This window comes from Antrihabitans cavernicola (assembly GCF_008297975.1).
GTDB lineage: Bacteria > Actinomycetota > Actinomycetes > Mycobacteriales > Mycobacteriaceae > Antrihabitans > Antrihabitans cavernicola.
The window spans coordinates 454715-511557 of record NZ_VLNY01000002.1; the positions used below are offsets into that span (position 1 = coordinate 454715).

Below are 56843 nucleotides of genomic sequence, written 5' to 3' on the forward strand. Positions count from 1 at the left end.
TGGACTCAAGGTCAGCACGAAGAACGCGTGGTTCGCCGCACGGCCGTCCGGTACCGAGGACAAGTACAAGATCTACGCCGAATCCTTCAACGGTCCAGAGCATTTGGCCGAAGTTCAGGCCGCCGCCAAGGAATTGGTAGGGGAGGCGCTGCGCGCCCGTGCGTGATATTCGGTGGTGGGGCACCGAAAATCACGCACGATCGGGCTTGCCCGCCGAGATCTGGATACTCGTCACCGCAAGCTTCGTCATTGCGTTGGGCTTCGGCATCGTCGCGCCTGCGCTACCGCAGTACGCGCGTAGCTTCGGCGTAGGAGTCACCGCAGCGTCTGCCGTCATCAGTGCATTTGCGTTGATGCGCTTGATCTTTGCGCCGGTGAGCGGACGGCTGGTGCAGCGTAGTGGTGAGCGACCGGTCTATCTCGCCGGCCTGTTGATCGTTGCGTTGTCGACCGGTGCGTGCGCGTTCGCTCAGGGGTATTGGCAGCTGTTGGTGTTTCGCGCGCTGGGTGGAATCGGCTCGACCATGTTCACGGTATCCGCGGTGGGGCTGATCATCCGAATGTCGCCGGTACACAGCAGGGGTCGGGTATCGGGCCTGTATGCGACCAGCTTTCTGCTGGGCTCTGTGAGTGGTCCGCTGCTCGGGAGCGCACTGATCGGGTTCGGGCTGCGGGTGCCGTTCGCCATCTACTCGGTTGCCTTGTTGATTGCCGCCGCGGTGGTGTTCGTCAAGTTGCGCGATTCCGCGTTGGCCAAACCGGATACCGATACCAGCGTGCGCACGATGACGCTGCGCGAGGGTTTGGCGCGTTCGGCATATCGATCCGCTCTGGTCTCCAACTTCGCCAACGGTTGGGCGGTAATGGGTGTGCGCACGGCGATAGTGCCGCTGTTCGTAGTCGAGGCTTTGCATCGCAGTGACGCATTGGCAGGCATTGCGCTCACGGTGTTCGCCGTTGGCAATGCACTCGTGTTGTTGCCTGCCGGCCGGCTCTCGGATCGACTGGGACGCAAGCCGTTTCTGGTCATCGGGTCGAGCGTGTGCGGCGTGGCAACGATCGCAATGGGCTTCACGGAGAACGTGCTGTTGTTCTTCACGACCTCGCTGATTGCGGGCATGGGCTCCGGTCTGATCAACCCTGCGCAACAGGCAGCGGTGGCAGACGTCGTCGGATCCAAGGCCCGTGGCGGCCCGGTGCTCGCGGCGTTTCAGATGGTGGCCGACGTCGGATCGGTGGTGGGCCCGCTGGTTGCCGGCATTGCAGCACAGCATGTTTCGTACGCGGCGGCGTTCACAATCACAGGCGCGACGTTGTTGGTCGCTGCCATCGCGTGGATGGTGGTACCGGACACGCTGGTGCGCAGTGACCCGATGAAGGCATGATTCGCCTCCGTCTCGCAGTGCCGTCCGACGCGGCGGCGGTAGCGCGCGTCCACGTCCGATCGTGGCAGGCCGGATATCGAGGTTTGTTGCAGGACAGCTTTCTCGACGGTCTCGATGCAGCGAGTTGGGCGCGGACCTACACCTTCGACGTCACGGAGCCGATGACAGTTCTTGCCGTCCAAGGCGAGTCGATCGTCGGGTTCGTCACCACATCGACGGCCGCCGAGCCCTGCCTTCTCATGGCCCTCTACGTCGACCCCGATCACTGGCGTGCGGGCATCGGCAGGCAGTTGATGTCCGACGCGCTTGCGCGCTTCCAGGAATTGGATCGTCGAGCCGCGGAGCTGTGGGTGCTCGACGGTAACCGTCGCGCCGACCGGTTCTATCGCGCGCACGGCTGGCAGCCCGACGGTCGCCGCCGGAGCGAAACCGTTCGGGGAGTTGGCGTGACAGAGATCGGCTACACGATTGCGGTGAACTGAGGCGTCAGCCGGGTATACCGATGCCGATCAGCGATCCGATCAGATACGTTGCGGCGACAGCGATTGCACCGAACAGCAACTGGCGCAACGCACCTCGGATCGGCGACTGCGCCGTGAATCGCGCGGCCAACGCGCCGGCAAACAACAAGCCTAGCCCGCCGACAGCCAATCCCGCTATGAGCGAGGCGAATCCCAGTAGGTAGGGGATCAGCGGAATGACGGCGCCGATGGAGAACATCGCGAACGACGATCCGGCCGCCACCCACGGCGAGGGCTTCTCCGACGGATCGAGTCCCAACTCCTGCGTGACGTGAATGTTCAACGCCCGTTCCGAGTCAAGATGGACCTCGGCGGCCGCCTTCGACGCCGTCTCGTCGGTCATGCCCATCTCGGTGAACATGTCGGCCAGCTCTTCGCGTTCTGCGGCCGGGAACCGTTTCAGCGCAGTCCGTTCCACGGATACCTCGGCGTCGAGCTGCTCGTTCTGCGTCGAGACCGACGTGTACTCACCCAGCGCCATCGAGAATGCGCCTGCGACCAATCCGGCGACGCCGCTGAGGACCACAGTGTGCGTGTTCACCCCCGCGCCACCGACACCGGCGATCAGGGAGGTGTTGGTGACAAGGCCGTCCATTGCGCCGAACGTCGCCGCGCGCAGCCATCCACCGGACACATCGGAGTGGTGGTGGTCGAATTCGTGGGGGAGCGGGCTGGAATCCGCCGCGTCGGAGGCGTCTGTCACGGCTATCGAATCTACTCCGCAGAAACCGCCGGTACCCTCGGACGTTGTGCGAACGAGTGCAGCGTGGATTCGGTGGGTCAGTCTGCTGGCCCGACTGGGGTTGGCGGCCGTCTGGTTGTTCTCCGGATGGCTCAAGGCGGCCGATCCGACGCAGACCAAGGTCGCGGTCGGCGCGTACCAGCTGCTGTCCGACGATCTCGTCGGACCGGTAGCGGTCACCTTGCCGTTCATCGAGATCGGACTGGGTCTGCTGCTGCTGATCGGGTTGGGTGTGCGGGTGACGGCCGTCGTATCGGCGTTGGTGTTGCTGGTTCTCATCGGCGCGATCGTCTCCGCGTGGTCGCGTGGGTTGTCCATCGACTGCGGATGCTTCGGTGGTGGTGGCGCGGCCGATGTCGACGGCTGGGATTACGCCCGTGAAATCGCTCGTGACGTCGGATTCCTGATTCTGGCGGGGTGGATGACGCGCTTCCCGTGGAGCCCGTTCGCCCTCGGATTGCGCTCTCGCCCGGGACTCTCAGAAACGGCTCAGGCGAGCCTGGCAGAGTAGTGCCACCCTGACACGAAGACCTGGACGAAGGAACTGCTGGTGAGCGCCAAGAACGGCAAACCCACTTACGTGCCGCGAAAGACCTCGAACACGACCACCTATGTGTTGGGCGCGGTAGCGCTCGTGGTGATCGCCGTTGTGGTGATCGGCGGTGTCATCTGGCAGACCCATCGCAGCAAGCCGCGCAACGACGGGTACGGATCCGTCCAGAACTCGCAGGTTCAGGTGCAATTGCAGGACAAGGGCGTCATTCGCCTCGGTCAGCAGTTCGCGAGCAAGACGATCGACCTCTACGAAGACGCGATGTGCCCGTATTGTGCACAGCTCGAGCAGACGAACGGCCAGGAGATCGCGCAGGCGATCGACGACGGCAAGCTCGCTGTGAACTATCACATGGTCGACTTCCTGAACCAGCTCTCCAACAGCGGCGACTACTCGACCCGTGCGGTCGCGGCGTCGGAGTGTGTGGCCGAGGGCGGTGACGCGATCGCGTTCGGCAAGTTCCATGCCCAGCTGTTCTCGAAGGACGGCCAGCCGAAGGAGCATGGCTCGTCCGACCACACCAACGACGAGTTGGCCACCTTCGCCAAGGATGCCGGCGCGAAGGACACCGTGACACAGTGCATTTCGTCGGGTAGCAAGGTCGCCGACGCCAAGACCAACGCAACGGGCGCCGCGCAGCAGTTGACCGCCATGGGCGGGCAGGGAACACCATCTGTGTTCCAGGGCACAACGGCGGTCGACACCCAGAAATCGAGCTGGGTCGCCGACCTCCAGTAGGAGCCGCGCAATTTGTTCGCCGGAGCGCGCATGGTGTAACTTCGTTCGAGCGGTCAGGTGTTGCTTGATCGCAAGAACGGGGCTATGGCGCAGCTGGTAGCGCACCACACTGGCAGTGTGGGGGTCAGGGGTTCGAGTCCCCTTAGCTCCACCCGAAACAAGCCCTCCATCCGGGATCTATCCAGATGGAGGGCTTTTTCATGCCTTGCGTTGCTCCGTGCTGAACGCAAACAGCGCGGCGAGCACGGTCTCCGCGAAAGCGAGGATTCGTGACGGCGGAAAGGTCTCCGGTTCCGAGAGGACCAGGCGACCCGAATCCCAGTACAGCGAATACAGAGCGCGGGCAGTGAGTTCGACGTCCACCTCGGACCGCGCCACCGACTGTACGAAATCGGCCAGCGACTCGATCAGCGCCTGGCGGCCGCGGTCGATGCGACGCCGGAACGCCGGGGTATTGCTGTCGACCAGGGTGAATACAGCTCGCCATCGGTCCGGCGCGGACTGCACGGCATCGAGGAAATTTCCGAGAGCGTCGCGAACGGCAACCACCGCGTCGTCGCCGTCCGTTCGCGGAATTGCGCCGGCCACGTCGTGCAACGCGGCGGCTTCCTCGCGGTCCAGGGAAGCTCGCAGCAATTGATCGGAATCGTCGAACAGGGAGTAGACGACGGGCCTGCTCACACCTGCGGTACGCGCGACGGTGTCGATGGACACCTTGTGCGCTCCGTGTTCGACGATCACCTGCAGCACGGCGTCGAGAAGCTGCTCGCGGCGCTGCTCAGGCGCCATTCGGGGCGCGTACGCCCCCCGTGTCCGTTGCGTCATGTCGGTCACCCTCTCGCTCGCCGATACGCGCCTTGCCTTGACAACTACCGTTCCGGCAAAAATACTACAGACACTGTAGCTACACAGACTGTAGTTTTGATCGGAGAGGTAATGACGCATCGGTATTGCATCATCGGGGCCGGTTACACCGGCCTCGCGGTGGCGAAGGCGTACGCAGATCTGGGTCTGGACTACGACCATGTCGAGGCCACCGACGCCATCGGTGGCAATTGGTCCCACGGGGTCTACGACTCGACCCACCTGATCAGCTCGAAGCGCATCACCGAGTACGCGGATTACCCGATGCCCGACGACTACCCGGACTTTCCGAGTGCGGCGCAGATGCGCGAGTACCTTCGCTCGTTCGCCCGAACCTTCGGCCTCGACCGCCGCATCTCGTTCGACACGCTGGTGACCGACGTGTCACCGCTCGACGAGTCCGGTATGGCGGGCTGGCAGGTCACGTTCGACCATGGTGAGCGCCGCGAATACACGGGCGTCGTGATCGCGAACGGGCACTACTGGGATACGAAGATCCCCACCTACCCGGGCAAGTTCGCAGGCAGACAGCTTCATTCGAAGGACTACAAGCGTCCGGCAGATCTCGATGGACCCTCCGTGCTGGTGGTCGGCGCTGGCAACTCCGGCTGCGACCTGGCCGTCGAGGCGGCGTTGACATTCGGCACGGCCGAGTTGTCACTGCGTCGTGCGTACTGGTTCATTCCGAAATATGTCTTCGGGATCCCGTCCGGCAATTTCGACGTGGGGTCGGTACCGCTGCCGAAGTCCTTTCAGGAAGCCGTATTTCGATCGATCGTCGCACTCGGTATGGGAAGTTTCGGCAACTTCGGTCTGGAGAAGCCCACGCATCGAATCTTCGATCAAGATCTCGTCGTCAACCAACAGCTCCCGTACTTTCTCAAGCACGGACGCATCAAGACCCGGCCCGAAATTGCCCGATTCGACGGCAACACAGTGCATTTCACCGATGGCACCAGCGGCGAATACGAAACCATCGTGTGGGCGACGGGCTTCAACACCACGTTTCCGTTTCTTCGTGCCGGCCTGCTCGAGTGGGATCGCGGTCAGCCGAGGCTGGTGTCGCACACCTTCGCGCCCGGACTCGCCAATCTGTACTTCGCCGGTCTGGTCGCGCCGCGCTCGGGCGCGGGGGAGTTGCTCACCAACAGCTCCCGACTCTTGGCCGAGGCCGCGGTGCTGCAACAGAACGTCGAGCGCCCACTGGTCGATTTGTTGTCCGTCGTGTTCAAGCCATCGGCGCAGATCATCGCAGGCGGCCCGGACCTGCGCTGGGAGGTACTGCGTGGCCGGCTGCTGGTGCGAGCGGCCGCTCGGCTGGCGGCAGTCCCGCAGCCAGGTGTGCTGCGCCCGCTCCTGAACGCGCTGAGCACTGTTGCCTGAGTGCACCGAACATCAACCCCGACAACAACTCTGAGGAGAGCCCATGCCAACCAAGACCCGCACCGTCACTCTCGGTACGCCATTGACGCTGCCGTGCGGAATCACTGTGCCGAATCGGATCGCGAAGTCCGCGATGAGTGAACAACTCGGCAACGTCGATGGAAGTCCGTCGCAGACTTTGACCCGCCTCTATAGCGCGTGGGGTCGCGGGGGCACCGGGCTTCTCATCACAGGCAACGTGATGGTGGATCGGCGCGCCTACGTGGAGCCGCGCAACGTCACGCTCGAGGACGACCGCCACCTCGAGGCATTCACCAACTGGGCGCGCGCCGGCGCGCGCCAGGGTTCGGTGATGGTGATGCAGATCAACCATCCGGGTCGGGTCGCGGTAGGGCCGCTGTACCGTCGGCCGGTCGGACCATCGGCGTTACGACCGCAGGTGCCGGGCTACAACCTCCGAAAGCCACGTGAACTTTCGCTCGACGACATCGCCGATCTGCGTCGTCGCTACACCTGCGCCGCCGAACTTGCTGTCGCCGCGGGGTTCTCGGGCGTCCAGGTTCATGCCGCGCACGGCTATCTGCTGTCACAGTTCTTGAATCCGCTTGCCAACACCCGCACCGACTCCTACGGCGGTGATCCGCAGAACCGGCGTCGCCTGTTGCTCGAGATCGTCGCTGCCGTGCGTGCTGCGATCGGGCCGAACGCTCTGCTCTCGGTAAAGCTGAACTCGTCGGACTTCCAGCGCGGCGGGCTGTCCGTCGACGAGTCGATCGATGTCGCGCTCGCGCTCGAGGAGGCGGGTATCGACTTGCTCGAGGTCTCCGGCGGCAATTACGAGGCGCCCGCGATGACGGGTGTGGTTACCGACCGCACGCGTGCCCGGGAAGCCTACTTCCACGATTACGTGGACCGGTTGCGGTTGCGGTCCACGATGCCGATCATGCTGACCGGCGGTATCCGCACCGCCGACTTCATGAGCGAGGCACTCGCGGATGGCTCTGTCGACGTCATCGGCTTGGCCCGCCCCTTCGCTGTACGACCTGACATCGCTGCCCAGCTGTTGGCAGGCGACCTCGAACCGGTCACTCTGCCGTCGGCGCCCACGCTGCCCAACCTGCCGGGGATTGCGCCCGTCAACTCATACCTGCAATTGGCTTGGCATGCGCAGAATTTCCGAGCGATTGCCGACGGCGCGAACTCGGTACGCGGCCCGGGAGCCGCCCGCACCTTGCTCGCCGCAGCAGCAAATGTCACCGTCCACGCCCTGACCCAGCCCTGACAGTTCGAGGAGAATCATGAGCCTGCCCGACCCGACACCCGGTGCTCACGCCGTCGTTACCGGTGCATCGTCCGGTATCGGCGTGGAACTCGCCGAAGGCCTTGCCAGACGGGGCCATTCGCTGGTTTTGGTGGCGCGCCGCAAGGATCGCCTCGACCAGCTCGCCGCGACGCTGCGAGCGACACACCACGTCGAGGTCGAGGTCCGGGCGGTCGATCTGGCCGACCGCGATGCCCGCGCCACCCTGTGCGACGAGCTAGCCTCTCGGGTTGTCACGGTGTTGTGCAACAACGCCGGGTTCGCAACCTACGGCGATCTCGCCGAGTCGGATCCCGACCGCGAGCGTCGCCAAGTGGAACTGAATTGCGTTGCCGTGCATGATCTCACCTTGGCCGTGTTACCCGGCATGGTGTCACGGAGGAGCGGCGCGATCCTGATCACCGGCTCCACGGCAGGCAACCAACCCGGACCGCGCAACAGCACCTATTCCGCGACAAAGGCTTTCGCGAATACGCTCGCCGAATCGTTGCACGCCGAACTGGCAGGCACCGGCGTGGTGTGCACGTTGCTCGCGCCTGGTCCGGTCCGCACCGAATACGCCGAGGCAGCGGGAGTGAGCAACCTCGACCAACTTGTTCCCGGGCCTTTCTGGGTCTCCGCGCGCACCGCCGCCGAAGAGTCGCTCGACGGTTTGAGCGCGGGGCGCCGCCGGGTGGTGCCTGGCTTGTTCGCCAAGGTGCAGACCCTCGGCGGGCAGTACTCGCCGCGCGGGCTTGTCGGGCCGATCCTGCGCACCGTCTACGGAAGGGTGAACTGACATGGGTTGGGAACCCAACACGCGGACCGACGGCCGATCGCTCGCGGCGGACTTGCGTCGCACCTGGAAGATCGGGGATGTCCGGCGCAGCCTCTATCGAGACGCCCACTACTTCAGCGCCACTGTGGAAATCGATCCGGCCAAGATGAAGCAGTGGCTACCCGCTGGAGTCACTCTGACCGGGTCGCCGCGCGCCGATTTGTTCACCGCATTCTTTCCCGACTGCAACTACGGCTCGGTGTATCACGAAGCCGGGCTGTTCGTGCACATCGACACCGTGCAGGGCACCGGCATCCACTGTCCGTGGATGATCCTCGACGACGATGTTGCGCTGATACTGGGTCGCGAGTTGCTCGGCTACCCCAAGAAGCTCGGTGAAATCGACTGGCAGTTGGGCGATTCCGATATCCAAGCCGTCGCAGGCAGGCGCGGGACGAAGCTCGTCGACATGCGTGGTCGGCTCGGCGACGTCATCACAGAGCCGCCACCGATCCTGGCCCGTCCGCATCGCAACGTTGTCGGGCTCAGTGGATTGTTCCCCTCGTTCCTGGTTGCGTTCACGCCCAAGGAAAAGGTGATCGAGGTTCGTCAGATCGAGGATTTCGAACTGCAGATCGGTGGCTCCGAACGCGATCCACTCGATCAGATGGGTATCGGACGCGTACTCGACGCGCGCCTGCACCGTGTCGATCTGCACAGCGGCCCGATACCTCCGCTACCGGTCCGCCCCTACACCCCGCTCTTCGCCGCGACCAGACTGCGTCCACGCATCCTCTGAAAGCTCGGCACTCTCGCATCTGGCGACCGCGGCACATCGGTGCAAAGCTCATTCGTGTCGAGCCGACGTGAAGGAGTTTCGAACGTGACTGTGTATCCCGGCCGATTCACCGCCGACATCGACGGCGATTTTGTCGTCTTCCTCATCGGAATGCGACTCAACAATCCAATGAAAGTCCGTCAGTGGTGGCCTGTGGCAGTCGCGATGCCCAAGATGCTGCGCGTTCTCGACCAGCATCCGGAGATCGGCTGCCTGGGCTACCAGCAGTGGTTCGGGCGCACCACGCTACTGGTGCAGTACTGGCGCGATTTCGACTCGCTCAACCGCTTCGCCCGTGACAAGGATCTACCGCATCTCGAACCGTGGCGAAAGTTCAATCGGGCCGTCCGCGACTCCGGTGAGGTCGGGATCTGGCACGAGACGTACAAGGTCCGCGCCAACGAATACGAGGCGATCTACGGCAACATGCCCGTCTTCGGTCTCGCCGCGGCGGGCGGCCACGGGCCGGTGCGGAACAGAGGGCAAAGCGCTGCCACCCGGATAGATGCGACGGTCGCAGACGAACCGGTTGTCGAACCCTATTGACCAACGCGATGTGACCGCGAACTACCGAGCAGCGCGAGCGTCGCCGTCGTCGTCGCGGAAGTCGTTGTCTCGGAAATCGTTGTCGAACCGACGGCGGCGATGCAGATCGTCGCGAAGTTCGACGCTGAACATCGCGTGCTGTGCGCGGCCAGCTGATTTGGCGCTGTAGAGCGCCGTATCCGCATCGCGCAGCAGATCGAGGCTGGATCGCTCGTCTTCGGTTGTGGCGGTGGTGATTCCGACACTGGCGTCGACGTGTAGGTCCTCGCCGTCGATCGTGATGGATTGGCCGAGGATCGTTCGGAGGCGGTCGGCTTGGGCTCTGATCGACGGGTCGCCGGGGTCCGATCGGCTGATCACGACGAACTCGTCGCCGCCGAGTCGACCGACCAGGTCGTTGTTGCGCACAGCGCTTCTCAGCCGTTGCCCGACTATGCAGAGGACCTCGTCTCCGACGAGGTGCCCGCGGGAATCGTTGATGGCTTTGAAGTTGTCGAGGTCGATGAAGTTGACGACGATGCGGGCGTCGTCCGCGCAGCGCGTCGGGTCGTCGAGATAGGCGATGATGCCTGCCCGGTTGGCAAGTCCGGTCAACGGATCGTGGGTGGCGTCGTATCGGTGCCGTTCGGCGATGGTGTGTTGCGTGGTGACGTCGGCGAAGGACACGACGACGGAGGAATGGGGCTCGCCGGGATCGAGCGCGCGACAACTCACCGAAAGCCACAGATCGGAGTCGGAACGCCGTAACCGGACAACGGTGCCGTCGCACGAGCGACCTGTACGCAGTGCCAACAAGACCGGGTCGACTACACCGTCGCGGCGTTCGCTCGACGTTGTGTGGAACGCCACATCGTGTATCGACGCGCCGGGAACGGCACCGTCCGCGAGGCCGAGCAACCTGATGGCGGCGGGGTTCGCCAGCTCGATCGTCTCGTCGGGTCCGACGACGATGACTCCTTCGTGCAGCGTCGACACCACGCTATGGAAACGCTGGTCCGCCCGCCTTCCGGCGGTTTCGTCGGCGCACATCACGACAAAACCGGAGCCGGTCGACGCTACCGACACGCGGACGTCCACGGTGTCACCGTTGCGGCGGTGATGGACCGCGTCGACGGTACCGCCGAGCGCAACTATCGCTTTCGGGTCCACCGCGGCGCCGACACAGTTCTCGATCCTGGATCCGACGGCCGCTTCCGACGTGCGACCGTAGATTCGTTCGGCGGAGCTGTTCCAGGTTTCGACGATGCCGTCGGTGGTGACTGCGATGACGGCATCGCTGACGTGATCGACGAGCGCGGCCTGGAATCGCAGTGCGGCGTCCGCCGCTTTCTGCGCCGTGATGTCGCGCATGATGACCTGAAACGCCGGTCGTCCGTCCCAGACTGTGCGTACCGACACGACCTCGGATTCGATCGGCTCGCCGTCGCCGCGCAGCATCACGGCCTCCGAGGGCTCCGAGGCGTCTCCCTCGGCTGTGAGTGCCAAGATTCGCTCGACCATTCCGGGGATCGAGTCGGGGTGGACGAAGTCGGTGATCGGTCGGCCGATGAGGTCGGTCGCCGAGGCCACCCGGGAGTAGCGAACACCGGCGGGGTTCACGTACACGACCCGCCCGTTTTCGTGGACGACGATGGCGTCGGGACTCAGTTCCACGAGCAACCGATACCGCTCGGCGAGCGCGACCAGCGCGTTCGCATCGGCCGAACTCGTGGCGGCGACGCCGTCTATCTCCGGCGCTACCCCGGACGTGTCGTTCTCCACTCAGGCATCCCCCTATGGAATGTGTCTCGCCAATTACACCACCGTCGGCCGACTTCGAGGTCGTCGATCCGCATTCATTTGAGCTGTCGACGTAAGCGGTGGTTAATCAAAGGTGTCATGCCCGATTCGGGCGCAGGGCGCTCAGACGCCAACGCAAAAGGAAGACGATCATGAGTCCAAGCAAAGTAGGCATCACCGGTATCGGCGCGGTCACCGGCTACGGGTGGGGTCGCGAGCACCTGTGGGACGGGCTGTCGTCCGGTAAGCCCGCAGCCGTTCTGACCGGTGGCTACGGTGTCGGCGACACCGACTCCGGTTGGGTGGTCCGGGTGCCCGAGGGGGGTGATGCCGCAGACGGGTCGACCCGATTCGCTCGCGCGATGCGTTGGGCGACGCGCGAAGCCATCGACGACGCCCGGCAGCGGGGCTGGCGACCGGGACGTCGAGTCGGGTTGCTGCACGCGGTGGTGTTGGGTGACCCCGAGTTGTGGCAGTCGTTCAGCTCCGAAGCAGGCGCGAAGCTGTCCGTCCGCGACTATCTGGGACTGGTGCCGTCTACCCCCGTCTCGATGCTCATGCGCGAGTTCGGGTTTCACGGTCCCGCGATGAACGTGTCGGCCATGTGCACGTCCGGGAGTGCCGGCATGCTGACCGCAAAAGCGTGGCTCGATGCGGACGTTGTCGACGACGTCGTCTTCGTCACGACCGACCTGTCCGCAACACCACAGATCGTGTCGCAGTTCGTGCGGCTCGGGGTGGCTGTCACCGACGCGGAACCGCTGAATGCGTGCAGGCCGTTCCAAGAGGGCAGCCGCGGTTTCACGTTCGGGGAGGCAGCCGTCGCGTACGTACTGTCGCGCAGGCCCGGCGGCGGCTACACGAACGTTCTGGGCGGGGCGATGTCACACGACGGTTTCCACGTCACGTCGGTCGATCCCGCGTTGACGCAGGTGCGAGCCTGCTTCGAGGATGCGGTTGCCAACGCCGGCATCGACTTCGGTCAGGTGGCGTATCTCAATGCCCACGGGCCGGGGACTCAGCAGTGCGACGGCGCCGAAGCCGAGATCCTCGACACTCTGCTGCCGGAGTCCGCGCACATCTATTCGGTGAAACCCCTTGCGGGACATTGCCAGGCCGCTGCCGCTGCCGTCGAGATCGCGGCGACGGCGTTGAGTCACGATCGCGGGGTGATCCCGGCACCGCCCATCGTTGCCAACGCCCACCCGCGGCTGCTCGACGGTTCGACGCCGGCCACCCACGGGATCACGCTCAAGTCCTCGCTCGGGATGGGTGGCCACAACGCCGTCCTCGTGCTGGAACCTGCAGGCTGACAGCAAGCCACCCCGGATGCGGCGACATCGTCGCTTCCGGGGTGGAGCGGCGGCATGGACGACCTGCTACACGCGCGCTGCGGCGACCCCCGTCGAGAAATGCAGCGCGTCGTCGTCGATCTTGCCGTGCCGCAACTGCGGTGCATCGCGGTAATAGTCGTTGAGAACCATGAACGGCTTCCGAGTGCCCTGCCTGGGCAACACCGCATCGCCGCGCTTGATGTAACCCGATTTCAGCGCGTCACCCATCACCGATTCCTTGGACCTGTCATGAGAGTCGGCGGTAGCGACCACCTGCGTGTAACCGGCTTTGTCCATATGTGAGAGGAGGCGACAGAAGTATTCGGCCGCGATGTCGGCCTTGAGTGTCCACGATGCGTTCGTGTAGCCGAGGACGAACATCGCGTTCGGCACACCGTCCAGCAGCACGCCCTTGTAGATGACATGCTCACGCGTGTCGACGGGATTGCCGTCGACAGTCATCTGCATGCCACCGGCTATCTGAAGCTGCAAACCCGTTGCGGCCACGATGATGTCGGCGTCCAGGTGCTCACCAGATTTCAGGTCGATGCCCGTCTCGGTGAACTTCTCGATGTGGTCGGTGACGATCGATGCCGTGCCTTTTCGGAGCGCCTTGAACAGATCGGCTCTGGGCACGACGCAGAGTCGCTCGTCCCACGGGTTGTACGACGGCGTGAAGTGCTTCATGTCGATATCGGGTCCCACTTGCGCGCGCACCATGCTCAAGATGAACTTGCGCGCAACCGCGGGTGCGTTGCGGGACAGTTCGAAAAGGCCGCGCTGCAGGGCGATGTTGCGTGCCCGGCCTGCTTTGTAGATCGCCGACTGCGGAAGTCGGAGGCGCTTGAGATTTCCCGCAACCGGGTCTTCCGCAGGCAACGGGAGAATGTAGGTGGGCGATCGCTGCAGCATGGTCACCGATGCGGCATCGCCCGCCATGGCGGGGACCAAGGTGATCGCGGTCGCCCCGCTGCCGATCACGACGACGCGTTTGCCTGTGTAATCGAGATCTTCGGGCCAGTGCTGCGGGTGAACGATGTCGCCGGCGAAATCGTCTTCGCCCGGGAAAGTCGGGCGAAAGCCCTCGTCGTAGTTGTAGTAGCCGGTGGCTCCGACGAGGAATTTGCTGGTGTACGTCTCGGAATTCCCGGTCGTTTCGTCGAACGCCTCGACGGTCCAGATGCCGTCCGCGGACGACCAATCCGCCCGGACGACCTTGCGGCCGAATCGGATGTTCTCGGTGACGCCGTACTCGTCGGCCGTCGCCTTGATGTACTCGCGGATGCTCGTTCCGTCGGCGAGGATCTTGGTCCCGTGCCACGGTCGGAAGTGGTAGCCGAAGGTGTACATGTCGGAATCGGAGCGAATCCCCGGGTACCGGAATAGATCCCAGGTCCCGCCGATTGCGTTGCGCCGCTCCAGAATTGCGTAAGTCTTGCCGGTCTTCTCACGCTTCAAGTGACACGCGGTACCGATCCCCGAGATGCCGGCGCCGATGATCAAGATGTCGAAATCCGTTGTGGTCATCAGGCCGACTCCGTCCGTTCGATCAGCGATGACGCCACGCCGCCGCTGCCTTCGAGTATCACATCGGCGATCAGTTCCGGGTTGTCCGACATCGGCACGTGCCCGCAACGGTCGAGGCGGACGTGCGTCGCCGCCGGCATCGCTTTGCGTGCGCGCGTCGCCTGGTACGGCCGCAGAACTTGATCGCGCGTTCCCCACGCGATGGTGATCGGGATGTCGTCGGCGATCGGCCGATCGAACGGAACTGCTTCGCCCATGATCGTCCGCAAGGCCGGTCGCGCCCGGAGCAATCCACGGAAGTCGCCGAGCGCGGCGTCCGGATCGATCGATGCAGGTCGGGCAGTCAACCAGGAGAACATAGCGACACGTCCGGCGCGAGTCCGCGCGAGGCGAGGTGCGACGGACTGGCTGTACTCGCTTGCGCTGGTCATCGTCGCGAACAGGGTTCGGATGTAGGTGAAATCGAGATCGTTGCGCCAAAAACCTGCTGGGGCAAGGGTTGTCACGCTGCGAACCATGTTTTCGCTCGCGAGTTCGAGTGCGACTCGACCGCCGAGCGAGTTACCCGCGATGTGGGGTCGGTGAACGTTCAAGTCGGCGAAGAGATCCTGGAACTGCTCCCGCACGATGTCGAGGACCGGACGACCGTCGGTGATCAGGTCGGGTGAGTCGCCGTGACCGGGGAGGTCCACCAGGATCACATCGCGTTCTTCGGCCAGCCGGTCCAGCACCGGATACCAGCCCTGACGTCGGTGGCCGATTCCGTGAACCAGAACGAGCGGCTCGCCCGAACCTGTGCGCTCGTAGGCAAGCCGATCGGTGCGCTTGCGCTCCGGCCTGATCGTCGCGTCGTCGAGCCTCGTGACGGTGGCGGTAGTTCGCGTACTCACAACTCGCTCCAGTTCCTCAGCGGAACACCGTTGTTCCTCAAAGGAGAATGGCACCGCCAAGTACCTGTGTCCAGTCATCACACGTATCGAGATGAGCGTCATGGCGCCGATCACATGTGAAGCGCATCACATCGTCAGGGGATGTAGATCTCCGTACCGACGCGGTTCCGGTTCATAGCCGAGGTAGCGATCCACCGAAGCGGCCCGAACTCGGGGTCCCAGGTTGCCAGCAGACCGGTGACTTTGGTGGTCATCACGTCGCGCAGCCGGTCGAACGAGTCGTCGGGCCGGTCACCGACGTAGCCGAGCAGCAACCACCACGCCCATGCGACAGCGCCTGCATTCGCGACGAAGTCGGGGATCACGGCGATGCCCCGCGAGGTCAGGTCGAGTTCGGCGTCGGGTGTGGTCGCGGCGTTGGCGGCCTCGACCACCACCTTGGCGTTCACCGTCGCGCAGTTCGCGCCGGTCAGCGCGTAGGACACCGCTGCCGGTACCAATATGTCCACTGGCGTCGTGATGACGGAGTCACGCGCGAGCTGCTGGACGTGAGCGGGAAGGAGCTCACGATCGATCTCGCCGTACGCGTTGCGCGTGTCCAGCAATGCCGGGATGTCGAGGCCGTCCGGGTCGTAGAGAGTTCCCATGGCGTCCGCAACGGCGACGATCTTCATACCCGCGTCGTGCAGATACCAGGCCGCGCCGCCGCCCATCGTTCCGATGCCCTGGACGGCGACGGTGGTGCCGGTGACCGCCCAACCCCAGTGCTCGGCGGCCGCGAGGCACGCGCACGCGACGCCGTAGCCGCCGATCACATCGCCGAGCAGACCGCCGCGTGCCTGGGCGTTGAGACCCGCCATCACCCGTTCGGTGGTGGCCTCGGGGTCGACCGAACGCTCGATCGCGGCGTGATACGACTGACGCATGCCCAGGTGATCGAAGACGTCATCGATGAGATGTTGCGGGACCCCAAGATCTTCCGCGGTCACCCAGTGCCGATCCAGGAATGGCCGCATCGCCTCGCAGAAGCGGGTGAGCACACCGACGGCACCGGGATCCTTCGGATCGAAATCGATTCCACCCTTGGCGCCGCCGATCGGCAGATCGAAGGTCGCGGTCTTGTTCGACATCCCGCGCGCCAGGTCTTCGACCTCGGTCATGGTGCAGCCCTTGCGCATTCGGGTGCCACCGGTGGCCATGTCGGCCACCAAGGTATCGACGACGAGGTAGCCGCGGGCACCGGTTACTGCGTCGGTCCACTCGATGCGCATGACGGGTTCGTGATGCGACGCGGGGGCCGTGACGTGTTGGGTGTCGGTGTTGGTCATCCTACTGGTGGGGTGATCCGCAATCGTCACTTCGATGCCTCCTGAAGTTCGTCGAAGCCGGAACCACGCCCGGGTAGGGCATCCGGCACGAGCGCCGTGTGTCAGTAGCCGGCGACTTGCGATCGTTGGAAGCAACCGGTGATCCCCACAATGAGGGCGAGCGATGGTTCGCGTCCAGTAACAGTTCCTGGATTTGTTCGTTCAGCAACACTGGAGTGTTCGCGGCGGACACCGTGCGAAAGTCCTATCGTGGCGGCATGGAGTTGTCGCTGCATCGGCTGAAGCTGCTCCGTGAGCTGCGACGTCGGGGCACTGTTACCGCTGCGGCGCAGTCGCTCAGCTACACGGTTTCGGCGGTCTCGCAGCAGCTCACGCTACTCGAGCGCGACGCGGGCACCCCGCTCTTCGAAAAGCTGGGACGACGCATGGTCCTCACCGAAGCAGGGGTGGTCCTCGCCGAGCATGCAGAGGAGATCTTGGCATCGGTCGAGCGTGCGGGCGTTGCGATGGAGGCGGCGCAGGGAGGGGTCTCGGCACGGCTGACCGCGGGCGTGTGGGCATCCGTCGCAGCCGGGCTGTTGCCGACGGCGCTGACGGCGCTGTCCGAGGCGCATCCCGGGATCGAGCTGCGAACGAAAGAGCTTGCGCCAGAAGACACCGCCGATGCCGTTCGCGACGGCGCACTCGATCTCTCGTTCGTCATCGAGTACTCGAACACTCCGCTGGAATGGGATCCTGCGCTCAATCGCCAGATCGTTGCTGTCGAGCGCATGCACGTTGCCCTCCCGCCCGGATCGGAGCTCGGCGACGTGGTCGCACTCGCCGACTTGGCGGATCGGCAATGGATACTTGCGGGCCCGCGGTCCCAGTTCGGACGAGCGGTTCGTCGGGCCTGTCATCACGCGGGATTCGACCCCAAGATCGGTCACGAGGTCGAGGAGCAGGCAACAGCGTTGGCGATGGTGGTGTCCGGACTCGGTGTCACGCTGGTGTCGGATCTGGGCTTACGGCTGCTTCCTCCAGGCAGCTACATCGTCGAACTCGCCGACGATTTCCACCGCACCGTCTGGGTGGCGTATCGGGCCTCCAGCGAACCCCGAGCCTCGCTGCAATTGGTTATAGGGGCGGTCGCCGGTGCGGCGCGACAACTGGGTCTGGCAGCGGACCCGTCGATGTAAGCGCTCGATAAGGTCGCTGTAAGCGCCGGTCCGCATTCTTTGTTCATGAAATACACACTGATCGCAGCAGCAGCCACCACCGCCCTCGCCGCCGCAGTCTTTGCAGGCCCTGCCCAAGCGCACCCGGGTGGCCCGCAGTTCGACTACGACCACTTCCAGTCCCCGTCGGGCAACATCTCCTGCCAGATCTTCGATGGCTCGCAAGTTCGTTGCGACATCGTCGACTACACCTTCACGCCGCCCCAGGAGCCCGACGGCGGCTGCGGTGCATCAGGCTTCGGCCATTCCGTCGTTCTCGACGCCGACGGTGCTCGGTTCATCTGCGCGGGTGACACCGTCGCGGACCCGACCGCTCCGGTCCTCGACTACGACGAGACCACAGGGGTCGGTGGTGTCGAGTGCTACAGCACCTCCGACTACCTGTTCTGCTCAGCAGGCGATCACAGTTTCCAATTGGCCCGCGACTGGTACAGCTTCCTGTAGAACGGGGCTCAATTGCCGCCGGCGCACATACCGCGCTTCGCAATGGAGACAGCGGTTTTGGCCTGCTCTTCGGTCCACTGCTGCTCATCGACGCCGAACTTTGCGGCATCGTCGTCGGACTTGCCCGCGTTGACGGCCTTGCAGATGCGTTGACCTGTTCCGTAGACCGATTCCACGTCGCGGACGGGAACACCCGCCTGCGGAAGTGCCTTCAGGAAGTCGGCTTCCGGAGTCATGGCCTGGGTGGTGTCTTCTGTCGGAGCCGCGGCTTCGTCTGTTTCCTCGGACGGTGCGGGCGCCGATGTCTTCTCGACCGTTGTCGGCGCAGCGGCGGCGCGCGAGGAGATCGGTGCGCTGGACGGGGCGGCTGCCGGCGAATCGTTGTTCGAGGAGCACCCCGCTACCGCTGCAGCAAGGACGGCGACAGCAAAAATCTTTCGTCTGACCACACGCAAAGTGTGCCAGCCGAGAAAACTTCCTCGACGGCCGACTCGCAGCGGTCACAGCGACGAAACGTTCTCGCCACGGCAGGTTCGTATGGTTCGCCCATTCGGTTGCGCGACGATTGCGTAACCAACGGCCTGGTCAAGGGGTAGTGCAGATGAGTGGAAACGCGGTTCGCCTGCAGGCGATCAAGGATGTCGAAGCCTACGTCCCGCCGGCCGTCAGCTACACCGACGACGAGGCGCCCGGCGATGTGTTCGGCGAGAACGTCTTCAACAAGGTCGTGATGCAGAAGCGGCTGCCCAAGTCCGTGTACAAGTCGGTGATCGCGACGATCGAGCACGGGAAGAAGCTCGACCCGATGGTCGCCGATGCCGTCGCGTCAGCCATGAAGGACTGGGCGCTGGCGAAGGGTGCGACGCACTACGCGCACGTCTTCTACCCGCTCACCGGTCTGACCGCGGAGAAGCACGACAGCTTCCTCGAACCCGTCGCGGACGGTTCCACCCTCGCCGAGTTCGCGGGCAAGACGCTGATCCAGGGCGAGCCCGACGCATCGAGCTTCCCGAACGGCGGCCTGCGCAACACGTTCGAAGCTCGTGGCTACACCGGATGGGACGTCACCAGTCCGGCCTACGTTCTGGAGAACCCGAACGGCAACACGCTCTGTATCCCGACGGTGTTCGTGTCGATGACCGGTGAGGCCCTCGATCACAAGACGCCACTGCTGCGTTCGCAGCAGGCGATGGGGGAGCACGCCGAGCGCATCCTGAAGCTGTTCGGCCACGAGAGTCCGGAGCACGTCGTCTCGTTCTGCGGCCCCGAGCAGGAGTACTTTCTGGTCGACCGGCACTTCTTCCTGGCCCGTCCCGATCTGCTGAACTCCGGTCGCACCCTGTTCGGCGCGAAGCCGCCCAAGGGGCAGGAGTTCGACGACCATTACTTCGGTGCCATCCCGGAGCGCGTTCTCGGCTTCATGATGGACACCGAGCGCGAGCTGTTCAAACTCGGAATTCCCGCCAAGACCAGGCACAACGAGGTCGCGCCCGGCCAGTTCGAGATCGCGCCGATGTTCGAGCGCGGCAACATCGCCGCCGATCACCAGCAGTTGCTGATGACCACCTTCAAGACCATCGCGAAGAAGCATGGCATGGCCTGCCTGTTCCACGAGAAGCCGTTCGACGGCGTCAACGGATCCGGCAAGCACGTCAACTTCTCGCTCGGCAACTCCGAGTTGGGTAGTCTGCTGGTTCCCGGCGACAACCCGCACGACAACGCCCAGTTCCTGGTCTTCTGTGCCGCCGTCATTCGTGCCGTGCACAAATACGCTGGGCTGCTTCGGGTTTCGGTGGCATCGGCCACCAACGATCACCGGCTCGGCGCCAACGAGGCACCGCCCGCGATCATCTCGATCTTCCTCGGCGACCAGCTGGCCGACGTCTTCGATCAGATCGCCAAGGGCGCGGCGACGTCGTCGAAGGACAAAGGCACCATGATGATCGGCGTCGACACGCTGCCGATCCTGCCCACCGACCCCGGCGATCGAAACCGCACCAGCCCGTTCGCCTTCACCGGCAACCGCTTCGAATTCCGCGCGCCCGGTTCCATGCAGACCGTCAACGAGCCGATCGTCACCATCAACACGATCATGGCCGAAGCGCTCGATCACATTGCGACACAACTGGAGACGGCAGTCGAGGCGGGGGAGGACTTCGACACCGCGGTGCAGAACTTGCTCACCGAGATCATCACCGATCACGGCGCAGTCGTCTTCAACGGCGACGGCTACTCGGACAACTGGCAGATCGAGGCAGAGTCGCGCGGCCTGCCGAACCTGCGCACCACGCTCGACGCGTTGCCCGAGCTGATCACCGACGAGTCGATGGAGCTGTTCGAGAGGTACAAGGTGTTCAATCACCGTGAGATGCACAGCCGCTACGAGATCGGGCTGGAGCAGTACGCGCTCACCATCGGTGTCGAGGCCAGGTTGACGCTGGAGATCGGTAGCACGCAGGTGCTGCCCGCAGCTGTTCGCCATCAGACCGAGGTCGCCACCAACATCGGCGCGCTGAAAGCCGTTGGCGTCGAAGCCGATACCGCACCGCTCGACGAGGTGAGCGCACCGATCGCCGCACTGCGTGCTGCGCTTGCGACGTTGAAGGCGGCGCTCGCCGATCACGCGGGAGACAGCGCACTCGCCGAAGCCACGCATGCCGGAACGGTGCTGCTGCCTGCGATGGCCGACGTGCGAACCGCGGCGGACGCGCTGGAGAGCATCGTCGCCGACGATCTATGGCCGTTGCCGACCTATCAGGAAATGCTGTTCATTCTGTAGATAGTGTCCTGAGTCGGAAGTCATGGCGCAGTTTCCGGCGCCCAGGCGGCGCCTCGCCGCGTTGTCGGAAAGCCAGGTAGAACACCGCTACTTGCCTCTCCTCCGCCTTCCGATGCATCCGCCTGGATCACCGCAAACCCGCGCCGAACTTCCGACTCAGGACACTACCGACGCTCGTACACACCGCGGATGTAGGCGGCCTGGCCGATGTGCTGGAGATCGTCGGAGACCACGCTGACCAGTCGAACACCGAGCGTGACCGGCGGATCCCAGTTGTCGTCGACGACGCGGTCAAGGTCGTCGGCGCCCAGTGTGCGAACGTACTCGACGGTGCGGTCGTGGACGGCGTCGTGATAGCCGAGCAGCAGGTCGGCGCCGACCTGCACCGCGGCCACGTCGTCCGACGTCTGCCCGTATCCGATTGTGCCAGTGGGGAAAGGCAGGTCGAATCTGTCGTTCCACCCGTCGGCGGTCCACACCTGCTCGGTCCCCGCGACGCCTGCGACGTGATCGTCCTGCACGCGCGTCAGGTGCCACACGAGCCATGCAATGGTGTTCGCGTCGCCGTCGATTCTGTAGGTCAATGCGTCGTCGGGTACATCGGCAAGCGCCGCGTGGACGGTTTGCTGGATGCGATCGAATGCGTCTGCGAGTACTGCTCCCTGGTCCATGTCTCGAGGCTACCTAGATAGCTCCTCTGCGATCCGCGCCAGTCGGCGCACCAGGAGCTGGACGACCGGGCCGTAGGTCGCGGCGAGCACGCCTTCGATCGGTCCGGGTGCGGAGATCGTCATCGTGATTCGGGAGCCCGACGGGAGCGGCGTCACTTCGTGATCGAGTGTCACCGGTCCCACTTGCCAGCTCCACGATCGGTGCTCGGATTTCGCCGAGACCAGCGCGGGCACCGGTACAACCCACAGCAGCCGCGCTGCACCTCGCTGTCCCGCCTGCACCTCCGGCGTGCCCAAGCCCCATGCGCCCCGGATGTGCGGTGCCCACTCGGGCCAGCGCGCAGGCTCGGACACCAGCGACCAGGTTTCGGCGGCGGTGGCGGTGGAGTCTGCTGAATAGGAACGGGTCATTGCACCGGATTACCCAATCAGCCGGTGTTCAGGAACTGGCGACCGCGCTCAGCCGGGCAGCGATCGATGTGGCCGCGGCGGATCGCTCGTCGCCGAGCCCGACGATGAGATTTTCGAGCACCGGGACCAGAACTTTGACGACGCTGGCCTGCGGGCGAACGTAGCCGGCCAGCTCGAGCATGGTGTAGCCGTGCACGGCGCACCACCATTGGTGCGCGATCACCCAAGCGTCGCCGTTGGTGAACCGGCCGTCGGCAACGGCTCTACCGCAGGCTTCGACGAAGTCGTCGAAGACCTCCCTGCGGCCGGTCGCAAGCTCTTCGTCCGTGGTGCGGCGAAAGGGGCCGAGGGAGGCCGTGCCGAACATGACCGAGTAGAGATTCGGGTTCAGCCGGGCGTATTCGACGTAGACAATCGTCAGTGCAAACAGATCGCCGATCGGATCGACGGTTCGCTGCGCAGCGGCCACCATGGCCGCCAGTCGCGCGAATCCGTCGTCGACGACTGCGCGAACCAACTCGTTGATCGAACCGAAGTGTGTGTAGACCGCCATGGTCGAGGTGTCGGCGTCGGAGGCGACCCGCCTTGTAGTCAATGCTGTCGGCCCCTGCTCGGCCAACAGCCGCGCGCCGCTGTCCAGCAGTCGGGTCCGCATGTCGTCGCTCACCGGTCCAGCTTGCCATGACGAGTGCTATTACAACCGGTATCACGGGTGTTATATTGACCGCCGACGCTGGCGAAGGGACATAACAGTGGGCCACTATCGGGCAAACGTTCGCGACATCGAGTTCAATCTCTTCGAGGTGCTCGGTCTCGGTGAAGTGCTCGAATCGGGTGCTTTCGGTGATCTGGACGCCGAAACGGCCCGGACGATGCTCGGCGAGGCGGCCCGACTGGCGGAGGGGCCGCTGGCGGACGCGTTCGCCGACACAGATCGCAATCCACCGACGTTCGATTCCGAGACCCATTCCGTGCGTCTGCCCGAGCCGTTCAAGCGGTCGTTCCGCGCGTGGCAGGACGCCGAATGGTTCCGGGTCGGGATCGACGACGCGGTCGGCGGTGTGCCAGCACCCTCGATGCTCAAGTGGTCGATCAGCGAGTTCGTTCTCGGCGCGCAACCCGCTGCGTACATGTACCTCACCGGCCCGGTGATGGCCGACATCGTCAACGAGATCGGCAACGAGGAGCAGCGTCGCTGGGCAGGCAAGATGATCGACCGCAATTGGGGCGCGACGATGGTGCTCACCGAACCCGACGCCGGTTCCGATGTCGGCGCTGCACGCACCAAGGCAATTCAGCAGCCGGACGGGTCGTGGCATATCGAGGGAGTGAAGCGTTTCATCACCTCCGCCGACTCGGACGATCTGTTCGAGAACATCCTGCATCCGGTGCTCGCTCGGCCGGAGGGTGCCCAGCCGGGTACCAAGGGGCTGAGCCTGTTTCTGGTTCCGAAGTATTTGTTCGACACCGACACCCTGGAAATCGGTGAGCGCAATGGTGCTTTCGTGACCAACGTCGAGCACAAGATGGGTCTGAAAGCGTCCGCGACCTGCGAACTGACTTTCGGTGGTCACGGCGTTCCCGCGCAGGGCTGGCTGGTGGGTGATGTGCACAACGGCATCGCCCAGATGTTCAAGGTCATCGAGGAAGCGCGAATGATGGTGGGTACCAAAGCCATCGCCACCTTGTCGACCGGCTACCTCAACGCACTCGACTACGCAAAGTCTCGGGTGCAGGGCGCAGATCTCACTCAGTTGGCGGACAAGTCCGCGCCGCGGGTGACTATCACACATCATCCCGATGTTCGACGCTCGTTGATGCTGCAGAAGGCCTACGTCGAAGGGTTGCGCGCCGTGTATCTCTACACCGCGGCGCATCAGGACGAGGTTGTCGCCCAGCATGTTTCGGGCGCCGACAAAGATCTGGCCTTCCGCGTCAACGACCTGCTGCTGCCGATCGTCAAGGGCGTCGGATCCGAGCGCGCCTACCAGTTGCTCACCGAGTCGTTGCAGTGCTTCGGCGGTTCGGGCTTTCTGCAGGACTATCCGATCGAGCAGTACATCAGGGATTCGAAGATCGACAGTCTCTACGAAGGCACCACCGCCATTCAGGCGCAGGACTTCTTCTTCCGCAAGATCGCTCGCGATCGCGGTGTTGCGTTGGCGCACATCGCGGGCCAGATCCGCGCCACCGTCGACGCCGATGGCGGGAACGGCCGGTTGAAGACCGAGCGTGCGCTGCTCGGCACGGCGCTCGACGACGTCCAGGCGATGGCCGCGACACTGACCGGGCATCTGATCGGTGCCCAGCAGACCCCCACCGAGCTGTACAAGGTGGGTTTGGGTTCGGTGCGCTTTCTGCTCGCTGTCGGCGATCTGCTGATCGGGTGGCGGCTTCTCGTGCAGGCCGAGGTCGGACTTGCCGCGCTGGACGCCGGCGCAGGTAAGGACACCGCGTTCTACGAGGGAAAGATCGCCGCCGCATCGTTTTTCGCGAAGAACGTGCTACCCGAACTCACCGCGGTACGTGGAATCCTCAGTGGTCTCGACAACGACGTGATGGAGCTCGACGAAGCGGCGTTCTGAATTCAGCTTCTCCGAGTGGTGCTGTCACCCGGCTGCCTGCGGCACAGTACGTGCGCGACCAAGGCGGTCCAGCCGGTCTGATGGGATGCGCCCAATCCTTCGCCGGTGTCGCCGTCGAAGTATTCCGAGAACGTGATGTGGTCCCACAGCGGTCCGGTGGTCGATTCGACGCGATGGCCGTCGCTTGGACGCTTGCCGTCCGGGCCCTTGCGGAACAGGTTCACCAGCCGCTGATCGATTTCTTCGGCTGCCTGCGCGGGCGTTTTACGATTGCCGGAACCGGTAGGCATCTCGAAGGTGTTGGTGTGGTCGTCGAAGTAGTCGTCGTACACCCGCAACGCGTCGGCCAGCAGAACGTTGACGGGGAACCAGATCGGTCCACGCCAGTTGGAGTTGCCGCCGAACATGTTGGATTTCGATTCGCCCGGCTGATAGTCGATCTCCATCCAGGTGCCGTTGACCTCGGTGGAATAGGGTTCCCGGTAGCAGGCGGACAGCGACCGAATTCCGAAGGGCGACAGGAACTCTCCCTCGTCGAACAATCGGGTCAGCACCTTGGCCGTGCGATCCGGATCCATCAACGACAAGAGCGCGCGGTTGTCGTCGGTGCCCGATCGGTCGAGGATGCCCTCGACCAGTTCGGGCCTGCGGGCCTGTAGCCAGCGCAGGCGAGCGGTGAAGTCGGGGAGATGCTCCGCCGTCCACGCCGGCGCATGCGCAACGGCGAGCAGGGGGAGCAGGCCGACCATCGAGCGCACTCGCAGCCGCTGGAACGATCCGTCGGGGCGCACCATCACGTCGTAGTAGAAGCCGTCCTCCTCGTCCCACAGTGTCACGTCGTGAGAACCGAAGCGGCGCATGGCCTGTGCTATCGACAGGAAGTGTTCGAGGAACTTGGTGGCGCACTCGTCCCATGCCTTCACCTCGAGCGCCAGTGCCACCGAGATCTTCAGCATCTGTAAGCAGTAGAACGCCATCCAGCTGGTCGCGTCGGACTGCTCCAGGCGATACCCGTCCGGCAGGGGAGCGGACCGGTCGAACAAGCCGATGTTGTCCATACCCAGGAATCCGCCCTCGAACACCGACGAGCTGTCGATGTCCTTGCGGTTGACCCACCACCCGAAGTTCAGCAGGAGCTTGGTGAAGATCCGAATCAGGAAGTCGCGGTCGCGCATTCCGTCGATCAGCCACACCTGCCACGCGGCCCAGGCATGGACGGGCGGATTGACGTCGCCGAACGACCATTCGTAGGCGGGCAGTTGACCATTGGGATGCATGGCCCACTCGCGGCACAGCAGGAGCAATTGCTCCTTCGCGAAATCTGGATCGACGTGCGCGATGGCGACACAGTGGAATGCCAGGTCCCATGCGGCGAACCAGGGGTACTCCCAGTCGTCCGGCATCGAGATCACGTCGGCAAGCGCGAGGTGTCGCCAACTTGCGTTGCGCGCGTGCCGATCTGCGCGTTCGGCGGGCGGCAACGGTTCGTCGGGATCACCCTCGATCCACGACTCGACGTTGTAGCGGTAGATCTGTTTGCCCCACATGAGCCCGGCGAACGCACGACGAGCGATGAAGGCATCTTCTTCGTTCAGCCGCTCGGGCAACACATGTGCGTAGAACTCGTCCGATTCGCTGCGACGATCGGCGAGCACGGCGGCATATCCGGCGCCGAAGGTGTCGTCACTCGGCTGATTCGGCGACATCCGCAGGCGGACCGTGACGGTTTCGCCCGGTGCAACCGAATCGAAGACGTACCAGAACGCCGCCTTGGTGCCGTGACCTTCGGCGGCGACGGCCGCGGTATCGCCGTGCACCACCCGCTGGTTGATTCCGTCTTTGGTTGTCGCCGCTCGATTTTCGGCATTCCAGAGGACTTGGGCGTTCGACTCGTTCTCGCACACCAGCACGTCCGGGGTCTTGTGCGCAACTCCCTCGGCGCTGACGTAGAGCCTGCCGAGGTAGGCGTGCGTGCATTCGACGGCGTGAACGTTCGGGGGAGTAAGTTCCGGCGGATCGATGCGGCGCAGAGTCGGCTTGCGATCGTCGCCGCCCCACACCCACGTGTTCCGAAACCACACCTGCGGCAACAGATGCAACGGAGCGGCGTCCGGTCCGTGGTTGGTCACCTCGACGACCATGCAGATGTCGTCGGGTGCGGCCTTGGCGTAGGTGACGGTGACGTCGAAGAACCTGTCGTCGTCGAGGACGCCGGTGTCGGCGAGTTCGTATTCACGGTCTTCGCGGCCGCGCCGACCGTTCTCCTCCCGCAGCCTCGCGTACGGATACTCGGCGTGCGGGTAACGATAGAGCGTCTGCATCCACGAATGCGTTGGCGTGGAATCCAATGCCCACCAATACTCTTTGACGTCCTCGCCGTGATTGCCTTCGCTGTTGGTCAGTCCGAACAAGCGCTCCTTGATCACGGGGTCTTTGCCGTTCCACACGGCAACGCCGAGATTGAGAAAGCCGTAGCGATCGCAGATGCCGGCGATGCCGTCCTCGCCCCAGCGGTATGCGCGCAGATGCGAATGTTCGAAGGGCAGGTAGGACCATGCGTCGCCGCCCGCCGAATAGTCTTCGCGGACAGTTCCCCATTGTCTGGCTGACACGTACGGGCCCCATTGGCGCCACGGGCTGCCCGGTTTGGGCGACTCGGCGAGGCGGGCGTGTTCAGCGGACCGGTGCTGCTCGGCAGACGTCACGCAGCCATCCTGACGGATGCGGCGCGACTTCGCTCAGCAACCGCCGACCCGGCAGTTCAGTTCACCGACAGCTTCTTGTCGTACCCGGCTGGTTCACTTGTCGGTACGGGGAAACCCGTCCCCGCACAATGACGATGGAGTCCGTCATGCCCACTCGTGACCAAGCCTGGCCGCAAGGCACGCCCTGTTGGATCGACGTTCAGGTCGACGATGTCGCGCAAGCGCGTGAGTTCTACTCGAGTCTTTTCGGTTGGCAGATCGACGACGGCCCGGACGACGCGGGCGGCTATGTGATGGCGCTCGTCGACGGACGGCCCGCAGCAGGCATCGGCCCGAAGATGGGTGACGATCCGATGCCGTCGGTGTGGACCACATACCTCGCCGCCGACAGTGCCGACGACATCGCGAAGAAGGTCGCAGCCGCAGGCGGGCAGGCCTTCATGCCGCCCTTCGACGTCATGGACGTCGGGCGCATGTTCGTCGCCGCAGATCCCGCCGGTGCCGTCTTCGGCGTCTGGGAAGCCAAGGCGCACAAAGGCGCCGCCATCTACAACCAGCACGGAACCTATTGCTGGAACGAGGCTCACACCACCGACTACGCCGCCGCCAAGGTGTTCTACTCCGCAGTGTTCGGCTGGACGTATACGGAACTCGGCGATACGTACTGCACTTTCGCCGTGTCCAGCGGTGACATGGCAGGCGGGGTTGCCGACGAGTCCGCCACCGGCGCGTCCAGCCACTGGCTCACCTGGTTCCAGGTCGACGACACCGATGCGGCGCTGGCCAAGGCCGTCGAGTTGGGCGGTTCCGTGCTCGAGGAGCCGAGCGACACTCCGTTCGGCCGATCGGGCGTGATCACCGGCAGCCAAGGTGAGGTGTTCGGCGTCATCGATCCGTCCCGAGCGGTCCCGCCCGCCTAAGCCCGTGCTCCGAAGTCCGGAGCGTACTTCGCGAGGAATCCGTCGAGTATCGCGGTATACCCGGCGTTGTTCTTGGTGTACGAAAAAGCGTGTGGTGCAACCCAATCGGGAATCACCAACTCGGTATGCGAATGATCGCTGTTTGCGTAGATCTCTTCGGACTGCTCGACGGGAGTGAACTCGTCCTGTCGCGAATGAATCAGCAGAGTCGGTTCCTTGACGTCGCGGATCGCGTCGTCGGGCGCGACTCCGCGCGCGTCGAACCCGCCGCGAATGCCGGCAACCAACAACGCGCCGGGAACGAAGATCTTGGTCCAGCTGCCGAATTGCTGTTTCCCCTGGGCTCGGGCGATGTCGCCGAGGCTGGAGTAGGAGGAGTCGGCGAGGACGAAGGCGAGATCGGGTATGTCGGCCGCGGCTTGAATGGCGGTCGCCGCGCCGTAGGACCAGCCGGCAAGGCCGATCTTGCTGTGCGGCAACGACGTCCTGTTCGCGAGCCAGTCCACTGCGCGGCCGAGGTCGTCCTTCTCATGCGCACCGTAGGTGAGCAGCGATGGTGAACTCTCGCCGTGTCCGCGCGCGTCGTAGAGCAGCAGATCGCAACCGCGGTTCCAGAACAGGGGAGTGGGCCCCAGAATTTCCTGCTTGCTTCCGCTGAACCCGTGCAGCATCACCGTCGCGCATCCCGCCTTGCGGGGATTCGCGAAGTACCAGCCTGCCAGGGTGACGCCATCGCCCGGAATCTCGATCAGCTCGGGTTGCGGCAGACCGTACGATGCGACATCGACTGGTCCGAGCGGCGCAAACTTCGCGGCGATCAGTTTCTCCGAGAAGAACCACGAGATACCGGCATAGACGATCGCCAGCACCACGATCAAAGCAACGAATATTTTGAGAGGACGCCGCCGCCTGCGCATGCGCTCATTGTCGATCAGCGCGAGCCGGTATGGGCGATCTTCTCGAAACGCCCGTTGCGAAGCGGCCCGAGGGTCAGTACGCGCCTTGCGAGCCGGTGACGGCGTTGAGGGTCTTCTTGATGATCAGCAGATCCTGCAACATCGACCAGTTCTCCACGTAGTAGAGGTCGAGGCGTACAGACTCGTCCCACGACAGGTCGGATCGGCCACTCACCTGCCACAGGCCCGTCACGCCCGGCTTGACCAGGAGTCGTCGGCGTACGACACCGTCGTATGCGTCCACCTCACGTCGAAGCGGCGGACGGGGTCCCACGACGCTCATCTCGCCGCGCAGGACGTTGAGGAACTGTGGCAACTCGTCGAGGCTGTATTTGCGCAGGATACGACCGACCGGAGTGACACGAGGATCGTTGCGCATCTTGAACAGCAGGCCGGCACCCTGGTTCTGACGGACGAGGGCGTCGAGGTGGCGATCGGCGTCCTCGTACATGCTGCGGAACTTGATCATCTTGAACGGTTTGCCGTCGATGCCCATGCGCTCCGAGCGGTAGAAGACAGGGCCGCGGCTCGTCATCCGCACTGCGAGGGCCGCCCAGATCATCACCGGCGCGATCAGCAGCAGTGCAACGGCTGCGAAGCAGACGTCGAATGCGTGTTTACCGAAGGACATCGCGCGGTCGTACTGCGGTTTGTCGATGTGAACCAGCGGCATATCGGCAACCGGCCGGATTTCGAGGCGCTGGCCTGCAATGTCGACGATGCCCGGTGTGACGACCAAGTCCACATCGAGCGGCTCGAGTTGCCACACCAGGTCGCGAATGCGCTGGTGGCCGAGTTGTTCGGTTGCAGTCACGACCACCGTGTCGGCACCGGTCAACTGGACCGCTTCGAGGATGGAGTGTTCGTCGCCCACGATCGGGACCTCGTCGCCGGCAACGGCGAGGTTCTTGTCCGCGTCGGCCGTGCCGCCGGGTGTGCATACGCCGACGACGCGGTAGCCGGCGTTGCGATCCCGCGCGAACGATGCCGTCATTGCTCGTGCTGCGTTTCTTGCGCCGACCACGAGGACGGTCGTCTGGTATTCGCCCTGCTGGCGCATGTGAACTGCGTACTTGCGCCATGCCTGACGGCTCAGCATCAGGCCGAAGTAACCGACAGGAAGCGCGATCGCCAGATATCCCCGGGCGACGTCGACCTGGAACAGCAGCGAGACGATGGCGATCAGGCCGAAGAGACGCATGGTCGCAGACGTGATGCGGCGGTACTCCTCGGGTCCGCTTCCTATGATGCCGCGCGATCGGGAACGTGCCAGCGCGAGTGATCCCAGCCAGAGAAGCGCGATCGCTACCGAGATCGTGGTGTACCCGATGCCCGGGGACAGTGCCCAATCGACCTCGCCGTCGTAGTCGATCTTGCCGAATCGCAACATCTGCGCCAATGCGACCGCACTGATGACGACAAGGGTGTCGCTGACCTGAAGGCGAATCAGATACTCGGAGCGCCAGGAATCTCTGCCGGTTGTACTGCGTACATGTGCGGGGCGCGAGGTGACGGTCGGTTGCTGCTTCTGCTCGCGAAACTCCACCCGTACACCCCTTACTTCGAACCGTTCGTGCATCACCGTAAGTGGTGTGTCGCAGGGGCGTCAATCGTAATTAATGCCCAATACCTACTCTTTATTCTCGATTATTAGACCTGGACAGAGGTCCGGTATGTATACCGGTCGGAAAAAAACCGCAGGAATGTTCAGAAAAATCGCGCATTGGAGAACCGTCGTAGCGACCTGGCGAAATGACGAATCGAGACGCGTTCGCGCGACCAGGGCGTATCGGTAACCTGACCCACGGTATTGTTTTGGATGGGTGTGACGTTCCGCACATTGCGGCCCCTGCGAAATGGCTCCGGAAACAGACGTAAGCCCCCCGCCACACGGGGTGGCGAGGGGCCTACGGGTCGATCGGGTTCGACGGGGCTTGTGACTTAGTTGTTGCTCCCGTGGAATCCGGTGAGCGGCCAGCCTGCGGCAGCGAGCCGAGCGGCGACCTGGCGAACGTCGTCGTCGCTGGGCGGCTCATCGGAAACCTTGGCGATTGCGGCTTCGATGTCGACCGGGTTGACCGGAACGACGTGGCTCTCGGCCAGCTGGGCGATGACAGCCTTGGCTTCGTCCTCCGTGAGCGACTTCTTCAGCAGCGCCAGTAGCGGAAAGTAGTCCTTGGGAGGAACGTTGTCGGGGTAGCCGCTTCGGAGCCAGCCGAGAACGGACGACAGGAAACTGGTGGAGGTCGTTTCGGACATTGAGTTCCTTTCGCTTGTGATCGGTGACGTCAGAGCGGCAGTTCGATACCGAGGTAGTGCTTGATCGACGTCTTGCAGATGAAGAGGACGCCGTAGGCGATCGCGACGAGCACGATGCCGAAGCACAGGTAAGCGCCGGCGAGACCGGCTGGGCTGGTCTTGCCCTGAACAGATTCGCCGTCGGATGCGGTGACCGTGCCGAGACTCAACGAGCGGAGTCCCAGCGCGAAGATGGTCGGCAGACCGACTCCGAACAGCACGCCGATCAGGAAGACCTTCCATGCGGCGTTGGCGGCGGTGGTGATGATGTCCATGTCAGGAGCCCTCTCAGACCTTCAGGGACGGGTCGGCCGCGAGCTGTGCTGCGGCGTCGTCCCACTCGTCGTTGACCGTGTCTGCGCTGACCGGCTGCTTGCGCGAACGGAGGTACATGTAGCCGGACGCCGCGAGCAGCATGGCGAAGACGACGATGGCACCGGGCAGTCCGCCGATGGTGTTGGCGATCAAGAAGCAGATCGCCCCGACGACGGCAGCCGCGGGAAGCGTGATCAGCCACGCTGCGGCCATGCGACCCGCAACACCCCAGCGAACCTGTGCTCCCGGCTTGCCGACGCCGGTACCCAGGATGGAACCGGTGGCGACGTGCGTGGTGGACAGCGCCATGCCGAAGTGGCTGGACGTCAGAATGATTGCGGCAGAAGCAGCTTCGGCCGCCATGCCCTGGGGGGCTTCGATCTCGACGAGTCCCTTACCGAGGGTGCGGATGATGCGCCAGCCACCGAGGTACGTGCCGGCCGCGATGGCGAAGGCGCAGGCGAAGATGACCCACACCGGCAGGCCGTCGTCCTTCACGCCCTGTGCGGTAACGGTGCCGTGCACAACGAGCGCCAAGGTGATGACGCCCATCGTCTTCTGCGCATCGCCGGTGCCGTGTGCGAGGGAAACCAGTGACGCCGTGCCGATCTGGCCCCAGCGGAAGCCTGCTTCCTTCTTGTCGCGCTGCACGCGCTTGGTGATCGCGTAGATGATCCAGGTGGCCATCGCGGCGATCGCGCCTGCGATGATCGGGGAGAGCAGGGCGGGAATGATGACCTTGGAGAAGACGCCGTTCCAGTTGACGCCGCTCACGCCGATCGCCGCGATGCCTGCGCCGATCAGTCCACCGAAGAGTGCGTGCGACGAACTCGACGGCAAGCCGAGCAGCCACGTCGCGAGGTTCCAGAGGATGCCACCGATGAGGCCGGAGAAGATGAGGACCATTGCCTCGCGGCTGTCGACGCCGGAAACGAGTCCGCCGTTCTTGTCCTGAATTTTCAGGACGGCCGTGGTGACGGTAAGGGCAACTTCCACAGAGAGGAAGGCGCCGACGAGGTTGAGGATCGCGGAAAGAGTTACCGCGGTCTTGGGCTTGAGCGCCCCGGTGGCGATGGACGTGGCCATCGCGTTTCCAGTGTCGTGGAAACCGTTAGTGAAGTCGAACCCGAGCGCCGTGATTACCACCAGCGTCAGAATGATCATTTCCGCAGTCACGCAAGCATATTGGACCATCGCGTCGGGGTTTGTCGATTCACGAAACTGCTTTTACGAGTACAGAGTTCCCTTGTCGTTCAGTGTTCATCTGGCGTTCAATCAACCGCCTCTTTTGCTCGTGTTTTCGTGAGTTGATTCACCTTCTGTTTCCTTTGTCCCGATGACTCTCCGACCGCGCGTAGCGTTTTTCGCAGTTAAACCGATCGGGCCATCAGTGAGGAAGGCGAATTTGTGACCGGAGCAGTTCTTGTGACGGGTGGGACCGGAACGTTGGGTCGAGCGGTGGTGGACGAACTGCTCGCGCAGGGCTCTGCGGTACGGGTCTTGAGTCGGTGCCCGCACGACGAGAGTCGGCCGAATCTCACCTGGGCACTCGGCGATCTGCGGACGGGGGTAGGCGTCGACGACGCGATCGCCGATGTGCAGACGGTGGTGCATTGCGCGACGACGAACGGGAAGTCCGATGTCTCGACATCCGCCACGCTGATCGATGCGATTGCGCGAGCGGGCGGAGTTCACCTCGTCTACATCTCGATCGTCGGCGTGGATGTGGTGCCGATGTTCTACTACCGCGCCAAGCTGGAAGTCGAGCGCGCAGTGGAACGGGCGGGCGTACCGTTCACGATTCTGCGGGCGACGCAGTTTCACGACCTCGTCGTCGCGATGTCAGCGGCACAACGATGGTTGCCCGCCACGCTGGTCCCGTCCCGCACGAGTTTCCAACCGATCGACGTACGCGACGTGGCACGCAGGCTGAGCGAGTTGGTGGCCGCGGGGCCGTCGGGACGGGTGCCCGACATCGGGGGTCCTCAGGTGCGACGGGCGGACGATCTGGCGCGTACCTATCTCCACGCCGTCGGTCGGCGGCGATTGGTGGCTTCTGTCCGTCTTCCAGGGGGATTCGGCGCCGGGTACCGCGCGGGAGGGCATCTTGCGGCCGATAATGCGTACGGGACCATCACTTTCGACAATTTTCTCGCCCGATGAACCCGTCGTATCCGTACTTCGTGACACGAGCACAGCGTTGTCTCCCCCGTCGCTTCGCTCGCCCCGTCGATTTGATTCCCTCTGCGCAGAACGGAACAGCCAATGAACTCCGAAGAACTCGTCCTCAGTCGCCGAGCGGTTGTCGCCGGTGTGAGCCTGGCCGCCGCGGTCGCGGGTCTTGCCGCCTGCGGAAGCAGTGACTCGGGTTCAGGTTCCGCCAGCGCCGCTCCAGCGAGCGCTGGGTCGACGCCCGCCGCGTTGGGGAAGGTGTCCGACGTCCCCGTCGGATCAGGTGCAATCTTCGGCGAAGTAGTAGTCACTCAGCCGGCCGCGGGTGAGTTCGAAGGGTTCTCGTCGAAGTGCACGCATGCAGGCTGCACTGTGTCCACGGTGTCGGACGGCACCATCAACTGCCCCTGTCACGGCAGTAAATTCGGCCTCGACGGCTCGGTGGTGCACGGGCCGGCGAAGCGGCCGCTGGACGGTCGCGCCGTGAAGGTTCAGGGCGACTCGATAGTGCTCGCCTAGGTCTTCCACGCCTCGCTCCCCGCGACAACGTTTCAGTAACAGCCTCAGCTCACGGTTGTCACAGCCTCCGAATGTTGCGACAGTGAACCACTGTTACTGGTGTTACTAGTGGGGAAGGAGGCGGCGCGGCTGCTCTGGGCGGTGCCGATCCACATGAAGAAGAGCATCACCACGGCCGGAATCACCCTCGCCATGGCTGCGAGCTTCGCACTGCCCGCAATCGGGCATGCTGCACCTGCACCCGATCCAGATATGAGCACCAAACTTGCAGGCAAGACCGTCTTTCTCGATCCCGGCCATCAAGGCACGGGACACTCGGAGAACCTCTCCCGACAGGTCGACGACGGTCGTGGCGGTACCAAGGACTGCCAGACCACCGGCATGACCGCTCTCGGCGGCACGCCCGAACACACGATCAACTGGGATGTCACGCAGCTGGTGAAGTCGTCCCTCGAGAGCCTCGGTGCGAAGGTTGTGCTGAGCCGTAACGACGACACCGGCTGGGGCGGCTGCGTGGACGAGCGGGCCAAGGCCGCGAGCGCGTCCGGAGCGGATGTCGCGGCCAGCATCCATGCCGACGGTGCTCCTGCCGAAGACCATGGCTTCCACCTGATCGTTCCGCAGCTGCCGATCCCCAACCCGACGGTCAACGAGGTGCAATCCACCAAGGGCCTGACCGCCTCGACCGACATGCGCGACGCATACGTCAACGCAGGGTTCAGCCCGGCGAACTACGCCGGAGTGCAGAACGGTCTGCAAACTCGCGCTGACATCGCCGGACCGGCCTTGACGACTGTGCCCTTGGTCTTTGTCGAAATGGGCAATGGCGGCAACCCCGACGACGCAAAGATGCTCGAGGGCAAGGACGGTCAGCTCAAGCATGCGATTGCGATCACGACCGGCCTGGTCAGCTACCTGCTCGGAACGCCGCCGGTTGCGCCTGCGCCTGCCGCGGCGGTGACACCTGCTCGCGGAACGCCGCCATCGACGACGACTACTGGGCCGACGACGACTGCGCCGACGAGAACTGGGCCGTCGACGACACAAGAAGCTGCCCCTTCGACATCCACCCCGAAGGCGACGGCACCGACGACGAGCAAGCCTGCCGACGGTGTCTCGACCACGATCGCTCAGTTGCTTCGGCCCCTGCTGAACGCGCTGGGTATCGGTGGTGGTGACTCACTCGCCGACGAGCAGATCTTCGACACGCTCTCCGATGTGTTCAGCACGGTGCTCGATGCGTTTCTGAACTCCGACAAGCCGGCGACCACGCCGACCGCTCCAGCTCCGGCGGGGTAAATCTAAGCTGGGAGAGTGAAGCGCCAGATTCCGGTCGTCGTCGTCGCAGGCTATCTGGGCTCGGGTAAAACCACTCTGCTCAACCACCTGCTCCGCAACAACGGCGGCACCAGGATCGGCGTGGTGGTCAACGATTTCGGTGCGATCAACATCGATTCGATGTTGGTTGCGGGGCAAGTCGATTCGATGGTGTCACTCGGCAACGGCTGCCTGTGTTGTGCCGTGGACGTCAGCGAGATGGACGGTTTGTTCGATCGGCTCACTGGGCCGCGATCACCGATCGACGTGATCGTGGTGGAGGCGAGCGGTCTGGCCGAACCGAAGAGCCTGATACGACTGGTGCTCGGCAGCGAGAACCAGCGGATCGCGTACGGCGGGCTCGTCGAGCTGGTCGACGCTGCCGAATTCGTCGATACGAGGGCTCGACATCCGGAGATCGATCAGCATTTACAGCTGGCCGATCTGATCGTGCTGAACAAGGTGGATCGGATCGATGCGGAGCAGCTGTCTTTCGTGTCCACGTCGATTGCGGAGCTGGTCGGTGCTGTTCCGATCTACCCGACGTCCAACGGAGTTCTCGATCCGGCGCTGTTGTTCGACAAGCCCGCCGTTGCGGAGAAGCCCATGGTCGCAGAGCAATTGACGCTGGATCAGCTGATCGAGCACGACCACCACGACGATCACAGGCATCTCCACGACGGATACGACCACGTCGAGTTCACCGCCGAACGACCGCTCGATCCGCGAGCTCTGATCGACTTTGTGGAAGAACCGCCGCGAGGGTTGTTCCGCGCCAAGGGGTTTCTGGCCTTCGCCGTTGCGGGGGAGTCACGCAAGTTCGTTCTGCACGTCGTCGGCAGACATATCAGGCTGCAGCCGACGCGGTGGACACGGGGGGAGCGTCGCGTCTCGCAGCTGGTGCTGATCGGGACCGGACTGGACGAGGCGGACATCCGAAATCGGTTGCACGCCTGCGTCCATCCGAGCCCCGATCTGCTCGATGAGAACGCGATGCTGAACCTGCAGAGATACTTGATCTGACGGCTAGCGGCTCTCGACCCGCCAACGAGATACGCGGCGCTCCAACCAGACCAGAGTCTGATTGAACCCGACGCCGACCGCGGCGACGGTCACGATCCCCGCGTACATCTGCGGAATCTGAAAGTTGAACTGGGCGCTGCTGATCAGGTAGCCGAGTCCCGCTTTGGCGCCCACCAGTTCGGTGGTGATCAGCACCAGGATCGATGCTGCCCCTGCGAGTCGAATGCCGGTGAAGATCGTCGGTAACGCGGCGGGCAGGATCACCTTTTGAAACAGTCTGGGCCCCTTCACGCCGAGGGATTGCACGGACCGAATGAGCAAGGGGTCCACGTTCTTTGCGCCGCTGATCGTGTTGTAGAGCACGGGCCAGAAGCAGGCGTACGCGATGATCGCGATCTTCGAGGTCTCGCCGATCCCCAAGATCAATACGAACACTGGCAACAGGGCAACAGCGGCGGTGTTGAGGAAGATCGTGAGCAGCGGTGTCACCGCGTCGGCCAAGCCGCGGTACCAGGCGATGAGCAATCCCAACGGCACTCCGGCCGCGATCGCGATGGCAAATCCGGAGAGCGAACGGGCGAGGCTCGCACGGACATCGATCCACAGCTCGCCACTCTCGGCGAGACCCCACCAGGCGTGTAGCACTTCGGTGAGTGGCGACAGGAAGGTCTTGTCGACCCAACCCAGTGTCGGCGCGAGTTGCCACAGCGCGAGGAACGCGATGATGACGGCGGACTTCTTGGCGATCTTCAGCGCGGAGCCGACAACGCGATTGCGCTGCTTCGGTGTTGCGACAGCAGCGGATTCGACTGTGGTGCGCGTGGATACACTGCGCGACAGTGTGCTAACCAACGGAAACAGCCTCCTCGGCGGAACGAGCTTCGGGCGCCTGGTCGAGAACCGCTGTACGCGTGATCTCGTCACGTAGGAGTTCCCACAGCTGATGGCGGTATCGGGTGAATTCCGGGGTGGAGCGAATGTCGTCGACTCTGTCGCGATCGCCGAGGTCGATCGGAACGATCGTCTTGATGCGGCCCGGCCTCGACGTCATGACCGCCACCCGCTGGCCGAGGTAGATAGCCTCTTCGATCCCGTGGGTGATGAACACGATCGTTGCACCGGTGCGCTGCCAGATGGATAGCAGTTCCACTTGCAGCAGCTCGCGGGTCTGTGCGTCCAACGCCGCGTACGGCTCGTCCATCAGCAGCACCTTCGGCTCGTACGCGAGACTTCGCGCGATCGCCACGCGCTGCTTCATGCCGCCGGACAACTCGTGCGGGTAGCGGTCACGGAAGGAATCCAAACCCACCAGATCGAGTACCTCCCGTGCGCGCACGGCGCGCTCCTTCTTGCCGAGGCCCGCGACCTCCAATCCCAGCTCGACGTTGGCTTGCGCTGTCCGCCATGGCAACAGCGCGTATTGCTGGAAGACGATGCCGCGATCCAGGCCAGGTCCGGTGATCGGTGCACCGTCCAGGGTGAGCTCACCCGACGTCGGTTTCGTCAGGCCGCCGATCAGTTCCAGCAGCGTCGATTTGCCGCAGCCGCTCGGTCCGACGAGGGTCAGGAACTCGCCGTCTGCCACGTCGAGTGAGATGTTGTCGAGCGCCAGGGTGGACCGTCCGGTGCCTGCGTCGCCGAATGTCTTGGAGATGTTGCGGATTGCGATCTTCGGTTGCGCCATCGTGATCAGCTCCCCGCCTTCGTCGTCGACGCCGCCTGATTGAACTTGTTGGTGTAGAGCTTCGACGGGTCGAGCGGGCCGCTGATCGCGCCCGTGTCCTGCAACCAGCTCTCCCAATTCTTGAAATCGGCGTCCGAGATCTGGCCGTACTTGCTCGGCACGCCGACCGAGAGCCAGTACTTCAGCGTCGACGTGTCTTCGTTCGGACGGTGTCGAGCGTTGATGATCTGGGTGAACTTGTCGATCACCTGATCGCGGGGTGTTGTCTTCTGCCATTCGATGGCCTTGGCGACGCCGGTGGTGAAAGCTGTTGCGGCGTCGGGGTTCTTCGCGATCAAGTCGTTACGGAAGACGTACTGTCCGCCGTTGAACTTCCCGTACTGATCGAGCTCGGTGAACACCGGGCGAAGCCCACCGTTCGCGAGAGCTCGCTGCTGGAACTGGCCGCCGAGTGCGGCAACGTCGATCTGGCCCTTCCGCAGGGCGTCCTCGGTGTTGGGGGGCGGCAGCGCGACCAACTGCACGGACTTGATCTGGTCGAGGCTGAGCCCGGCGGCTTTCAGCTCGTTGTGGATGTCGGCTTCGTTCTGTCCGCCGAGCGTGTTGACGCCGACCTTCTTGCCGACCAGGTCGGCGGCCTTTGTGATGGGACTGTCGTTGGGCGTGTAGTAGCCGGTGAACGTCTTGTCGTCACCGCCGTAGTAGTTGACCACCGCGGTGATCGGCGCTCCAGCGCTGACCAACTTCGCCACAGCGCCGCCGAATGCCCCACCGAAGTCGGTCTGGCCGGTAGCGGCCGATTGGATGTCCTGCGGTCCGCTGATGGTGTTGCCGACCCAGTCGAGTTTCACCTTGCCGTCGAAGAACCCGAGATTTTCGGCTAGTTCGGCAATGGTGACCTGATCGTTCCAACCCTGATAGCGCAGCGTGGTGACGCCGTTCTGGGACTCTGCAGTCTGGCTGCTACCGCAACCGGTCAGCACGGCCGATGCAACGGCTACTGCTGTCACCAGGGTCGATACTGCGGTAATTCGATTGCGGCGCACCGAGCTGCCTTTCAGAGGTGGAGTGCGGCAGATGCTGCCGCGGGGCTGCACCGAGGCTAGGAGAGTGCCGCCGCGAAGCAACCCCTTCCACTCACGCTGATTCGGACGCGCGGCTCCGCCGCAGGTGAGCGTTTTGTTGGTGCCTGGACCCCTTTACCGCTCACCTGCCGAAGGCATTGTGAGTCAGCGAGCGCCCGCGGGCATGAAGGCTATGGTCAGCAGCGACCGGACGAAATCGCGCAAGGACTTCTCGTCCGACGTGTCGACGATGCCTTCGGTGACGATCAGCGACGAAATGATGCGAAAGGCCCACTCAGAGATTGCGACTGGGCTCACACGCACCAGTTGCTCGGCCGTGAACAAGCGCTCGAAGTGCGGAGAGATCAGATTGGCCGCGAGCTCAACCATCGGCTTGGCGCGAACCGTGAACCAGGGTAGGGCAATCTCGGGATGATCCTGTAAGCCCTTCTGCAGCAGCCGATGTGAGCGCGCGTACTGGACGGCAAATACGATCGAGTCGACGAATCGGGCCTCGAGCTGTTCCTGCTGACCGCGCAGTGCCGCATCGAGCACCACGAAAAATTTGGCGATTTCACGTTGAAACAGGGCGTCGAAGATTGCCGACTGATCGCCGACGTACTTGTAGACGGTCGGTCGAGATACCCCCGCCCGCTGCGCAATCACGGCATGGAGCCTGCTGTCGTAACCGAGTTCGATGACGCTCTCCTCGGCGGCATCGAGAATGGCTTCTCGGATCGCCGCCGGATCGGCGTCGTTGGGCGACGGTCTCATCGTCCAGAGTCTAGAGAGGCGACTCTCCTGGCGGTGCGGACGTGCACAGATAACATCTGTGAATTTAAGTCACAGACACTATTGACGGACCGATCGAAGGCGTTTACGTTTTAAGTACGAACGGAAACAAGCCCTAGGGGAGAATCATGTCGCAACTCGTCACACCCCTCGACAGAGAAACTGTCGCCGATCGATTGCTCAAGGGCGCGGTGAAACGCTCGTACGCACCGGTCGTTGATATCGACTGGGACGCCCCGATGGAAGCCGGCAAGTACTTCCTTCCCCCGAAGGTCCTGTCGCTCTACGGAACCCCACTCTGGGAGTCCATGAGCACGGAGCAACGCATCGAACTCTCGCGGCAAGAGGCAGCGAACATTCTGAGCGTCGGCATCTGGTTCGAGAACATGCTGAACCAAGCCCTGCTCAAGTCGTTGATGCACAACGATCCCGGCTCACTGCACAGCCGCTACATGCTCACCGAGATGGGCGACGAGTGCAGGCACATGACGATGTTCGGACGCGCCATCGAACGGATGGGCGCCAAGCCGTATCAGCTGCGACCCGCACAGGCGGTGGTTGCGAACCTGCTGCCCAAGGCTTTTCGGGGAACCATGCTGTGGGTCGCAGCGCTGATCGGTGAGGAGATCTTCGATGCCACCCAGCGCCGAGTCCTCGACGATCCGCTGCTCCAACCGTTGATATCCCGGCTCATGCAGATACATGTCACCGAGGAAGCGCGCCACATTCGCTTTGCACGAGAGGGAGTTCGGCGTCGTGTTGCCGAGAGTCACCCCATCGACAAGCTGTGGGTCGGCGCGGTACAAGGCATCGGCGGCGTGCTGTTCCGGCGCTTGTTCACCAATCCGGCCATGTACAAGCGCGCCGGTCTCGATCCCAAGATCGCCCGCGAGCAGGCCTGGGCCAATCCGCATTTCCGTGCGGTCCAGCAAGAAGGGTTCGCATCACTCGGTGCATTCCTCGACGAGAACGGGTTGATGCTCGCGAGCTCGCGAGCGATGTGGCGGCGCGGCGGATTTCTCTGATGGTCGAGCCCGGTGTTCTGATCGTCGGCGCAGGAGCCGCCGGCCGGCAGTTAGCTCGCGCCCTGACCGACCACGGTCGGCGCGACGTGGTCGTCGTAGACGAAGGTGACATCGTGTCATGCGTTTTCGACGATCGGATCGATCGCTGGGAGGTCCGCATCGAGGGTGGCGAGGTCCAGTTGCCGAGGGTGGTCGTTGCGGGCTCGACAGTGCACGACATCCGCTTCGAGGGGATGCAGTCGTATCAGTGTGTCGCCGTGGCCGGATTCCCCAACTGCTTTCTGTTGGAATCGAATTCCCTCGACAGAGTGGGCTACATCGCCGAATGTCTGGCGCTGATGGATCGCGTAGAGGCAACGCGGATGGAGGTGCGTGCGGGTTCGCAGCGCGAGTTCGACCGTGTGCACCGCGGCAGGCGGGTCGCGCCGCGGCGGGTGAAAGCACTCGACTACAACCTCAGCAATGTCGAAGAGCGAGAACCGGATACCGAGTACTCAGGCAACGCCGAGTTGTCGCTCGGTGCGCGGCGCGAGACGGTGCAGGTTGCGTTGTCAGGTCATTTCGAGCCGCTCGACGGTATGTACCACTGGTACGGCAGGGTCGGTGGCGCCGTCGCACCGTTCAAGAAGCCGAACGGGTCGCCGTTGTTTCTGACGATCGAGGCTGGGCCCGAAACGCCTGCGGCGCTGGCGGAACAGGATCCGTGGGGCAACTACCGCATCACCGGCGTGGGAACGCCACCGTGGGCCGCAGAAGTCACAGGCCTACCCACTCCGTGACGCCGTCCGCAAAATGCTGGCGCTTCCAGATGGGGACCTCGTGCTTGATGCGCTCCACTAGGTCGGCGCATGCGGCGAACGCTTCTTTGCGATGCGGTGCTGCCACGGCTGCGACCAGCGCCAGATCGCCGACCTGCAATGACCCGACGCGGTGCACGGCGGCAACGGCGAGGCCTGTCGACTCTGCGACCTGATCGCAGCAGGCTCGCAGAAAGCGCTCGGCGTCAGGATGTGCCTGGTATTCGAGCAGCGAAACACTGTGGCCACCATCATGATTGCGCACGACTCCGGTGAACAACACGACGGCACCGTTCTCCGGCCCCGCCACGGCTCGGTCGATTGCTTCGGGTTCGAGTGGGTCCGAGGAGATCTTCGCCAGCCGCTCACTCATGTGCGCCTCGCCCGGCAACCTGCTCGACGAGGTGATCGAGAATCGGTTCCAGCACGGCAAGACCATCACGTACGCCGCCCGGCGATCCGGGCAGATTGACGACGACGGTGGTCCCGATCAAGCCTGCGACGCCACGGCTGAGCGAAGCCCTCGGAAACTTGTCCGCCCCGCGGGCGCGAACAGCCTCGGCGATGCCGGGGAGCTCACGAGTGATCAAGCGGCTCGTTGCTTCGGGCGTCGCATCGGTGGGGGAGGCGCCGGTTCCGCCGGTACTGATCACGACGGCAGGGGCACCGGTGACGGCGTCCGCGAGTCCCGCTGAGATGTCGGCGTCGGCGTAGACCAGCGGGCCGCGCACCGTAAAGCCCTGCGACCGTAACCATTCGACGATGCGCGGACCGGTCGTGTCCTCGCTCGTTCCGCGGGCCCCGCCGGTCGATGCGACAAGCACAACCGCCGATCGCGGACCCAGTGGTGTGGCTCCGCTGTCGTTCTCTCGATCCGCTCGCTCCCAATCCCCGCGCTCCCAATGCCCGCGCTTACCGCCGTCCTTGGTGAGCAGCCGGACGTTGGTCAGCGATGCTGCCGGGTCGACGGCTTTGACCATGTCGTGCAACGTCAAACCGGCGACGGCGACGGCGGTCAACGCCTCCATCTCGACACCGGTGGGTCCCTTGGTCTTTGCCGTCGCCTCGATGGTGATCGAGGAATCGGTGAAACCGAACGTCACCTCGACCGACGACAAAGCGAGCTGATGGCAGAGGGGGATCAGCTCGGATGTGCGCTTGGCGCCGCCGATTCCGGCGATCCGCGCGGTCGAGAGGACGTCAGCCTTGGGCATGTCGTCGGCGCGAACAAGCGTGATGACCTCCGCGGTCGTCACCAATTCGCCTGCAGCCACGGCGATTCGCGTCGTATCGGCCTTGGCGCTGACGTCGACCATTCGCGCTCGACCTTCACTGTCCACGTGCGACAGACCCTCCGAATTCGCTGAACTCATAGCGCCCACACTTGCACATGCGTACCCGCGGATACCGTCGTCGTCTCGGCAGAAAGATCGATCAGCACATCGGCCAATGCCATTCCGGCCACCAGATGCGATCCCGGTCCGGACACGATATCGACCTGCCCGTCACGAACTCGGCCGCGCAGGAACTGACGCCGATTCGGAACGGACGTCAGGTCACGCGTGATCGGCAGATCCGCGGCGACTACCGCAGGCAGACCCGCGGCCTTGCGTAGCAGTGGCCGCGCGAACACCTCGAAAGACACCAGCGTGCTCACCGGATTTCCCGGAAAGCTCAGCACCGGAACATCGTTCACCATCGTGAGCCCCTGCGGCCCGCCGGGTTGCATCCCGACATGGCCGAACTGGCCGCCGAGCGGCTGCAGCGTTTCCTTGACCACCTCGAAGTCGCCCATCGACACGCCACCCGATGTGATCACCAGATCGGCGTTCGCCAGCGCGTCGTCGAGCAGTCGCCGAAACTGCGTCACGTCGTCGCTGCTGCGAGCCACCGACACCACCTCCGCGCCGTTGGCTTCCAGGCTGGTCGCGAGAGCTATGCCGTTGGAGTCGTAGATCTGTCCCGGTGAGAGCGGCTGCCCAGCCGGCACCAGTTCTGCGCCGGTGGTGATGACTGCTGCGCGAGGTCGTCGACGAACCGAGACCGTCTCCACGCCGACGGCAGCCAGAACGGCGATGTGCCGAGCGGCGAGCAGCGTACCGGCGGCGACCAGCAGTTCGCCGGCAACGACGTCGCTGCCTGCCTCACGGACGAATTCGCCGACCGTGCGCCCGCGGTCGATCGTGACCCGGTCGTCCGCGACCGTCGTGTCCTCGACCGGAACGATCGCGTCCGCGCCGTCGGGAATCGGTGCTCCGGTCATGATCCGCACCGCTGTCCCGGCGACGTGCGCTGTGCTGCCCGCGTCGCCCGCAGCGACGGTGCCCGCTATGGACAGAGTGACCGGGGTCGACTCGACGGACCCGGCATCGACGGCAAAGCCGTCCATCTGGGAATTGCGGAACAGGGGAAGGTCGAGCGGCGAGAGCAGGTCTGCGGCGAGCAGTCGGCCGCGGGCATCGCGCAAAGGCACAGTTTCGGCGGGCAGCGCATCGAGCGCGCGAAGCATGTGAGTGACCGCGTGTCTGTGCTCCGCTACCGAACTGGCCATGTGCTCAGGCTATAGCGCACCTGCTCGGCGTTCGAGGTAGGCGGCATACTGGGGGAATGACGATGGTCGACGTGGGGATTCCGGCGGTGCGTGGCGCCCGCCCGTCCCTCGACGGCCGGCCCGACGTCGCGTATCTCGTCGACAAGTTCGGTCGCATTGCTCGAGACCTCCGGGTTTCGATCACGGAGAAATGTTCGTTGCGCTGCACGTATTGCATGCCTGAGGAGGGCCTGCCTGCCATTCCTGCCGACCAGTTGCTGAGCTCCGACGAGATCGCGCGGCTCGTCGGCCTGGCCGTCGACGATCTCGGCATCCGCGAGGTGCGCTTCACCGGTGGCGAGCCGCTGATGCGTCGCGACCTGGAAGACATCATCGCCGCGTGCGCCGAACGCGCACCTGGAATACCGCTGTCGATGACCACCAACGCGATAGGACTCGAGCATCGCGCGGCCGGTTTGGTTCGGGCGGGCCTTTCGCGGGTGAACGTCTCGTTGGATACCGTGGACCGGGCCGAGTTCGCCCAGCTGACCAGGCGTGACCGCCTCCCTTCCGTGTTCGCGGGGATTCGCGCTGCTGCCCGGACAGGTTTGACGCCGATCAAGGTCAACGCCGTGCTGATGCCTGACACGCTGGCCGGCGCCGCCGATCTGCTTGCCTGGTGCATCGACGAGGGCTGCGAACTGCGATTCATCGAGCAGATGCCGCTCGATGCCGATCACGAATGGGCGCGCGCCAACATGATCACCGCGGCACAGTTGCTCGACGCGCTCGAGCGGCGATTCGAGCTGGCTCCGATCGGCCGCGAAGATCCGTCCGCGCCTGCCGAGCAATGGTCGGTGGACGGTGGGCCCGCGACGGTGGGCATCATCGCGTCGGTGACTCGCTCGTTCTGTGGCGACTGCGACAGGACGCGGCTCACAGCCGAGGGCACGGTGCGCTCGTGCCTGTTCAGCGACGACGAGTTGGACCTGCGCGCGGCACTTCGCTCCGGCGTCGACGATCACGACCTGGCCATGCTCTGGCGCGGCGCGATGTGGAACAAGTGGGCGGGCCACGGCATCGATTCGGCGGATTTCGTTCCGCCGCACCGCAGCATGGGCGCGATCGGTGGTTGACACCCGAGCGATCGAGGTGCGCTACTTCGCTGCGGCAGCCGATGCGTCCGGCTGCACAACAGAGACTCTGGAGCTACCGATGGCGACCACCGTCGGCGACGTCTCCGCTGCGGTGGCGGCGCGCCACGGTGCCGATATGGCGCGGGTGCTGAAGGTTGCGGCATTCCTGCTCGACGACGAGCTGACCAGGGACGCCGCGGCCGCGGTGGGCGACCGCATCGACGTTCTGCCGCCCTTTGCGGGCGGTTAGAACTCCTGCCACCACGTGTCGTGCGGTGTCACCGGCTCGGCGCGCTTGTGCCTGGTGTTGGTGAACATCGATTCCAGCTTCGCCGACACGTCGTCGGTCACCTCCTTGCCTTCGAGGTAGTCGTCGATCTGGCTGTACGTCAGGCCGAGGGCGACTTCGTCAGGAAGGGCAGGTCGATCGTCTTCGAGATCGGCGGTGGGCACCTTCGACCACACGCTCGACGGCGCGCCCAGCTCCTGCAGCAGCGCTGCGCCTTGACGCTTGGTGAGGCCGGTCAGCGGTGTCAGGTCGACGCCACCGTCGCCGTACTTGGTGAAGAAGCCGGTGACGGCCTCGGCTGCGTGGTCGGTGCCGATCACCAGCATGTTCAGCTCGCCCGCGATCGCGTACTGCGCGACCATGCGTTCGCGCGCCTTGATGTTGCCGCGCACGAAGTCGCGCAGTGTCTCGTCCTGGCCGGGTAGCGAGCTGATCGCGACCGCCGCCGCCGACGAGGCAGCATCGACGGCGCCCTTGATGTTCACCACCACCGACTGATCCGGCTCGATGAACTTCAGCGCGATCTGCGCGTCGTCCTCGTCGGCTTGTGTGCCGTAGGGGAGTCGCACCGCGACGAAGGTCGCATCCTTGCCGTCCGCACGCAATTCCTCCGCCGCCAACTGCGCGAGCTTGCCTGCCAGCGAGCTGTCCTGACCGCCGCTGATACCGAGGACGAATCCCTTTGTCGGCGTGGATGACAGGTAGTTCTTGAGGAAGTCGACGCGCGTGCGGATCTCCGCCTTCGCGTCGATGGTCGGCTGCACGCCGAGCTCGGCAATGATCTGCTCCCGAAGATTCGCCATGCTCGCATGGTAGCGAGGCGCGCGCCGATCCGTACGGTGAGAACTATGAGTACCCGCGTGTTCAGGAAGACGCGCACCGACGTCCACCCGGATTTCTTTCCGGCCGAAGCCGCCGGTCTGTGATGCGTAACTGACTCGGACGGGAACACGCGGACCAAACCATCGACGGTCGGTGTAGTCGCTAAGGCTGTGATCCAGCCGGTCAGCGTGCAGGTACTCGGTGGCAGCTCTGAGCACCAAGACATCGGCTTCGATACCGAAACGAAGCTGAGGCTTCGGCTGGCGAACTACCCGGCTCTGCTGGGAGCACAAGTCACGAGTCGAGTGGCAGGGCAAGCGGTATTCGATCGAGGGTGAACCTCGCCAGTACACCGGGAGCCGTCGCACGGCGCACGTGGACTACTTGCTCGTCAGGAGATATGGAGGGCCGCCCTCGAGGTGGCGGTCCCGTCCGTCCGCTCAGTTCCGATGGTTAGGCGGCGAGTCCGGAAGCTCCGCCGCCACCGCCACCACCGCCCGGGAATCCGCCTGCTCCTCCGGGTCCACCGTTGGCGTTGCCTCCGCCGAAGGCGATTCCACCGTTGCCTCCATTGCCGCCCTGACCGCCAAGGAGCGGCGACCCGTAGCCGGGCAGAATTTGGTAGCCGTTGGTTCCAAGCTCGATGTATCCGATCCGGTCTCGAGCACGAGTTTGGTAGTTGGCGAATCGTTGCCGCTCGTCCAGCACGTCTGATTCGGCGTTGTACCAGGCGATGAGGCCGCACGTCAGAACGATGACGGCGATACCGCCAAGGATGACGATCGGTTCGTGGTGCCAGGCGATGAGTGCGCCCACGGCTAGAGTCAGCGCGAAGACACTGGTCGCAGCTTTGTTCAAGGTCCGTATCGCATGGCCGAGCCGCTTTGCCATGGCCGCCGCGACCTGACGGAAGCGAGGCTTCGGTGGATTGTCCGGAATGATAAAACGGGGGTCGATGAGCACTGTGGCTCCGATCTGGTGGACGTATCCGAAAGAATCGCCGCTGACCTCGCATCTTTGCGATTGTCAGAGAGTCGGGGTAACCTCCAGTCTCGCATCTTGTCAATGCTTGGACCGAAGTTCCCGCCGTGGTGATTCATCCCGGGGCGGGGATTCGTCGTTTCCAACCGTCAAGACACTACTCCTAGTGTCCGACAGAAATTGCAAACACGACATGTTGCGAGTCACATCGGTGGAATTCCCTGGTCGCAACTACCGGCTAATGAACATTAGCGGCGTGTCTCGGAGTGTCGTGGGACACATTTCGGAACGAAATACCGTGATATTTCGAATCGTATGGTATAATGCCGCCCGCGATCGCCTTAAGAACCGTTGGCTATCTGCCCCTCGCAGCGTTCAGCATCTTCTGGAACCTGGTGTATACCTATGGAACGGCAACGTCTTCTGGACAGCGGACGGTGCGGTGCTGATAGATCCCGCAGCGCACGGCGGTCATCGGGAGACCGATCTGGCGATGCTCGAGCTGTTCGGCTGCCCGTATCGCGAGTCGGTGGTCGACGGCTATCAGTCGGTGCACCCGCTGCGTGACGGCTGGCAGGCACGGATCCCGCTGCATCAGTTGCATCCGCTGGCCGTACACGCAGCGGGCCACGGTGCCGCCTACGGACGTGCGCTTCACGACGCCGCGTTGCAAACCATTCGCCTCGCAGGACACTAAGCGACGAACCCAAGGTCGCTGCGGCCTGCGCCCACTGCCGGAGTTGGATCCGTGCCCACGACCTTGTCGAGCAGCGTGTGGTAGACGTCGCGAAAGTCGGTCGTCGATTTCAGATCGCCGTTGTCGAGGTTCGTCAGGCTCGGCTCGTCGCCGTAAAAGCCGCCCCGAACCGGTGCTCCCGCAACGAATACCGGGCCCGCGGTACCGTGATCGGTGCCTTGCGACGCGTTGGCTGCGACCCGGCGACCGAACTCCGAGTAGGCCATCAACACGACATTGCGCCCGTACCGATCGGTTGCCATGTCGGCGAGAAACTTCGACACGGCCGAGTCGAGGGTGCCGAGAACTGTCTGCTGCGTGCCCTTCTCGTCCGCGTGGGTATCGAACCCGTTGAGCGACACCGAATACACGCGGGTGGGTACGCCCGCCTTGACGCAACGGCCTACCAGGTCGAGTTGACTCTCCAGCTCGTTCTGGCGTTGCTTTCCGCCCGTCGCTTTGGCTGGCGCCGGCGCGTGGCCGGTGATGGGCGCGAAGGTCTGCGCAACGGAGCGTTCGGCGCGGTACGACGCGCACACGGCGCTCTCCGTGGATGTGTCCGCTGCGTCGGTCGCCGCCAGCTGTGCCAGCGCACCGGCCAAATCGGATGGCAGCGGCTGCTTTCCGACGTCGAGCGCTGCCGCTGTCGCTTTCTCGCCCACCGAGAGCGGCGGCAACACCGATCCGATGTTCACGGCTCGCAGCGGATCGTCGCCGGTGGCATCGAGCCAACGGCCGACCCATCCGGTCTTCACCGGCTCGGCGGGTGACGCGGTCTGCCAGATGTCCATCGACCGAAAATGGCTGTGATCCGGCTGGGGGTATCCGACGCCACGCACTACAGCGAGCGATCGCTGCTTCCACATCGCAGCCATTCCCTTCATTGCGGGATTCAAACCGAGCTGATCGTCGAGGTGCAACACCTCCGAGGGGTTGTAGGCCAACTCGGGTCGGGCATCGTGATAGGCCTTGTCGGCGTACGGGATCAGAGTGTTGATGCCGTCGTTGCCGCCGTACAAGGTGACGAGCACCAGCACACCGCTGCCTGATGCGAGGGGTGAGGTTTGTGCAGCGCTGTGCAACTGCTCCCAGGTGATCGCGGAACCGCCTGCCAGCAAGCCGAGCCCACCGATCACTCCGGAACCGATCAAGAAACGGCGACGATCGAAGTCCGGCATCGATAACTCCTCGTTCTGTCTCAGGTGGTGAAACGTTCAGGCGGTGAGGTATTCGGGCGTGTTCAACGCGAGGGTGACCAACCGTGCTGGATCGTTCGTCGCATCTTTCAGCACCGCCGCACTGCGCGCCGACCAGGCACCGATACCGAGCAGGTGACCCGTCGCATCGATTCGGTCTGACCGTGTTGTCCCGGAAATCGGTTCCAGATCAGCGGTTTTGGTCAATGCGGCGGCCGTTGCGATGCGGGCGTCCGCGCTCGCCGTCGACAGCCACGCCTGACCGCTGGGCCAGCCGCCGACGCTCGGCGGGTAGAACGGCAGCTGGCCGAGGTTGCGCAGCACCGCGGTCAGATTCTTCACCTTGGTGTCGTCGTCGAGCGGCACGTGCAGCGCCCGCACCGCTCCGACCAGCCATTCGACGGGGGTGAGCACGACCGTCGATTTGGCGCCGGTGAATTCGGGATCGGTGAGAATCGCGACGATGGCAGCGCTCAGATTCCGTTGGGCGCCATAGGCTTCGGTTATGCGCCCCGATGTGGCGGCGGATGGTGGTGTCGCGGAAGCCAACTGTTCCCACAAGCGACCCGTGACGAAGCCCGCCGATGCCGGATGCCCCAGCACCGCATCGCAGAATCCGGATGCATCGAGCGGGCCGGTGACCCCGAGAACGGTCTTGGTGCGCGCGTCGTGGCGACGTTGGTTCAGGCTTGCCGTGCCGTTGTCGGTGACCGTCCAGCCGGTGAGCGCGCGGGCCCCTTCGCGCACGTCCTGCTCCGTATAGCCGTTGCCGTGACCGAGCCCGAAAAGCTCCATGAACTCTCGTGCCAGGTTCTCGTTGGGGGCGGCAGCCGTATTCTGGGTGCCGTCGAGCCAGCGCAGCATCGCGGCGTCGGTGAGCATCGAGTACGCGAGTGTGTGAAAGTCGCCGCGACCGAGGGTCCGCAACTTCTCGTTCTGATCCACCATCTCCGACGCACTGCGCACCTTCTGCGCCGATGTTGCGAAATGGTTGTGCCACAACAGTGTCAGCTTCTCGTGCATCGGCTCGCGCACGGCAGCCATCCGCCGAAACCACCATTGGGTGGATCGCACGAGACGTTGTTCTTGCTCGGTGTTGAATCGTTTGCGGGCATCCTGGCCGGCGTTCTTGCCGACGCGGGGCAAGAGATCGAACGTGGGTCGCGGTGTTGCTACGGCACCGGGATCGGCATTCGGGTCGGCAGCGAGCGCGGTGCGGAGGTAGGTGGTCATGCCTTGCCCGACCACGGCGTCGATCTGCTGCCCGGTCGCACCGAACCCGGTGCGACGCAGCACCCGGGCCGCCGCGTTCCACTCGGTCGATTGCGCCATGGTCACCAGTCTGGCGTCGATCCGCGGATCGGGCACCATCGGGAGGGGACCCTTCAGAACATTCTCAGAGCGGCAGTCGTAGCGTGAAGACAGCGCCCGCGCCGCCCTCGGCTGGTGGATCGCACGTCACGTCGCCCCCGTGTGCGCGAGCGAATCCCCGCGAAATGGCCAAACCGAGTCCCGAGCCGCCTGTTTCGCGGTCGCGGGCACGGTCGAGCCGGACCAAACGGTCGAAAATTCGCTCGCGATCGGCAGGAGGTACCCCGACTCCGGTGTCGGCGATCGTCACCTCGGCCCGCCCCGGCAACTGTGCGATCGTCACCCGGACACTCCCACCGGCAGGGGTTGCGTTGCACGCGTTGTCGACCAGATTGGCCAGTATTTGGCTGACGCGAACAGGATCGGCGTGGACGATCGGCTGGGCGCCACCGATCTGAAAAGCCAACTGGGGATGCTGCAGGCGAGCCCTGTCCACCTGAGTCGAGGCCAGCGCATACAGTCCGACCGGCTGCCGTTCCAGCGCGACTCCGCCTGCATCGATCCGCGCGAGATCGACCAACTCGTCGACGAGTCGCCCAGCTCGGCGCGATTCGCGAATCAGCAAGAGATGCAGTCGCTCTCGCTCGGCGGGGTCGACGTCCGTCGGCTGCTGCAGGACGGCCTCCGCTACCGCCTGGACGCCGGTGATCGGTGTGCGCAGTTCGTGTGCGGCGTCGGCGACGAAACGTCGGGTCTGCTCTTCGGCGCTACGAGCGTGGGATTCGGCGCCTTCGAGCCCGTCGAGCATGTCGTCGAATGCTGCTGCCGTGCGGCCCAGTTCGGTGTCCGTCCGGGTCGGTGACATCCGCCTGCCGCGGCCACCTTTCGCGATGTCGCGAGCAAGCCTCGTCATCGCGTCCAGCGGCGAAAGCGCGAAGCGCACACTGACGAGCAGCGCGACAAAGGTGATGGCGATTGCGACAAGATCGGTCAGGAGGAGCAATCGCAACAGCCGTGAGCGCGCGCCGGCGAGCAAGCCCGTGTCCACCGCTACCGTCAGCCGAGACCGGTTCAGCTGCTCGCCACCCTTGAGCTGAACACGCCTGATCCGTACCGGATTGTCCTCGGCCGATCCCTCGGGAAGGCTGCCGTAGATTGCGCCGTTTGCCAGGACCAGCCGAGCCCGCACCGATCGTTCGTCGATTCGCTGGATCAGTTGCGCGGGTGAGACGCCCTGCTTCGCAAGTTGTTGCGCGAGCTGAACACGATCGGCAAGAACGGACTCCAACTGCCGATCGACCACCCTCCCGAACAGAACGTTCACGACAAGGGTGACGGCGATCAACGTGCACGTCAGGATCCCTAGCGCCGTGACGAGGACCCGGCGCTGTAGCGAGACGGTACGCACTTGCGGTTTGCCGACGGTCACAGCGGATCCGCCCGCAGAACGAATCCCATGCCGCGCGACGTGTGGAGCAATCGTGGACCGCACGCCTCGAGTTTGCGGCGCAGGGTACTGACGTAGACGTCGACAAGGTTGGTGTCGTAGTTGTCGTAACCCCATACGGCGGTGAGGATCTGAGTCTTAGTCAGCACCCGGTTCCGGTGGGCGGCGAGGTAGCAGAGCAATTTGAACTCGGTCGCGGTGAGCGCCAGGGTCTCGCCGCCACGTACGGCGACACCGGCGTCCGCGTCGACAACCAGATCGCCCACCTGCACGGTCGACGCCACCCGCCCCATCCGTCGCAGCACGATGTTGACTCGGGCAACCAACTCGGCGAGAACGAACGGCTTCACCAGGTAGTCGTCGGCGCCGGACGTGAGGCCGTGCAGGCGGTCCGCGACGCCGTCCCGCGCTGTCAGGATCAGCACGGCGGCGTCGGACGAGCGACGCGTCACGTCCAACAGCTCGAAACCGTCCCGTCCCGGCAGCATGACGTCCAGCACAACCAGGTCGGGACGGAACGTCGTCAGATCTCGCTCGAATTCGGCACCGTCGGCCCTGGCCAGCACCTCGTGCCCCGATTCTCGCAAACCGGACTCGACAGCTGCCCGTATTGCCGGAGTGTCCTCGACCACCAACACTCTGGCACCGGACATGGGACCTCCTTCGGGTAAGCCGCGCGGTTCGTACATTCCTACACCGCGAACCCGCTCCTACCGACCCAGCTCTCCGCCTATCTATCCAACTCACGCAGTGCGGGCAATCCGAAGCAGACGGCGGCAACCAACACCAGCGGAATCGCCAAGCCGAAGAATGTGGCCTGGATGCCGACCGAGTCGATCAGTGGACCGGCGACGAGGTAACCGAGCGGACCCGCGGCGTACGCGCTGGACGTCATGACGCCCACCACACGCCCGCGCATGTGCTCGGGACTGCGAGATTGCATGGCGTAGTTGGCGATCGGCCCGACCGGACCGAACACCAGCCCGATCAGCACACCGAGGGTGAGGATCACCCACAGCGACGGCAGGAACGCCATCCCGACCATGCAGACGCTCAGGCCGCTCACCGCGACCAACATCATGGTGCGACGTTGGAAACGAGCTGCCAACGCGCCGTAGGCCAACGCGCCGATGATGCCGCCGACGCTCATCGCCATGACCACCCAGCCCAGCTGGGTCGGTCGGTCCAGCTTGGTGAAATACGCTGGGAACAGCACACTTTCGACCGGCATGTACAGTGCGACGATTGCCATGTCGACGAGGGCGATGGTGCGCAGCAATCGGCTCTGCCACACGAATTTCAGGCCCTCGACGGTGCCGGTCCACATCGACGCGGGCCTGGTTTCCCGGTCCGGAGTTCCGGTGCCGTCGAGCTTCAGTAACAGCACGGTGCCGATCGACAGCGCGAAGCAGGCGGCGGTGACCCACAGTGTGTTCACGGCACCGAGGAACCCGATCAGCACGCCACCGACGCCAGGTCCGATCAGGTACGCGACGTTGAAGCTGGCCTCGTACGTGCTGTTGACCCGGTCCAGCGACCAGCCGGACTCGCGCGTCGCCGCGGGCAGCATCGATTCGCGCGCAGCGATTCCCGCCGGATCGAAGACAGCGCCGATGGCGGCGAGCACCGCCAACAGCGGCACGGACAGTCCGAGCGTCGCGGCCATGATCGGGATGGCGGCAACCGAAATCGCGGAGAACGAGTCGGAGACCAACGACGTGATACGGCGACCGAAGCGATCGACGACGGTTCCGGAGAACAGACTCGACAGCAGCAGGGGTAAGGCCGCCGCTCCGGCGACGATCGCCGCATCCGTTGCCCGACCGGTCTGCTGCAGCACCAGCCACGGCAAGGCCACGATCGTGATTCCATTGCCGGTCGCCGACAGCAGGGCGGCCAGGTTGATCAATATCAGCGGGCGAAGTCGGCGCACGGGAGTCGCCAGTGCCGCGGTCACAGAAGGTCCTTTTGCTCGATCGAGCGCACGGCTCGGTGGGTGTTTCCCACGACGCTAGCAGCGCCGTAACCGCGCTGGCCAGCGATTTTCCGCGAACTAGATGCTCGAACGACGCACCATGTCGACGGCAACACGCTCGCCGGTCTCGAGGGATCGCACCCCGGCAGCGCATACGGCGGCGGCTGCGTAACCGTCCCAGGCGCCGGGGCCGTCGACGTAACTTCCGCTCGAAGCGCCACCGCGCACCGCGCCGACCCAATGCTGCATTTCGGTGTCGTACGCCTGAGCGAAGTGCGCGCGGAAGTCGGCGCTGATCTTGCCGGCGCCGATCGTCGTGCTCCCCAGTTCGCCGACCACCTCGGTCCGCACCTCGTAGCCGACCCCGGTGGTGACGAACACCTCGGCATCGACAAGCTTTCCGCTCGCGGTTTCGAAAAGCGCAAGCTGCGGGTCCTGCAGGCCTGGCGGTGCAGCCGGATTCGGTGCCGGCCGCCGGATCGTGACCGCCACGATCTCGTCGTCGAGGATGAAACGTGTGACGTCCACCTCGTGCACCAACGAATCCTTGATCACCATCGCGCTGTCGAAATGTGCTGGGACAGAGGCATTGCGGTGCACACAATGCATGAGCAGGGGCGTCCCCAGCGTGCCGTCGGCCACCATCGCACGTAGCCGCTGATATTCGTGATCGAAGCGCCGCATGAAACCGACCTGGATGAAGGTCGTATCCAATTCGGCTTCGCGCCTGACGATGTCGAGCGCGGTGGCCGGGTCCGTCGTGAGCGGCTTCTCGCACAAGACCGGCTTGCGGGCTGCCAGGCAGGCAAGCACCTGCTTCTCGTGTGCCGGTCCGGGAGTCGCGAGGACGACGGCGTCGACGTCGTCGGCAGCGATGGCCTCGAAAGGATCTGCCACGACGCGTGATCCGGGCACTGTGCCTGCGACCGACTCGGCGCGCTCGGCGACGACGTCGTTGATCACGGTGACGCGCGCACCGGAGATCGTGGTGGCCAGTCGTGCGACGTGGTCGGCGCCCATGATGCCGACGCCGAGTACGGCGACGCGAAGGTCGTGCGGGTCGGTCACGGGTGCGCTCTTCTCAGCTGAAGCGGATGCTCGGAATCCCGCAGGTGGACAGGTACATTCGCGTGCGTTGCGCGATCGGCAGCGGGATGTCTGTGGCGCAGGGGTACAGGTCTTGTTCCACGATGGCAAAGACGTCGGCCCGCAGGTCGGTGACGGCCGCCAGGATCGGTGGATACGGCGGGATGCCCAGCGGGGGTTCGATCATGACGTTCTTCGCCACTGCCACGCCGAAGGGAAGGTCCTGAGCGTCGACCTGCTCGATCACGCTTGGATCGACTTGTTTGAGGTGCAGATAGCCGATGCGCTCCGGATACTTCTCGATGATCGCGAGGTTGTCGCCACCGCAGTAGCTGATGTGCCCGGTGTCGAGGCAGAGATTGACGAGGTTGGAGTCTGTGCTGTCGAGGAATCTGTACACCTCGTCTTGACGTGCGACGTGGCTGTCGGCGTGCGGATGATATTGCAGCGCAACACCGTACTCCTCGAACATCGCGCGACCGAGCCTGTCGACGCCTGTGGTTTTCCTGGTCCACTGCGCAGCCGTCAGAGCTCGTTCCTCCAACACCGCGCCGGTCGCAGGGTCACGCCACATCTCGGGAATCACGACGACATGTCGACCACCGACCGCGGCCGTGAGTGCGGCGACGCTGCGGACCTGATTCCACACAGCATCCCACGAACCCTCGCGGTGGAGGTGCTCGAACACCGTGCCCGCCGACAACTGCAGATCGCGTGCTGCCAGCTCGTCGCCTAACTGCTTCGGGTCCGTGGGCAGATAACCGAAGGGGCCCAACTCGATCCATCGGTAGCCGGCGGCGGCCACCTCGTCGAGAAATCGGGCGTACGGCAGTTGCTGCGGGTCGTCCGGGAACCAGACACCCCAGGAGTCTGGGGCCGAGCCGACGCGAATGGTGCTCATGTGCGTTGGCCTCTCAACTGTCCGACGGTCGCAGGTAGGAGCGCTGAGCACGCTTGCGGGACTCGTAGATCGCTCGGGCGTCGTTGGTGGAGTCGAGGGCGGACACTTCCGATACCGGCACGTCCCACCAGGATTCGCTGTCCGGCGCACTGATCAGTGGATCGGTCTCGACATGCAGCACGGTCGTGCGTTCGCTCGCCTTCGCAACCCGAACGGCGTCGGTGAATTCGCCC

Annotated in this window: 57 protein-coding genes, 1 tRNA gene and 1 pseudogene (2 of these 59 running past the window's edge); 26 read left to right on the plus strand and 33 right to left on the minus strand. The window is 64.2% G+C overall.

Annotation, left to right across the window (positions count from 1 at the left end):
• The 3 genes in view from pgm to FOY51_RS05905 are tightly spaced (each overlapping or abutting the next) and all read left to right on the plus strand, a layout consistent with a single transcriptional unit that may run on beyond the window.
• Positions 1-166, plus strand: the final stretch of a protein-coding gene (pgm, locus tag FOY51_RS05895) for a phosphoglucomutase (alpha-D-glucose-1,6-bisphosphate-dependent) (protein WP_149429250.1). The gene continues 1478 nt to the left of window position 1, outside the view; only the last 166 of its 1644 coding nucleotides appear in the window; the start codon falls outside the window, past its left edge; the stop codon is at positions 164-166.
• The gene (locus tag FOY51_RS05900; RefSeq protein ID WP_235916140.1) at positions 159-1385 is read left to right on the plus strand and encodes an MFS transporter; all 1227 of its coding nucleotides are present in this window, start codon (positions 159-161) and stop codon (positions 1383-1385) included. Before pgm ends, FOY51_RS05900 begins: the two co-directional genes overlap by 8 nt.
• Complete coding sequence (locus FOY51_RS05905) at positions 1382-1867, plus strand: GNAT family N-acetyltransferase (RefSeq protein WP_214633063.1); 486 nt, start codon at positions 1382-1384, stop codon at positions 1865-1867. The genes FOY51_RS05900 and FOY51_RS05905 overlap by 4 nt, the downstream gene beginning before the upstream one ends.
• Before the next feature lie 4 nt (positions 1868-1871).
• Here FOY51_RS05905 and FOY51_RS05910 read toward each other — a convergent pair whose 3' ends face one another.
• Complete coding sequence (locus tag FOY51_RS05910; protein WP_149429251.1) at positions 1872-2609, minus strand: VIT1/CCC1 transporter family protein; 738 nt, start codon at positions 2607-2609, stop codon at positions 1872-1874.
• Between the two features lie 46 nt (positions 2610-2655).
• Here FOY51_RS05910 and FOY51_RS05915 point away from each other — a divergent pair, with 46 nt between their 5' ends.
• The 3 genes from FOY51_RS05915 to FOY51_RS05925 all read left to right on the plus strand — a co-directional run bounded on the left by FOY51_RS05915 (position 2656) and on the right by FOY51_RS05925 (position 4090).
• Positions 2656-3159 (plus strand): MauE/DoxX family redox-associated membrane protein, encoded by a 504-nt coding sequence (locus FOY51_RS05915; RefSeq protein ID WP_149429252.1) that lies wholly within the window; start codon positions 2656-2658, stop codon positions 3157-3159.
• A gap of 39 nt (positions 3160-3198) precedes the next feature.
• Positions 3199-3939: a DsbA family protein gene (locus FOY51_RS05920; RefSeq protein WP_149429253.1), complete on the plus strand. Its 741-nt coding sequence runs from the start codon at positions 3199-3201 to the stop codon at positions 3937-3939.
• A 78-nt stretch (positions 3940-4017) separates the two neighbouring features.
• Positions 4018-4090: transfer RNA gene (locus tag FOY51_RS05925), tRNA-Ala, on the plus strand.
• 47 nt (positions 4091-4137) lie between these two features.
• On the opposite strand, the gene FOY51_RS05930 is transcribed toward FOY51_RS05925, so the two are convergent.
• A complete protein-coding gene (locus FOY51_RS05930; protein ID WP_235916141.1) occupies positions 4138-4764 on the minus strand; it encodes a TetR/AcrR family transcriptional regulator in 627 nt (208 codons plus the stop codon).
• A gap of 111 nt (positions 4765-4875) precedes the next feature.
• On the opposite strand from FOY51_RS05930, the gene FOY51_RS05935 reads away from it, so the two are divergent.
• The 5 genes from FOY51_RS05935 (at position 4876) to FOY51_RS05955 (ending at position 9648) form a co-directional block, all read left to right on the plus strand.
• Entirely contained in the window at positions 4876-6186 is a 1311-nt protein-coding gene (locus FOY51_RS05935; RefSeq protein WP_149429254.1) for a flavin-containing monooxygenase, read from the plus strand.
• Positions 6187-6229: 43 nt separating this feature from the next.
• Positions 6230-7468 carry an NADH:flavin oxidoreductase/NADH oxidase family protein gene (locus FOY51_RS05940; protein WP_149429255.1) on the plus strand — a complete coding sequence of 413 codons (1239 nt, stop codon included), beginning with the start codon at positions 6230-6232 and terminating at the stop codon, positions 7466-7468.
• A gap of 16 nt (positions 7469-7484) precedes the next feature.
• Positions 7485-8285, plus strand: coding sequence for an SDR family NAD(P)-dependent oxidoreductase (locus FOY51_RS05945; protein ID WP_149429256.1), 801 nt, complete (start codon positions 7485-7487; stop codon positions 8283-8285).
• Between the two features lies 1 nt (position 8286).
• On the plus strand, positions 8287-9063 hold the full coding sequence (locus FOY51_RS05950) for an acetoacetate decarboxylase family protein (RefSeq protein ID WP_149429257.1): 777 nt from the start codon (positions 8287-8289) through the stop codon (positions 9061-9063).
• Positions 9064-9147: 84 nt separating this feature from the next.
• Entirely contained in the window at positions 9148-9648 is a 501-nt protein-coding gene (locus FOY51_RS05955) for a DUF4188 domain-containing protein (RefSeq protein ID WP_235916142.1), read from the plus strand.
• Positions 9649-9669: 21 nt separating this feature from the next.
• Here FOY51_RS05955 and FOY51_RS05960 read toward each other — a convergent pair whose 3' ends face one another.
• The gene (locus FOY51_RS05960) at positions 9670-11409 is read right to left on the minus strand and encodes a diguanylate cyclase domain-containing protein (protein ID WP_149429258.1); all 1740 of its coding nucleotides are present in this window, start codon (positions 11407-11409) and stop codon (positions 9670-9672) included.
• Between the two features lie 170 nt (positions 11410-11579).
• Here FOY51_RS05960 and FOY51_RS05965 point away from each other — a divergent pair, with 170 nt between their 5' ends.
• On the plus strand, positions 11580-12740 hold the full coding sequence (locus FOY51_RS05965; protein WP_149429259.1) for a beta-ketoacyl synthase N-terminal-like domain-containing protein: 1161 nt from the start codon (positions 11580-11582) through the stop codon (positions 12738-12740).
• A gap of 66 nt (positions 12741-12806) precedes the next feature.
• On the opposite strand, the gene FOY51_RS05970 is transcribed toward FOY51_RS05965, so the two are convergent.
• From FOY51_RS05970 to FOY51_RS05980, 3 genes are all read right to left on the minus strand, one after another.
• Complete coding sequence (locus tag FOY51_RS05970; protein ID WP_149429260.1) at positions 12807-14288, minus strand: flavin-containing monooxygenase; 1482 nt, start codon at positions 14286-14288, stop codon at positions 12807-12809.
• Entirely contained in the window at positions 14288-15178 is an 891-nt protein-coding gene (locus FOY51_RS05975; protein ID WP_214633064.1) for an alpha/beta fold hydrolase, read from the minus strand. The genes FOY51_RS05970 and FOY51_RS05975 overlap by 1 nt, the downstream gene beginning before the upstream one ends.
• A gap of 134 nt (positions 15179-15312) precedes the next feature.
• Positions 15313-16506 (minus strand): Glu/Leu/Phe/Val dehydrogenase dimerization domain-containing protein, encoded by a 1194-nt coding sequence (locus FOY51_RS05980; protein ID WP_149429526.1) that lies wholly within the window; start codon positions 16504-16506, stop codon positions 15313-15315.
• A gap of 257 nt (positions 16507-16763) precedes the next feature.
• Between FOY51_RS05980 and FOY51_RS05985 the strand changes: the two genes are divergently transcribed.
• Both FOY51_RS05985 and FOY51_RS05990 read left to right on the plus strand, forming a co-directional pair.
• Positions 16764-17684, plus strand: a complete 921-nt coding sequence (locus FOY51_RS05985) for a LysR family transcriptional regulator (RefSeq protein WP_149429262.1) — start codon at positions 16764-16766, stop codon at positions 17682-17684.
• A gap of 45 nt (positions 17685-17729) precedes the next feature.
• Positions 17730-18167 (plus strand): hypothetical protein, encoded by a 438-nt coding sequence (locus tag FOY51_RS05990; RefSeq protein ID WP_149429263.1) that lies wholly within the window; start codon positions 17730-17732, stop codon positions 18165-18167.
• A gap of 8 nt (positions 18168-18175) precedes the next feature.
• On the opposite strand, the gene FOY51_RS05995 is transcribed toward FOY51_RS05990, so the two are convergent.
• Positions 18176-18616, minus strand: a complete 441-nt coding sequence (locus FOY51_RS05995; protein WP_149429264.1) for a DUF732 domain-containing protein — start codon at positions 18614-18616, stop codon at positions 18176-18178.
• Positions 18617-18768: 152 nt separating this feature from the next.
• On the opposite strand from FOY51_RS05995, the gene FOY51_RS06000 reads away from it, so the two are divergent.
• Complete coding sequence (locus FOY51_RS06000; RefSeq protein WP_149429265.1) at positions 18769-20946, plus strand: glutamine synthetase III family protein; 2178 nt, start codon at positions 18769-18771, stop codon at positions 20944-20946.
• Positions 20947-21110: 164 nt separating this feature from the next.
• On the opposite strand, the gene FOY51_RS06005 is transcribed toward FOY51_RS06000, so the two are convergent.
• Genes FOY51_RS06005 through FOY51_RS06015 form a run of 3 tightly spaced genes read right to left on the minus strand, consistent with a single transcriptional unit; the run spans position 21111 to position 22695 of the window.
• On the minus strand, positions 21111-21617 hold the full coding sequence (locus FOY51_RS06005) for a mycothiol transferase (protein WP_149429266.1): 507 nt from the start codon (positions 21615-21617) through the stop codon (positions 21111-21113).
• A 9-nt stretch (positions 21618-21626) separates the two neighbouring features.
• Positions 21627-22028 (minus strand): SRPBCC family protein, encoded by a 402-nt coding sequence (locus tag FOY51_RS06010; RefSeq protein ID WP_149429267.1) that lies wholly within the window; start codon positions 22026-22028, stop codon positions 21627-21629.
• A 28-nt stretch (positions 22029-22056) separates the two neighbouring features.
• A complete protein-coding gene (locus FOY51_RS06015; RefSeq protein ID WP_149429268.1) occupies positions 22057-22695 on the minus strand; it encodes a TetR/AcrR family transcriptional regulator in 639 nt (212 codons plus the stop codon).
• Between the two features lie 85 nt (positions 22696-22780).
• Here FOY51_RS06015 and FOY51_RS06020 point away from each other — a divergent pair, with 85 nt between their 5' ends.
• A complete protein-coding gene (locus FOY51_RS06020) occupies positions 22781-24613 on the plus strand; it encodes an acyl-CoA dehydrogenase (RefSeq protein ID WP_149429269.1) in 1833 nt (610 codons plus the stop codon).
• A gap of 2 nt (positions 24614-24615) precedes the next feature.
• Here FOY51_RS06020 and FOY51_RS06025 read toward each other — a convergent pair whose 3' ends face one another.
• Complete coding sequence (locus FOY51_RS06025) at positions 24616-27318, minus strand: MGH1-like glycoside hydrolase domain-containing protein (protein ID WP_149429270.1); 2703 nt, start codon at positions 27316-27318, stop codon at positions 24616-24618.
• A 146-nt stretch (positions 27319-27464) separates the two neighbouring features.
• Between FOY51_RS06025 and FOY51_RS06030 the strand changes: the two genes are divergently transcribed.
• Positions 27465-28238, plus strand: coding sequence for a VOC family protein (locus tag FOY51_RS06030; RefSeq protein WP_149429271.1), 774 nt, complete (start codon positions 27465-27467; stop codon positions 28236-28238).
• Here the strand turns inward: FOY51_RS06030 and FOY51_RS06035 are convergent.
• The 5 genes from FOY51_RS06035 to FOY51_RS06055 all read right to left on the minus strand — a co-directional run bounded on the left by FOY51_RS06035 (position 28235) and on the right by FOY51_RS06055 (position 32983).
• Entirely contained in the window at positions 28235-29155 is a 921-nt protein-coding gene (locus tag FOY51_RS06035; protein WP_149429272.1) for an alpha/beta hydrolase, read from the minus strand. The two genes, FOY51_RS06030 and FOY51_RS06035, sit on opposite strands and share 4 nt — an antisense overlap.
• A gap of 73 nt (positions 29156-29228) precedes the next feature.
• On the minus strand, positions 29229-30740 hold the full coding sequence (locus tag FOY51_RS06040) for a sugar transferase (protein ID WP_235916143.1): 1512 nt from the start codon (positions 30738-30740) through the stop codon (positions 29229-29231).
• A 395-nt stretch (positions 30741-31135) separates the two neighbouring features.
• A complete protein-coding gene (locus tag FOY51_RS06045; protein ID WP_149429274.1) occupies positions 31136-31453 on the minus strand; it encodes a DUF3349 domain-containing protein in 318 nt (105 codons plus the stop codon).
• A 29-nt stretch (positions 31454-31482) separates the two neighbouring features.
• A complete protein-coding gene (locus FOY51_RS06050) occupies positions 31483-31767 on the minus strand; it encodes a hypothetical protein (protein WP_149429275.1) in 285 nt (94 codons plus the stop codon).
• A gap of 13 nt (positions 31768-31780) precedes the next feature.
• Positions 31781-32983: an inorganic phosphate transporter gene (locus tag FOY51_RS06055; RefSeq protein WP_187776193.1), complete on the minus strand. Its 1203-nt coding sequence runs from the start codon at positions 32981-32983 to the stop codon at positions 31781-31783.
• Between the two features lie 231 nt (positions 32984-33214).
• Between FOY51_RS06055 and FOY51_RS06060 the strand changes: the two genes are divergently transcribed.
• The 4 genes from FOY51_RS06060 to FOY51_RS06075 all read left to right on the plus strand — a co-directional run bounded on the left by FOY51_RS06060 (position 33215) and on the right by FOY51_RS06075 (position 36838).
• Positions 33215-33970, plus strand: a complete 756-nt coding sequence (locus FOY51_RS06060) for an SDR family oxidoreductase (protein WP_149429276.1) — start codon at positions 33215-33217, stop codon at positions 33968-33970.
• Positions 33971-34072: 102 nt separating this feature from the next.
• Positions 34073-34498 carry a Rieske (2Fe-2S) protein gene (locus FOY51_RS06065; RefSeq protein WP_149429277.1) on the plus strand — a complete coding sequence of 142 codons (426 nt, stop codon included), beginning with the start codon at positions 34073-34075 and terminating at the stop codon, positions 34496-34498.
• A gap of 153 nt (positions 34499-34651) precedes the next feature.
• Positions 34652-35797 carry an N-acetylmuramoyl-L-alanine amidase gene (locus FOY51_RS06070; RefSeq protein WP_149429528.1) on the plus strand — a complete coding sequence of 382 codons (1146 nt, stop codon included), beginning with the start codon at positions 34652-34654 and terminating at the stop codon, positions 35795-35797.
• A gap of 15 nt (positions 35798-35812) precedes the next feature.
• The gene (locus tag FOY51_RS06075; protein WP_149429278.1) at positions 35813-36838 is read left to right on the plus strand and encodes a CobW family GTP-binding protein; all 1026 of its coding nucleotides are present in this window, start codon (positions 35813-35815) and stop codon (positions 36836-36838) included.
• Positions 36839-36841: 3 nt separating this feature from the next.
• Here FOY51_RS06075 and FOY51_RS06080 read toward each other — a convergent pair whose 3' ends face one another.
• The 4 genes from FOY51_RS06080 to FOY51_RS06095 form a co-directional block, all read right to left on the minus strand.
• Positions 36842-37690 (minus strand): ABC transporter permease, encoded by an 849-nt coding sequence (locus FOY51_RS06080; protein ID WP_149429279.1) that lies wholly within the window; start codon positions 37688-37690, stop codon positions 36842-36844.
• The gene (locus FOY51_RS06085; RefSeq protein ID WP_149429280.1) at positions 37683-38522 is read right to left on the minus strand and encodes an ABC transporter ATP-binding protein; all 840 of its coding nucleotides are present in this window, start codon (positions 38520-38522) and stop codon (positions 37683-37685) included. Before FOY51_RS06085 ends, FOY51_RS06080 begins: the two co-directional genes overlap by 8 nt.
• Positions 38523-38527: 5 nt before the next feature.
• Entirely contained in the window at positions 38528-39532 is a 1005-nt protein-coding gene (locus FOY51_RS06090) for an ABC transporter substrate-binding protein (RefSeq protein ID WP_235916144.1), read from the minus strand.
• A 219-nt stretch (positions 39533-39751) separates the two neighbouring features.
• Positions 39752-40360 (minus strand): TetR/AcrR family transcriptional regulator, encoded by a 609-nt coding sequence (locus FOY51_RS06095; protein ID WP_149429281.1) that lies wholly within the window; start codon positions 40358-40360, stop codon positions 39752-39754.
• Positions 40361-40506: 146 nt separating this feature from the next.
• Here FOY51_RS06095 and FOY51_RS06100 point away from each other — a divergent pair, with 146 nt between their 5' ends.
• Together FOY51_RS06100 and FOY51_RS06105 are read left to right on the plus strand one after the other, a co-directional pair.
• The gene (locus tag FOY51_RS06100; RefSeq protein ID WP_149429282.1) at positions 40507-41403 is read left to right on the plus strand and encodes an AurF N-oxygenase family protein; all 897 of its coding nucleotides are present in this window, start codon (positions 40507-40509) and stop codon (positions 41401-41403) included.
• Positions 41403-42182: a DUF4873 domain-containing protein gene (locus tag FOY51_RS06105; RefSeq protein WP_149429283.1), complete on the plus strand. Its 780-nt coding sequence runs from the start codon at positions 41403-41405 to the stop codon at positions 42180-42182. Before FOY51_RS06100 ends, FOY51_RS06105 begins: the two co-directional genes overlap by 1 nt.
• Here FOY51_RS06105 and FOY51_RS06110 read toward each other — a convergent pair.
• Genes FOY51_RS06110 through FOY51_RS06120 form a run of 3 tightly spaced genes read right to left on the minus strand, consistent with a single transcriptional unit; the run spans position 42160 to position 44751 of the window.
• Positions 42160-42573, minus strand: coding sequence for a molybdenum cofactor biosynthesis protein MoaE (locus FOY51_RS06110; protein ID WP_149429284.1), 414 nt, complete (start codon positions 42571-42573; stop codon positions 42160-42162). The two genes, FOY51_RS06105 and FOY51_RS06110, sit on opposite strands and share 23 nt — an antisense overlap.
• Positions 42566-43573, minus strand: coding sequence for a bifunctional molybdenum cofactor biosynthesis protein MoaC/MoaB (gene moaCB / locus FOY51_RS06115; protein WP_149429285.1), 1008 nt, complete (start codon positions 43571-43573; stop codon positions 42566-42568). The genes FOY51_RS06110 and moaCB overlap by 8 nt, the downstream gene beginning before the upstream one ends.
• The gene (locus FOY51_RS06120) at positions 43570-44751 is read right to left on the minus strand and encodes a molybdopterin molybdotransferase MoeA (RefSeq protein WP_149429286.1); all 1182 of its coding nucleotides are present in this window, start codon (positions 44749-44751) and stop codon (positions 43570-43572) included. Before FOY51_RS06120 ends, moaCB begins: the two co-directional genes overlap by 4 nt.
• Positions 44752-44807: 56 nt before the next feature.
• On the opposite strand from FOY51_RS06120, the gene moaA reads away from it, so the two are divergent.
• Both moaA and FOY51_RS06130 read left to right on the plus strand, forming a co-directional pair.
• A complete protein-coding gene (moaA, locus tag FOY51_RS06125; RefSeq protein ID WP_149429287.1) occupies positions 44808-45866 on the plus strand; it encodes a GTP 3',8-cyclase MoaA in 1059 nt (352 codons plus the stop codon).
• The gene (locus tag FOY51_RS06130) at positions 45859-46116 is read left to right on the plus strand and encodes a MoaD/ThiS family protein (protein WP_149429288.1); all 258 of its coding nucleotides are present in this window, start codon (positions 45859-45861) and stop codon (positions 46114-46116) included. Before moaA ends, FOY51_RS06130 begins: the two co-directional genes overlap by 8 nt.
• Here the strand turns inward: FOY51_RS06130 and nadE are convergent.
• The gene (gene nadE / locus FOY51_RS06135; RefSeq protein ID WP_149429289.1) at positions 46113-46958 is read right to left on the minus strand and encodes an NAD(+) synthase; all 846 of its coding nucleotides are present in this window, start codon (positions 46956-46958) and stop codon (positions 46113-46115) included. The genes FOY51_RS06130 and nadE overlap by 4 nt on opposite strands.
• A 472-nt stretch (positions 46959-47430) precedes the next feature.
• Complete coding sequence (locus FOY51_RS27120; RefSeq protein ID WP_187776194.1) at positions 47431-47868, minus strand: hypothetical protein; 438 nt, start codon at positions 47866-47868, stop codon at positions 47431-47433.
• A 493-nt stretch (positions 47869-48361) separates the two neighbouring features.
• On the opposite strand from FOY51_RS27120, the pseudogene FOY51_RS27500 reads away from it, so the two are divergent.
• A pseudogene (locus FOY51_RS27500) lies at positions 48362-48655 on the plus strand (fructosamine kinase family protein); the annotation flags it as partial.
• On the opposite strand, the gene FOY51_RS06150 reads toward FOY51_RS27500, so the two are convergent.
• The 8 genes from FOY51_RS06150 to iolD all read right to left on the minus strand — a co-directional run.
• Entirely contained in the window at positions 48652-49872 is a 1221-nt protein-coding gene (locus FOY51_RS06150) for a DUF1501 domain-containing protein (RefSeq protein ID WP_149429290.1), read from the minus strand. The pseudogene FOY51_RS27500 and the gene FOY51_RS06150 sit on opposite strands and share 4 nt — an antisense overlap.
• A 36-nt stretch (positions 49873-49908) precedes the next feature.
• Positions 49909-51222 (minus strand): DUF1800 domain-containing protein, encoded by a 1314-nt coding sequence (locus FOY51_RS06155; protein ID WP_149429291.1) that lies wholly within the window; start codon positions 51220-51222, stop codon positions 49909-49911.
• A 64-nt stretch (positions 51223-51286) separates the two neighbouring features.
• On the minus strand, positions 51287-52630 hold the full coding sequence (locus FOY51_RS06160) for a sensor histidine kinase (protein WP_214633066.1): 1344 nt from the start codon (positions 52628-52630) through the stop codon (positions 51287-51289).
• Complete coding sequence (locus FOY51_RS06165) at positions 52627-53301, minus strand: response regulator transcription factor (RefSeq protein WP_149429292.1); 675 nt, start codon at positions 53299-53301, stop codon at positions 52627-52629. Before FOY51_RS06165 ends, FOY51_RS06160 begins: the two co-directional genes overlap by 4 nt.
• 77 nt (positions 53302-53378) lie before the next feature.
• Entirely contained in the window at positions 53379-54605 is a 1227-nt protein-coding gene (locus FOY51_RS06170; RefSeq protein WP_149429293.1) for an MFS transporter, read from the minus strand.
• A gap of 96 nt (positions 54606-54701) precedes the next feature.
• Entirely contained in the window at positions 54702-55691 is a 990-nt protein-coding gene (locus FOY51_RS06175) for a Gfo/Idh/MocA family protein (protein WP_149429294.1), read from the minus strand.
• A 13-nt stretch (positions 55692-55704) separates the two neighbouring features.
• Complete coding sequence (locus FOY51_RS06180) at positions 55705-56610, minus strand: sugar phosphate isomerase/epimerase family protein (RefSeq protein ID WP_149429295.1); 906 nt, start codon at positions 56608-56610, stop codon at positions 55705-55707.
• Between the two features lie 13 nt (positions 56611-56623).
• Positions 56624-56843: the 3' end of a 3D-(3,5/4)-trihydroxycyclohexane-1,2-dione acylhydrolase (decyclizing) gene (gene iolD / locus FOY51_RS06185; protein WP_149429296.1), read on the minus strand. 1676 nt of this gene lie beyond the right edge of the window; only the last 220 of its 1896 coding nucleotides appear in the window; its start codon lies off the right edge, out of view — the gene reads right to left on this strand; it ends in the stop codon at positions 56624-56626.

Coding starts and splice junctions, on each gene's coding strand:
- FOY51_RS05905 (WP_214633063.1), top strand. CDS start 1,382: ATGATTCGCCTCCGTCTCGCAGTGCCGTCCGACGCGGCGGCGGTAGCG.
- FOY51_RS05930 (WP_235916141.1), bottom strand. CDS start 4,764: ATGACGCAACGGACACGGGGGGCGTACGCGCCCCGAATGGCGCCTGAG.
- FOY51_RS05935 (WP_149429254.1), top strand. CDS start 4,876: ATGACGCATCGGTATTGCATCATCGGGGCCGGTTACACCGGCCTCGCG.
- FOY51_RS05940 (WP_149429255.1), top strand. CDS start 6,230: ATGCCAACCAAGACCCGCACCGTCACTCTCGGTACGCCATTGACGCTG.
- FOY51_RS05945 (WP_149429256.1), top strand. CDS start 7,485: ATGAGCCTGCCCGACCCGACACCCGGTGCTCACGCCGTCGTTACCGGT.
- FOY51_RS05950 (WP_149429257.1), top strand. CDS start 8,287: ATGGGTTGGGAACCCAACACGCGGACCGACGGCCGATCGCTCGCGGCG.
- FOY51_RS05965 (WP_149429259.1), top strand. CDS start 11,580: ATGAGTCCAAGCAAAGTAGGCATCACCGGTATCGGCGCGGTCACCGGC.
- FOY51_RS05970 (WP_149429260.1), bottom strand. CDS start 14,288: ATGACCACAACGGATTTCGACATCTTGATCATCGGCGCCGGCATCTCG.
- FOY51_RS05980 (WP_149429526.1), bottom strand. CDS start 16,506: ATGACCAACACCGACACCCAACACGTCACGGCCCCCGCGTCGCATCAC.
- FOY51_RS05985 (WP_149429262.1), top strand. CDS start 16,764: ATGGAGTTGTCGCTGCATCGGCTGAAGCTGCTCCGTGAGCTGCGACGT.
- FOY51_RS05990 (WP_149429263.1), top strand. CDS start 17,730: ATGAAATACACACTGATCGCAGCAGCAGCCACCACCGCCCTCGCCGCC.
- FOY51_RS06000 (WP_149429265.1), top strand. CDS start 18,769: ATGAGTGGAAACGCGGTTCGCCTGCAGGCGATCAAGGATGTCGAAGCC.
- FOY51_RS06005 (WP_149429266.1), bottom strand. CDS start 21,617: ATGGACCAGGGAGCAGTACTCGCAGACGCATTCGATCGCATCCAGCAA.
- FOY51_RS06010 (WP_149429267.1), bottom strand. CDS start 22,028: ATGACCCGTTCCTATTCAGCAGACTCCACCGCCACCGCCGCCGAAACC.
- FOY51_RS06030 (WP_149429271.1), top strand. CDS start 27,465: ATGCCCACTCGTGACCAAGCCTGGCCGCAAGGCACGCCCTGTTGGATC.
- FOY51_RS06035 (WP_149429272.1), bottom strand. CDS start 29,155: ATGCGCAGGCGGCGGCGTCCTCTCAAAATATTCGTTGCTTTGATCGTG.
- FOY51_RS06045 (WP_149429274.1), bottom strand. CDS start 31,453: ATGTCCGAAACGACCTCCACCAGTTTCCTGTCGTCCGTTCTCGGCTGG.
- FOY51_RS06050 (WP_149429275.1), bottom strand. CDS start 31,767: ATGGACATCATCACCACCGCCGCCAACGCCGCATGGAAGGTCTTCCTG.
- FOY51_RS06065 (WP_149429277.1), top strand. CDS start 34,073: ATGAACTCCGAAGAACTCGTCCTCAGTCGCCGAGCGGTTGTCGCCGGT.
- FOY51_RS06070 (WP_149429528.1), top strand. CDS start 34,652: ATGAAGAAGAGCATCACCACGGCCGGAATCACCCTCGCCATGGCTGCG.
- FOY51_RS06085 (WP_149429280.1), bottom strand. CDS start 38,522: ATGGCGCAACCGAAGATCGCAATCCGCAACATCTCCAAGACATTCGGC.
- FOY51_RS06095 (WP_149429281.1), bottom strand. CDS start 40,360: ATGAGACCGTCGCCCAACGACGCCGATCCGGCGGCGATCCGAGAAGCC.
- FOY51_RS06100 (WP_149429282.1), top strand. CDS start 40,507: ATGTCGCAACTCGTCACACCCCTCGACAGAGAAACTGTCGCCGATCGA.
- FOY51_RS06105 (WP_149429283.1), top strand. CDS start 41,403: ATGGTCGAGCCCGGTGTTCTGATCGTCGGCGCAGGAGCCGCCGGCCGG.
- FOY51_RS06110 (WP_149429284.1), bottom strand. CDS start 42,573: ATGAGTGAGCGGCTGGCGAAGATCTCCTCGGACCCACTCGAACCCGAA.
- moaCB (WP_149429285.1), bottom strand. CDS start 43,573: ATGAGTTCAGCGAATTCGGAGGGTCTGTCGCACGTGGACAGTGAAGGT.
- FOY51_RS06120 (WP_149429286.1), bottom strand. CDS start 44,751: ATGGCCAGTTCGGTAGCGGAGCACAGACACGCGGTCACTCACATGCTT.
- moaA (WP_149429287.1), top strand. CDS start 44,808: ATGACGATGGTCGACGTGGGGATTCCGGCGGTGCGTGGCGCCCGCCCG.
- nadE (WP_149429289.1), bottom strand. CDS start 46,958: ATGGCGAATCTTCGGGAGCAGATCATTGCCGAGCTCGGCGTGCAGCCG.
- FOY51_RS27120 (WP_187776194.1), bottom strand. CDS start 47,868: ATGGCAAAGCGGCTCGGCCATGCGATACGGACCTTGAACAAAGCTGCG.
- FOY51_RS06150 (WP_149429290.1), bottom strand. CDS start 49,872: ATGCCGGACTTCGATCGTCGCCGTTTCTTGATCGGTTCCGGAGTGATC.
- FOY51_RS06155 (WP_149429291.1), bottom strand. CDS start 51,222: ATGGCGCAATCGACCGAGTGGAACGCGGCGGCCCGGGTGCTGCGTCGC.
- FOY51_RS06165 (WP_149429292.1), bottom strand. CDS start 53,301: ATGTCCGGTGCCAGAGTGTTGGTGGTCGAGGACACTCCGGCAATACGG.
- FOY51_RS06180 (WP_149429295.1), bottom strand. CDS start 56,610: ATGAGCACCATTCGCGTCGGCTCGGCCCCAGACTCCTGGGGTGTCTGG.